Consider the following 54,715-nt stretch of genomic DNA (forward strand, 5'->3'; position numbering starts at 1 on the left):
AACAGCGTCCGGGCCCGGGCGGTCATCCGGCGAGGTCCCGGTTCTTGCTGCCGCGCCACTGCGCGATCGCGAACACCACCGCGAGCAGGAGCAGCACCATGCCGATCGCCGCTGCGTAGCCCTGGTCACGGGTGACGAAGCCCGTGTCGTAGGCGTAGGTCACGAGCACCGACGTGGCGTTCCGCGGTCCGCCACCGGTCAGGACGAAGACGATGTCGAACACCTGGAACGAGTAGATGACGTTGAGCACCGTGAGGAAGAACGTCGACGAGCCGAGGAGCGGCACCGTGATCGAGCGGAGCCGTCGCGACCAGCCGGCGCCGTCGAGCATCGCCGCCTCCGGGAGCTCCGGGCCGATGCCCTGCAACCCGGCGAGGTAGATGAGCATGTTGAAGCCGACCCGCCACCAGATCGTCACGAGGACCACGGACGCGAACGCCGCCGCCGGGTCCGACTGCCACTGCACCGGGGTGATGCCGACGAGTCCGAGAAGGGCGTCGAGCACGCCGGAGTTCTGGTCGAACACCAGGACCCCGATCAGTGCCGTCGCCACCCCGGACACCGCCATCGGCGTGATGAGCACCGACCGGAAGAACCCCCGAGCGGGCAGCACGCTGTTGAGGAGCAGTGCGGCGAGCAGTCCGAGCCCCATCGAGATCGGCGTCACGAGCACCGTGAAGAGGACCGTGTTGAGCAGCGCCCGCCAGAACAGCCCGTCGCCGAGCAGCCGCTGGTAGTTCGCGAGGCCGGTCCACTCGGCCGCGCCGAAGCCGTTCGTGCGCTGGAAGCTGATCACGAACGCCCCGACGAGCGGGACGAGCACGAACAGCGCCAGGAGCACCATGTTCGGTGCGACGAAGGCGTAGGCAGCACGTTCCTCCCGACGGGCGCTCAGCGACCGGCGCCCGGGCGTGCGGTCGGCACGAGTGCTCGTCGCTCGCGCGCCGCCTGCGGGCGAGCTGCTCGTCTGCGCGCTCATGCTCGTCCTCCGGTCGCGTGGGCGATGCCGCGCTGCAGGGTCCCGACCGTCTCGCGCGCTCCGGCCCCGCCGACGAAGGCGTCCTCGAGGCCGTTCTGCAGGACCGTGATGATCGACGCCATGTCGGGCGACGCCACCTGTGCGACGTCCTCCGGCCGGATCACCGACGCCTGGTCGACGAACGTTCGGGTGAGCTCCGGACGCACCCGGAACCGCAGGCCGCCGTCGACGAGGTCGCGCCGGGTCGGGAGCAGCGACGCCCGCTCGCAGAAGTCCCGCATCTGCGGCCGCCGGGTGATGAAGTCGAGGAACGACGCCGCGAGGTCCGGCTTGGTCGTCTGCGCGGTCGCGACGAGGGCGTTGCCGCCGAAGTCACTGCCGCCGCGCTCCTGCCGTGGCGCGTAGGTCGCGGTCCAGGGGAAGTCGAGGGTCTGCGCGGCGTCCGGGATCTGGAACGCACCCGACCACACCATGGCGACCCGCTGCCGGTACCAGGTGTCGCTCGCGTAGGTGGCGGACTTGATCGAGTCGTTGGCCGGCACCCAACGCTCCTCGAAGAACCGCTGGGCGAAGGACACGGCCTCCCGCCCGGCAGCGCTGTCGATCACCGGGGTCTTCTGATCCGCGTCGAGGAACGCGCCCCCGGCCTGGAACAGCAGGCTCAACCAGCGCGTCACACCGTTCCCCTGCCAGTTGTAGGCGAACGGGTAGACGTCGTCCGGCAGCGCGTCGCGCAGCTTCCCGGCGACGTCGCCGAGCTCGTCCCACGTCCACGCCTCGTCGACGGACCGCGGCAGGTCGGTCACCCCGGCCTTCCGCATCAGGTCGGTGTTCACGAGCATCGCCGAGGTGTCGGTGTGGTGGGGCACGCCGTACGGACGGCCGTCGGACTGCACCGCCGCCCACGCCGTCGCCGTGAACCGGTCACCCACGCCGGCGTTCAGCGACCGGGAGAGGTCGAGCAGTTGGCCACGGCCCGCGTACGCGCCGAACGAGTAGTACGGCACGCGGAACACGTCGGGCGGGTTCCCGGCCTGCAGCTGCGCGTCGATGTTCGTGAACATCTGCTCGTACGGCACCGCGTTGAGCGCGACCTTCCGGCCCGGGTACGTCCGCTGGAACGCGCGGATGGCGGAGCGGAAGCCGGCCAGCTCCGCGTCGGTGCCCCACGTCGTGAACGTCAGGGTGTCCGCGTCGGCCTGCCCTCCGGTGTCCTGCGGGACGAAGCCGCACCCCGCCAGGGCCACGGGCAGCGTGACGGCACCGAGCCCCGCGAGGAGCGTTCGGCGTGTGATGTGCACTTGTTCTCCGATGATCGGTCCGGGGCTGGGACGACATCTGTTGCGCCAGCATGCTCCCTCGGGGCCGAGCCGGTGCGGTGCGGCGCGATCCGTACCCCGTTCGAACCAATCGGGGGACACGAACCTGCGGCCCGGCCGCGAGCCACACGATCGCGGCTGGTTGTGTTCGTGGCACAGGCGCCGGGGACCCTCGGCGGTTCCCGGAGGAAGGAAGACACCATGTCGCTCGGAGACAAGGCGAAGGACGTCACCCAGAAGGTCGTCGGCAAGGTCGAGGAAGCGGTCGGCAAGCACACCGACGACGACGAGCTCAAGCACCAGGGCCAGAAGGACCAGGTCATGGGCGAGGGTCGTCTCGAGACCGAGAAGGCCAAGGACAAGCTGACGGGCAACTGATCCGCCCGTTGCGCTGACGCCCGTACCGCTCGGCGGTGCGGGCGTTCGCTGTTCGCCGCTCGCCGCTCGCCGCTCGCCGTCAGAACGCGTACCGGATGCGGCAGCTCGGCAGGTGCTCGGCCACGAGCTCCCGGAACCGCTCGACGAGCTGGCCCTTCATCCCCGAGCGGTACCGGACGTTGACGGCGCCGTTCTGCGAGACCTTCTGCTCCTGCAGGTCCGGCCGCCACAGCAGGTCCTCCGCCTTGGGGTGCCAGCCGAGGTTGACCTCGTGCAGCGGCTCGTTGTGCGTGAGGAAGATGACCTCGGCTGCGAGCTGCGCCTTCGCCGCCGGCGAGAGCACGTCGTCGACCTGTCGCAGCAGCTCCGCCCAGTCGGACTCCCACGTGGGCGTGAGGATGACCGGCGAGAAGTTCAGGTGCACCTCGTACCCGGCGTCGACGAAGTCGTTCACCGCGGCGATGCGTTCCGCGATCGGACTCGTGCGGATGTCCGTGACCTTCGCGGTCTCGTGCGGCATGAGCGAGAACCGGATGCGGGTGCGACCCATCGGGTCCCAGTCGAGCAGGTCGCGGTTGACGTACTTGGTGGCGAAGGACGCCTTCGCGGTCGGGGTCATCCGGAACAGGTCGCAGAGGTCGCGCACGTTGTCGCTGATCATCGCGTCGACCGAGCAGTCGGAGTTCTCGCCGATGTCGTACACCCAGGCGTCGGGGTCGCACTGGTTCGGCTCGGTCTTCGGCCCCTGCTTCGCGACGTTGCGGGCGACGTGCTTGGTGATCTGCTCGATGTTCGCGAACACCGTGACGGGGTTCGAGTACCCCTTGCGTCGGGGCACGTAGCAGTACGCACACGCCATGGCGCAGCCGTTCGCCGTCGACGGGGCGATGAAGTCGGCGGAGCGCCCGTTCGGCCGGGTGACGAGCGACTTCTTCACACCGAGGACGAGCGCCTCGGTCTTGATCCGCACCCACCGCTGGACGTTGCGTTCGTCGCCGTGGACCTCGGGGATGTTCCAGTGCGACGCCACGGGGACGATCTCGGCGTCGGGCCAGCGACCGAGGACCTCTTGCCCTCGCGGCAACTCGAGCGCGGCGTCCTCGGCGTAGATGCGTCGGACGTCGAGCATCGGACGCGTGCGTGCTTCGCTCATCACCACCTGTCTACCGCCGACCACCGACGGTGCAGACTCAGGACCATGACCGCCGAGCCCGACGACCACTTCTTCGTCGTCGACGGTCGACGGTGGCGCCGGACGGACCCGGCCGTCCCCGAGGACGTCGCCGCCGCCCTCCGGTCGCACCTCGGACGCGGGCGGAACGCGGTCAAGCAGGCGAAGCGGTCCGGGGACGAGGACGCCCTCGCGGCCGCACGGCACCGCAACGGGTTGGCGAAGCACGGCCTGGGCGAGCGGGGACCGGAGTGGTGGACTCGGCCGGAGTCCGAGCGGATCGCCGACGCCCGCCGTGCGCTCGAGGAGATCGACGCCCTCGACGCGGACGACTCGTGACGATCGTCCGGCCGCCGCGGTGGCAACGGGGGCTCGACGCGATCGTGATGGGGCCCCTGACGATCATCGTGGGAGGGGCCGTCGCGAGTGTCGCGTTCGTGCCCGAGGCTTCGGCGAAGGGCTTCGTGTTCGTCCTCGGCTCGGCCTTCGTGGTCCTCGGCGCCTGTGGACTGATCCGCGTCCGGCACGTGGGCGTCCACCTCTCCGAGGACACCCTGTCGTACCGCGGGTACGTGCTCTCGTGGCAGGCCCCACGAGCGGGCATCACCGCCGTCCTCGACGACGCCTTCGTCGAGTGGCGCGACGGGCGCGGCGGCGAGCACCGGCGACAGATGTGGCTGCTCACCCAGGCGTGGGAGGACGACGGCACGAAGTTCGCGCCGCAGTGGCGGTGGCGGCGGGAGGGTCTGCTCGCGGTCCGCGAGTGGGCGGGCGCTCGCGCCGTCTGACCCGGCGACGAGCGGCTAGGGCCGGTACTCGTCGCGCTTCGCCGGCGGCGGGGTCGGCGCCGCGCCGGGGCCGACCGCGCCGTGCGACCCGAGACCGTCGAGCGCGCGGGCGAGCACCTGCAGCACCGTCACGACCACCCGGCCGGCGGCCTTCACCACATCCCACATCGCGTTCCCCCTCCGACCGAGCACCAGTGCGGCCAGGGTAGCCGAGCGATCAGCCCTCGGTGTGGCCGAGGTCCGGCTCGGTGAGCAGGCACACCGTGCGGGTCGCCGCGGCGTGGACCTCGAACACGACGACCTCGTTGCGGCCCTCGCGGAGCACCGGACCCGGCACGGCGAGGGTCTTCTGCGGCCCGCGCGACCAGTACCGCCCGAGGCAGAACCCGTTCACCCAGGCCACGCCCTTGCGGAAGCCGTCGAGGCACAGGTACCGGTCGTCGACGGACGCGAGCTCGAACGACCCGGACGCGAACACCGGTCCGGCGAGCACGTCACCCGGCTCCGGGGAAGCACCGGCGAGCAGGGCCAGGGCGGCCGGCGCGATCGGGTCGAGGGCGAGCGGCGACGCCGTCCACCGGGACAGCAGCTCGCCGTCGACGCGGACGTCCCCGACGAGGCCCTTCGGCTCGCCGATGCGGGGACCGTAGTCGACGCGTCCCTGGTCCTCGACGAGGAGCTCCAGGGTGCCGGTGACGGGCGGGAGCGTGATCGCGCGATCGTGGTGCTCACGTTCGAGGACGCCGACGACGACCCCGTCGGCGGAGACGAGCGCCCGGTCGCGTACCTCGGTCCCGACGGTGAGCACACCGCCGGACGGCAGCGCGACCTCGGTGCGGTACAGCACGAATCCGGAGGCGGCGCCGAGCGCGTCGAACGTGGGCGGTGCGTCGTGCGCGGTCCACGTGGTGAGCGACGGCAGCAGCGTCGCCAGGGGTGCGACCTGGTCGAGACGGACGGCGACGTCCGTGGCGGGGGCGACCCGTGCCTCCAGGCCGGAGGCGAGGCGACCCGACCCACCCGGCTGCATCGACTCGGGCAGCGGCGGCACGGACGCGTAGCGCTCGATCACCGCACGGAAGGCGTGGAACTTCGCCGTCGGGCGTCCGGCCTCGTCGAGCGGGGCGTCGTAGTCGTACGACGTCGCGATCGGCCGGTACACGCCCTTGTCGTTCGCGCCGTTGGTGAACCCGAAGTTCGTGCCGCCGTGGAACATGTAGATGTTCACGGAGCCTCCCGCGGCCAGCAGCACGTCGAGCTCCGCCGCGCTGTCCGACGCCGGTGTCGTGTGGTGGTGCTCGCCCCAGCTGTCGAACCAGCCGTCCCAGAACTCCGAGCACATGAGGGGCCCGGTGGGCTGCACCTCACGGAGACGCTCGATGCGGGCGGCGGCGCGGGATCCGAACGAGCCGGTCTTGTGGAGCGACGGGAGCGAGCCGTCCTCCAGCATGGTGCCCATCGGCTGGTCGACGCTCGTGAACGGCACGGTCAGGCCGATGTCGCGGTGCATCTGTTCGAGCGCCCGCAGGTACGACGAGTCGGAGCCGTACGCGCCGTACTCGTTCTCGACCTGCACGAGCACGATCGGGCCGCCGTTGTCGATCTGCCGCGGGACGAGGACCGGGGCGAGCTGCTCGAGGTAGGTCTGGACCGCCGCGAGGAAGCCCGGCTCGTTCCGCCGGACACCGACCGTGCCGTCTGAGAAGAGCCAGTACGGCAGGCCGCCGTTCGTCCACTCGGCACAGATGTAGGGGCCGGGCCGGACGATGGCGTGCATGCCCTCGGCGGCGACGAGGTCGAGGAAGCGCCCGAGGTCGAGTCCGCCCGTCAGGTCGAACGCCCCGGGGCGGGGCGCGTGGGCGTTCCAGGCGACGTACGTCTCGATGGTGTTCAGGCCCATGAGCTTGGCCTTGCGGATCCGGTCCTGCCAGAGGTCGGGGTGGACGCGGAAGTAGTGGATCGCGCCGGACAGGACGCGGTGCGGCTCGCCGTCGAGCAGGAAGTCGGTGTCGCCGATGGCGAAGCGCATGGGAGGGGCCTTTCAGTGGTCGGGGCCGCGCGGACGGTGTCCGCGCGGCCCCGCTCCGGTTCGAACGAGTGCGGTGGTTACTTCGAGGTGACCTTGAAGCCCTGCTCGTTGCCGTACTTCACGATGGCCTTCTGCCACGCCTCGAGTCCGGCGTTCAGGTCGGTCTTGTTCTGGTAGGCCTGGCCGACGGTGTCCGCGTAGACGCTGTTCGCGTAGACCTGGAACGGCAGGTACTGCCATCCCTCGGCCACGCTGGACGACGCCTTCGAGAGGGTCTCGTTGATCGCCTCGCCGCCGAAGTACTCCGGCTTCTCGGCGGTGAAGGACGACGAGGTGAGCTGTGCCTTGGTCGACGGGAAGCCACCAGACTTGAGGAACACGTCGATCGAGTCCTGCGAGGAGTTCAGCCACTTGAGGAAGCCGGCGGCGAGGGCCGGGTTCTTCGACTGCTTCATGACGACCTCGGCGGAACCACCGTTGTTGGCGGTCACGTCGGAGGAGCCGTCGTAGGTCGGGATCGGGGCGACGCGCCAGTTGCCGCTGCCGTCCTTCACGCTCGACTCGAGGACGCCGGGCATCCAGGCGCCGGTGACCATCGTGGCGATCTCACCGTTGCCGAGCTGCTTGTACCAGTCGTCGGTCCAGCCGGGGGTCTGCGAGAGCAGGCCCTTCTCGACGAGCTGGTTCCAGGTCGAGGTCCACTTCTTGGTGCCCTCGTCCTGCAGGTTGACGGTGACGTCGGTGCCCTTGACCTCGAACGGTCGGCCGCCGGCCTGCCAGATCATCGAGGTGGTGAAGCCCGCGTCGCCGGAGTCGGCCGCGATGTAGGCGTCCGGGTTCGACTTGTGGATCTTCTCGGCGTCGGCGACGTACTCGTCCCACGTCTTCGGCGGGGTGGTGATGCCGGCTTCCTTGAAGGTCTTCTCGTTGTAGAACATCGCCATGGGGCCGGAGTCCTGCGGCAGGCCGTAGACCTTGCCGTCGAGGTCGACCGACTGCCAGGTGCCCGCGCCGTACTTGTCGGCGAGCTTGTCGAACCCGTACGACTTGAGGTCGACGAGCGAGTCGCTCAGGGCGAACTGCGGCAGGGCGAAGTACTCGATCTGCGCGACGTCGGGGGCGCCCGAGCCGGCCTTGATCGTGTTCTGCAGCTTCGTGTACTGGTCGTTGCCGGTGCCGGCGTTGACGAGCTTGACCTTCACCTTGGGGTAGGCCTTCTCGAACGCGGCGACCTGGGCCTCGGCGGAGGGGGTCCACGACCAGTAGGTGAGCGTGCCGCCCTTCTCGAGGGCCTTGGTGATGTCGTCGGACGACCCGCCGGAGCCGGAGCCGCCGGAGGCGCAGGCCGTCATGGCGATGGCTGCGGTGACGCCGATCGCGAGGGCGCTGAGCCCGCGCCGGAGACGCTTGTGCATGGGTGTGCCTTTCACTTCTTCGTGGAGAGGGGTGGTGCTGCTGTGTGCCGGGCCGGGAGGCGCGTGGCGGGGTCGCCCAGCGCCTCCCGTCCGACCGGTCACGCCTTGACGGAGCCGGCCGCGAGGCCGGACTGCCAGGAACGCTGGAGGAAGAGGAACGCGACGACGATCGGGACGATCGTGAGGAGCGATCCGGTGATGACGAGGTTGTAGATCGGGTGCGCGGAGACGCCCTGCGCCTGCGCGCTCCACTGGTTGAGGCCGACCGTGAGCGGGTAGAGGTTCGGGTCGCTCAGCATGATCAGGGGCAGGAAGTAGTTGTTCCAGGTCGCGACGACCGCGAAGAGCAGGACCGTCACGACGCCGGGCGCGAGCAGCCGGAGCGCGATCGTGAAGAAGATCCGGAACTCGCCGGCGCCGTCCATGCGGGCCGCCTCGATGACCTCGGTCGGGACCGCGTCGATCGCGTACGTCCAGATGAGGTACATGCCGAAGGGGCTGATGAGCGAGGGCAGGATGATCGCCCACGGGGTGTTCGTCAGGCCGACCGACGAGAACAGCAGGAACGTCGGGACGGCGAGCGCGGTGCCCGGGATGGCGATCGCGCCGAGCACGACCGCGAAGACCGCGCGCCGACCGGGGAACCGGAACTTCGCCATGCCGTACCCCGCGATCGTGGCGAGCAGGGTCGCTCCACCCGCGCCGACGACGACGTAGAGGACGGTGTTCGCGAGCCAGCGGAGGTAGATCCCGCCGTCGTACGTCAGCGTCTCGCCGATGTTCTGGAACAGCGAGAAGCCGCCGCCGAACCAGAGTCCGAAGGTGCTGAGCAGGTCGTCCTGCGACTTCGTCGCGTTGACGACGAGGTAGAAGAGCGGCAGCAGCGAGTAGACCGTGATGACGATCATCACCACGAGCAGCAGGGGTGACTTGCGTGCGCGGGGTCCGCGGCCCTTCGGGCCCGTCGGCCTGGAGGCGCGGCTGCGGCCCGCCCCGCTGCGACCGCGGGTGGTCACCGCCTCCGTCACGGTCGGTGCCGTGGTGCGGGTGTCGAGGGCGCTCATCGGTTCTCCGCTCGGGTCCCGCGCACCTGGACGATGTAGGCGATCACGGCGGTGATGACGCCCATGACGATCGCGACGGTGGCGGAGTAGTTGAACTGCTGGCCGCTGAAGGACAGCGAGTAGGCGTACATGTTCGGGGTGAAGGCGCTGCCGATGACGTTCGGGGCGAGGGTCTTCAGGAGGTTCGGCTCGTTGAAGAGCTGGAAGCTGCCGATGATCGAGAAGATCGTGGCGATCACGATCGAGCCGCGGAGCGCCGGGATCTTGATCGACCAGACCGTCCGGAGCGGGCCGGCACCGTCGATCTCGGCGGCCTCGTACAGCTCGGTGGGGACGACGCGGAGGGCGGCGTAGAAGATCAGCATGTTGTAGCCGACGAACTCCCACGTGACGATGTTGCCGATCGACGCGAGGACCCAGTCGGGGCTGAACGGCTGGAGCAGGTCGATGCCGAGCGCGGAGTTGATCGAGCCCGTGAGACCGAACTGGTTTCCGTAGATGAAGCCCCAGATGAGCGCCGCGACGACGCCGGGGACCGCGTACGGCAGGAAGATCGCGATCCGGAAGAAGGACGATGCCCAGAGGCGCGCGGAGTCGAGGGCCAGCGCGGCGATGAGAGCCACGACCAGCATGATCGGTACCTGCACGACGAGGAACAGCGCGACGCGGCCGAAGCCCTGCCAGAACTTGGCGTCCTGGAACAGCTGGACGTAGTTGGCGAACCAGACGAACTGGTTGCCGCCGATGAGCTGGTCGCGGAAGAGGCTGAGCCAGAGCGCGTACCCGATCGGGACGACGAGCATCGCGACGAGGACGACGACGAACGGCCCGACGAACATCCAGCCGGTCCAGCGGCCGCGCTGCGAGGTGCGGCGCCGCGGCGGCGTGGCCGGAGCTGCTGCTCCTGGCGCACGCGCTTCGAGCGTGGTCATGTGACTCCCTTGTCGTGCTGCGTTCGGGTGCGTCGATGTTGACGTCAACATCGAACGCCGCGACGATAGCATGGCAACGTCAACATGCGCTAGCGTCTCCGGAGTCGGGCTCGATCACGATCCGATGACGAGCGCCGAGGGAGGCCGCGTGACCACGGAACTCAGCGGCGTGCGCCGTGCCCCGTCGATGGCCGCGGTCGCCGAGGCCGCCGGCGTGTCGATGCAGACCGTGTCGCGCGTCGCCCGTGGCTTCGACAACGTCTCCCCGGACACCCGCGACCGCGTGCAGCGGGCGATGGACACCCTCGGGTACCGGCCGAACCGCGCCGCCCGCGCGCTCCGCTCGGGACGCTTCCGCACGATCGGCGTGATCATGTTCACGCTCGCGTCGTTCGGCAACATGCGCACCCTCGAGGCGATCGCCGACGCCGCGGGCGCCGCAGACTTCACGATCACCCTGCTGCCGATGGCATCCCGGACCGAGGAGGGCGTGCGCTCCGCGTTCTCACGACTCCACGAACAGGCCGTGGACGGCGTGGTGATCATCATCGAGTCGCACATCATCGACACGGCCGAGGTGGTCCTGCCCGACGGCGTGCCGATGGTGGTCGTCGACAGCACAGGCACGACCGAGCACCCGGCGATCGACACCGACCAGGCGGACGGCGCCCGCCTCGCGACGCAGCACCTGCTCGACCTCGGGCACGACACCGTGTGGCACGTCGCCGGCCCGACCTCGTCGTACTCGGCAGCACGCCGTCTCGCGGCCTGGCAGGACACACTCGAGTGGGCCGGGCGGACGGTGCCGCCGGTCTTCCACGGCGGATGGAACACCGAGTCCGGCTACCGCGCGGGTCAGGTCATCGCCGCGCGCCCGGACATCACCGCGGTGTTCGCCGCCAACGACCAGACCGCGCTCGGCGTCCTCCGTGCCGCACACGAGGCCGGCCGGTCCGTGCCGGAGACCCTCAGCGTGGTGGGGTTCGACGACTCCCCCGAGGCCGACTCCTTCTGGCCGCCGCTCACGAGCGTCCACCAGTCCTTCGACGAGGTCGGTCGCCGCGCGGTCGCGAACCTGCTCGCGCAGATCGACGGCGACCCGGTACCGGCGGAGACGGACCTCGTGCCGGTCCGACTCGTCGTCCGGTCGAGCACGGCCCCGCCGCCGACAGCCTGACGCGTGCGCGGCGTGCGCGTCAGGCGCTGCGGGCCACGGGCGGCGGACCACGGGGCGTAGTCGTCGCTCGCGATGGCCCGCGCTCGCCGTTCGGTGCGAAGTTGCGCACACCGTAGGAGCTCGGATCCCTCGCATCGTGTGCACGACCTCGCACGGCGCAGGAGGGGCCTCGCACGGTGCGACCACATCTCGCCGGACTCGCCGGGCGCCGGACGGTGCAGCGCACGCCCCTCGCTCCGGGGCTCCAGGCGGGACGCGGGCGGACCATGATCGTGCCGTGTGGTCTCGCCGGAAGCTCATCGCCGCAGCAGCGATCGTCCTCGTCGTCACCACGGCCACGACGCTCGTCGTCACCCATCGTGATGCCGTCACGACCGCCCGAGCGGCAGCGGAGGCCCACCACGTCACGCCTCGCCGGAGCAGTACACGCGAGTGTTCCTCCGGGCAGCGAAGGCGCACGACTGCGCGCTCATGTCGTACCTCAGCGTGTCCGAGTCGGAGACCTGGTGCCCGAAGGCGCCGACGGCCTGGGCGGACGGTCGCCCCGAACTGCTCGCCTACCGGAACGTCGGGAAAGCCTTCGCCGTCTCCGCAGAGGAGGCTGGCCGCGCGTCGGTCATCACGCAGCGCTGGATGAACGGCGCCGACCCGGGCACCATGGAGTGGGGCTGGTGCTGGGTACGGACCCACGACGGCTGGCGACTCTACGACCAGGGCCAGGGCTGATCCGCTCGCGGCGCACGACCTCGCACCGAGCGACGAGCGCCGCCGCTCGCGCTCAGTGCAGCCGCAGCGACGTCACCATCGGGCAGGCGAACGGGTCCCGCGCCGCGAGCCCGACCCGGTTGAGGTACGCCACGACGATGCCGTACGACCGCAGCAGTGTCGTCTCCGTGTAGGGGATCCCGAGCGAGCGGCAGTGCGCCTGCACGAGCGGCTTCGCCCGCCGCAGGTTCGGCCGCGCCATGCTCGGGAACAGGTGGTGCTCCGCCTGGTGGTTGAGGCCACCGAGCAGGTGGTCCACCCACCGTCCGCCGACGATGTTCCGGGAGGTCCGCACCTGGCGTGAGAAGAAGTCGATGCGCGCGTTCTCGGCGATGACCGGCATGCCCTTGTGGTTCGGCGCGAACGAGGCGCCCATCATGACGCCGAACACCGCGACCTGCACGCCGATGAACGCGAAGCCGATGCCGATCGGCAGGAACGCGAACACGGCCCAGAAGTACAGCCCGAACCGGGCGAGGAGGAGGACGCCCTCGACCGCTCGGCCGCGCGAGGTCCCCTTGACGTGCTCGCCCGTGACCACCGCGCGGATGGACAACCAGTGCAGGTTGAGCCCCTCCATGGTGAGCAGCGGGAAGAACGCCCAGCCCTGCACGCGCGTCAGCAGCCGCAGGAGCCCGGTGCGCTGCGCGGCGTCCTCCTCGATGAACGACACCGTGTCCTGCGCGATGTCCGGGTCCTTCCCGATGGTGTTCGGGTTGCCGTGGTGTCGCGTGTGCTTGTTCATCCACCACGAGTAGGACATGCCGACGAGGAACACCCCGACGAACCGTCCGGCGTGGTCGTTCCACCGGTTCGACGCGAAGATCTGCCGGTGCGCGGCTTCGTGCGACAGGAACGCGAACTGCGTGAACACCACGCCGAGGACCCCGGCCGGGATGAGCGCGAACCAGCTGTGCCCGACGAACGCGGTCACGACGAAGGCGACGGCACCGACGGCGACGAGGACGGCGAACACCGTCCAGTAGAAGCCGGTGCGGCGCTGCAGCAACCCGGCGTCCTTCACCTGCTGGAGCAGGTCCTTGTAGGTGGAGGTCCCGGAGCGTGCCCCCGCCGGTCGCGGCGAGGTCGGGCGGTACAGGGTGGACGAAGTGGCCATGGGGCTGCTTCCGTCAGGGACAGCCCTTCGGCCGAACAATGGGTTCCCGCGTGCGCGGTTCCGGCAACCGTAGGGCCTCTCCCCGTACGTCCGCAGGGAGCTGCGCGTACTGTCCGGAAAGAGTCGGTCCAGCTGTACCGGCTCCGGATGGGCGCCGCCTCCCTCTGTCCGGAACACTCGTCCGCGCGTGCTCACCCCGCCACCGCAGCACGGATCATGAAGCACATCGTCTACGGACTCACCGCCGTCCTGACCACGGACGAGGCGGCCGACGCCGTCCTGGACTACGCCGCGGCGCTCGCCCACGCCGGGCTCACGGACGTGATCGCCGTCCCGACGGTCGACCTGTTCGGTACCCAGACCACGACGTCGTTCCTGCTCGCCCCGGCGCTCGGGGTCCTCGTCGAGGACGCACCGGACGACCCGCTCGGGCCCGACACCGCTGCGTTCGTCGCCGAGATCACGTGGCGGTCGCAGGCGGTGCGCTCCGCACCGCCCCACCTGCCCCCCGCGTGACGGACCCGCGCAGCGCGCGTCGTTCCCTGGTCGCGACCGCCCGCCGGCCTGGAGGCACGGGGTCGGGCCCGCACCGTGCCTCCAGGCCGGTGGTCAGCGCGTCATCACGACGCACCGCCGGGTCGGTGGTCGGCGCGTCAGCGCGCCGGCGCCTCTGCGAGCACGGCCGTGGCGATGCGGTCCGCCGCCTCGGCGGGGCCGATCGTGGTGGTGTCGACGACCGCCGCCTCGGCGTGCAGCCAGGTGCGCGCCGCCTCGGCGTAGCGGTCGACGTACCCGAGGCGGAAGGTCGACGGCCCCATCACCTCGTCGTGCAGGATCCGGTGTCGGAGCGTCTCGGGGTCGGTGTGCAGCACGAAGTGCCGGACCGGGATGCCGTGCCCCGCGAAGCCGTCGCTGATCTCGCGCCAGTAGGACTCGACGAGGACGGTCATGGGCATCACGAGGGTGCCGCCGGCGTAGTCGAGCACCCGGCGCGCGGTCTCCACGACGAGCGGGCGCCACGGGTCCCAGTCCTGGAAGTTGCCGGTCCGCGGCAGGCTCGGCGAGACGTCCATCAGCGTCTCCCCCACCTTCTCGGCGTCGAGCACCCGCGCGTCCGGCAGTCGTTCCTGCACCAGGCGACTCGTCGTCGTCTTCCCCACACCGTGCGTCCCGTTCACCCAGACGATCATGCGGGGACTGTAGCGTGTGGTCATCGACGATCGGGGGGACGATGCTCGCAGGGGACGTCGCGGCCAAGCGGTTCGCGCCGACGAAGTGGCGTGAGGGGTACGACCAAGAGCAGGTCGACGACTTCCTCGCGCGGGTCCAGGCCACGCTGGCGGAGTACGAACGCGGACGGCCGGCCGATCCGTTGCGCGCCGAGGACGTCGTGGCGTCGCGCTTCCGGCCGACGCGGTTCCGCCCCGGCTACGCGCAGGACGAGGTCGATGACTTCCTCGACGAGGTCGCGGTGGAGCTGCGCGGGCACGAGGCACGGTGGGGCGACCGCGGCTGACGGTCAGGCGGCGAACGCGGACGCGAAGAGGAGCACGGCCGCGAGTCCGATCAGCAGCCCGACCGCGACGATCGCGCCTGCGGTGAGCAGCGACACCATCCCGACGAACACGGCGCCGAGTCCGCCGAGTCCTGCGGCCTGACCGAGCGCGGACGGTTCCGACACGGACTGCGTTCCGCGAGCGAAGAGCTCGTCCATGTCGCGGGGGACGTCATCAGCGGGCACGCGCCGAGCCTACGACGACGAACGGGAGGCACGGTGCGTCGCCGCACCGTGCCTCCCGTCGGGTCAGCCCGCCAGGGCTGTGCGCCTCACTCGCTCGTCGTCACCCAGTCGATGAGCAGGTTGCCGCTGGCACCCCAGTTGCCGGTCTGGAACATGAACCGGTGCGGGGTGGTCGGGACGTCGTGCGTGATCGTCCCGATGACCTTGCCGTCGACCTTGTAGGTGACCGACTTGCCCGGGTCCCAGTCCACCGTGTAGGTGTGCCAGTCACGCCACGAGACGCCCGTGGGGATCTGGACGCGCTCGGCCTCCTGGCCCGGCGTCATCGAGTGGTGGAACGCCATGGGCTCCGACTCGAAGTTGCCCTCGGGGAAGTCGATCTCGCCGTCGGACCACTTGTTCGAGGTCGGCCACAGCATGAACGCTGCGCCGTTGCCGTCGCCGCCCGTCGCCTTCGCGCGGACGGAGAACGACCCGCCGACGTGGTCGTACGCGCCGGTCTTCGTGCCGAAGGTGCCGGCCGTGCCCGCCCCGCCGAGGCGGGCGTCGAGGACGCCGTCGTGCACGGTCACGGTCTGGCTCGGCGCGTAGATGCCGGACGTGCCGTCCGGGTACGGCTGCCACGCCTGCTGGTACAGGTTCGCGACGTTGCCCAGCGCTGCCGACACGTCGAAGTCCTCGACGAACGACGCCTGCGGCGGCGTCGCACCGCTCGGGTCGTCCGCCTGGGCGTCGGCGGACGCCTGTTCCGTCGGCTCGTCGCTCGGCGTCGCGCTCGGGGTGTCGGTCGGCGTCGACTCCTCGATGGGTTCGCCGGTGGGCGTCGCGTCGGGGGTCGGTGTGGTGTCGTCCGACGGCGTGGTCTCGTCGGACGGGTCGGACGTCGCCTCGTCGCCCGGAACCGTGTCGTCCGACGGCGACGCGGTCGGGGTGGGGGTCGGGTGCCAGTGATGGTGCCAGCCCCACCAGGGGCTCGCGGTGGCAGCCGTCGGGATGCCGATGATGAGCGCGGCAGCGGCGGTCGTCGCGATGGCGACGTTCCGGCGCTTCACCGGGCGCTCCGTCCGTCGGCGGACAGGGGGGTTCTTCGCGCGCGGAAGCGCGTGGTCGAGACAGAGATGTCGAGCTCCTCGGAGGGTTCGGGATCAGGGGCGCAGGACGCGGGACGGACGCGGCGAGCGGTGGTGCCGGGCAGTGCTGTGGGGTGCTGTGGTGCTGCGCTCGGTGATGCGTCCTCGAACATTGTGCCTCATGTGTGCCCTGTTCGGGGGGTATTGATGACCCCTCACCAGCTGGTGCGTGATCCGGCGAGTACGACTGGGCCCATGACACCTCCCCGCAACCCCTTCCGCGGCCGCCGTGCCGTCGTCACCGGAGCGAGCGGCGGCATCGGCCGTTCGCTCGCCCTGCAGCTGGCGGACGCCGGCGCGGACCTCGTGCTCGTGGCCCGGTCCCAGGATGCCCTCGAGGCCGTGGCGTCGGAGGTGCGAGCGCGCGGGACGAGGGCGTCCGTGGTGGTCGCCGACCTCGCCACGGCGGAAGGCGTGGCGCAGGTCGTGGACCGGCTCGACGGCACCCGGATCGACGTCCTCGTGGCGAACGCGGGCGTCGGCGCCCACGGTCCGTTCGTCGACGAGCCGCCCGAGCGGACCGCCACGCAGATCGCCCTGAACTGTGCGGCGGTGACGGCCCTGACCCACGCGTTCCTGCCGGGGATGCTCGCCCGCGGGGTCGGCGGCGTGATGACGGTCGCGTCGACGGCGTCGTTCCAGCCGACCCCGGGCATGGCGGTCTACGGCGCGACGAAGGCGTTCGTCCTGTCGTTCACCGAGGCCCTGTGGCAGGAGACCCACGGGCGGGGCGTCCGGGTGCTCGCGCTCTGCCCGGGCCCGACCTCGACCGGCTTCTTCGACGCGGCCGGGGCCGGCAGCGGGGTGATGGCGCGCGGACGACAGACGCCGGACGAGGTCGCCGCCGTCGGACTCCGGGCGTTCGCGCGTGCTGGAGGCCCGACGGTGGTGTCCGGTGCCGGCAACCGGGTCACGGCGAACGCGCACCGGTTCGTGCCACGAGGACTGATGGCGAGGATGTCGGCTCTGGTGACGGCCGGCTGAGGAGCGGGCGTGGCGGCGACCGCGGCCGGTACTGCTGGCGCTGCCGTCAGTCGTAGCCGAGGACGACTCCGTCCTCGGCAGCCTCGTCCGCGCCCGGTCCCGGTTCGCTCAGCGGGTCCACGTGCCACCCCGTCGCGGCGTCTCCGGCATCGCGCTCCACACGTCCGCCCAGAGCAGCTCGAAGTCCACCGCACTGATCTGCCCGGCGAGCGCCGCCCGTTCGTACACGAGCAACGCGTCGAGCGACCCCGCGAGCAGCCGAGCGTCCCCGTGCCCGCGAGGCCGGCCGCCGCCGTGGAATGTGGTCACCGTGAGCGTCCGGACCGAGGGCCGTGTCCGCCGCGTCGCACGTCGGAGGACGAGGAACCCGGAGCCGTACAGCGCGACGGCCGCGAGGATCCCCCACGGCGCGGAGCCGTTCAGCGCAGCCATCACGCCCAGCGCCGGCATCGCGCCGACCACACCCCAGACGTGGAGGGCACGCAGCAGGAAGCGCTCGCGGGGACTCGTGCCGGGCGGGAAGACCACGAGCGTGCGCGAGCTCCACAGCGTGCGCCCGGCGGCGTGGACGGTCTCGCGGCCCCACACGTGCAGGTGGCGGTCGCGGAGCGTGGCGAGCGGGAGCGGAAGCGGTGGCTTCGTGGACGAGTGCACCCCCGTACCGTGCACCCGCGGGCCTCGGCGGCGCAGCGCTCCTGACGGACTCCTCACGCCCCGTCCCCGGATCCTGATGCGCCGCTCACCGGCCGCGTCGATGGGACGGACCTTCGGGGTTGCGGACCTGGCGGACTGCGGGTATACCTAAACCGGTTCAATGAAACCGGTTCAAACGATCCGGTCCGATGCACCGCGGCGAGGAGGCCCCCGATGGAACGACGACCCACCATCGTCGACGTCGCGCGGCAGGCCGGCGTCTCGAAGGGCCTCGTCTCCCTGGCGCTCAACGACCGGCCAGGCGTGAACCAGGTGACGAAGGAGCGCATCCAGGCCGCCGCAGCCGAGATCGGCTGGCGTCCGAACCCCGCCGCCCGCAGCCTGACGAGCCGTCGCGCGTACGCCCTCGGGCTGGTCGTGAAGCGGGACCCGCGCATCATCGAGACCGACCCGTTCTTCGCCGCGTTCATCGCCGGTCTCGAGACCGTCCTCGCTGACCGCGGGCAGGTCCTCGTCCTCAGCGTGGTGCCCGATCCCGGTGCCGAGGAGCGCGCCTACCGGTCCCTCGCCGCCGACGGCCGCGTCGACGGGTTCATCCTGACCGACCTCCTGCGCCACGACCGCCGGATCGCGCTGCTCGCCGAGCTCGGCGTCCGCGGCGTCACCCTCGGCGAGCCCGACGTCCCGACGACCCTGCCGGCCGTGCGACGCGAGTACGAGCACGGCATCGACGAGCTCGTCCGGCACCTCACCGACCTCGGGCACGAGCGGATCGCACACGTCGCCGGCAACGAGGACATGCTCCACGGCCGTGCTCGACGGGAGCAGTTCGAACGGGTCGCCGCCGAGCTCGGGGTCGATGCCCACGTGGTCCCGACGGACTTCTCCCCCGAGCAGGGTGCCGAGGCGACCCGGAGGCTCCTGACGCTCGCGCCCGAGGTCCGCCCGACGGCGATCGTCTACGGCAACGACCCGATGGCGGTCGCCGGCATGGCCGTCGCCCAAGGTGCCGGCCTGCGGATCCCGGACGACCTGTCCGTGACCGGACTCGACGGCTCCCAGATCGGGCAGTACGTCTACCCGGCGCTCACCACGCTGGACAACGACCCGGTCGAGTGGGGGCGCGTCGTCGCGTCCACGCTGCTCGACCTCGTCGACGGCAACGACCCCGTCGACCGCACCCTCACCCCGGCACGGCTCATCGTGCGCGGGTCGACGGGCGCGCCCGCACCCCGGCCCTGACGCCGGACCCGACCAGGACGGACACGCGGAGCCCCGCGACTCCGGACGCGTCGGCACAGCACAGCACACCCGACCACCGACGAAGGAGTCACCATGCAACGGCGCATGCTCGCCATCGGGACCGCGATCGCCGCGGCCACCGCACTCGCCCTGACCGGATGCTCCGGCGGGGGCAGCGCGTCGAACAGCGACGCGATGAAGGCCAAGGGCCCGATCACCATCTGGTACTCGAACAACGCGCAGGAGGTCCAGTGGGGCAAGGCCGCGGTGGCCTCCTGGAACGAGGACCACCCGGACCAACAGGTCAAGGGCCAGGAGGTCCCGGCCGGCAAGAGCACCGAGGAGGTCATCGGCGCGGCCATCACCGCGGGCACGACGCCCTGCCTGGTGTTCAACAACCTGCCGGCGGCGACGGGGCAGTTCCAGAAGCAGGGCGGCCTGGTCGACCTGTCGAAGTTCAGCGGCGCGGACGCCTACATCGAGGCCCGCTCCGGTGACACGGCAGACCAGTACAAGTCGTCGGACGGTGACTTCTACCAGATGCCGTGGAAGTCGAACCCGGTGATGATCTTCTACAACAAGGAGATCTTCAAGAAGGCCGGGCTCGACACCGAGGACCCGAAGCTCAGCACCTACGACGACTTCCTCGCTGCGGCGGCGAAGATCAAGGCCTCGGGTGCCGCGCCGTACGCGATCTACCCGACCCCGACGAGCGAGTTCTTCCAGCCGAACTTCGACTACCTGCCGCTCTACGCCGCGGCGACCGGCGGCAAGGGCATGGCGACGAAGGACGGCAAGGCGACCTTCGACACGCAGGCCGGTCGCGACGTCGCCGAGTTCTGGAAGACCGTCTACGAGAAGGGCTACGCGGGCACCGAACAGCTGCAGGGCGACGCCTTCGCCACCGGCAAGGCCGCGATGGCGATCGTCGGCCCGTGGGCGATCGCGTCCTACAAGGGCAAGGTCGACTGGGGCAGCGTGCCCGTCCCGACGAAGGACGGCATCTCCGCCGACCAGACCTGGACCTTCCCGGACGCCAAGAACATCGGCATGTACTCGTCCTGCAAGAACCAGGGCACCGCGTGGGACTTCCTGAAGTACGCCACGAGCAAGGACCAGGACCAGAAGCTCCTCGAGACGACCGGGCAGATGCCGATCCGCAAGGACCTCGCGACCACGTACGCCGACTACTTCTCGCAGAACCCCGCGTACCAGGAGTTCGGCTCGCAGGCGGCCCGCACGGTCGACGACCCGGCCGGCGCGAACACGATCGCCGCACTCCAGGGCTTCCGTGACTTCTACACGAAGGCCGTCATCTCCGGGCAGGGGAACCTCGACTCGCAGCTCAAGGCCGCCGCGTCGAAGTTCACCCAGCAGATGCAGCAGCAGTAGGACGGGAGGCCCGGCTTGACCACGCAGACCGCGTCACGTGCGCGCGGGGTCACGCCGGGCAGCCCGACGGGCGGCGGCCGGAAGCCGCTGCACGTCCGACTGCTCGGCAAGAACCCCCTGGGGTGGCTCTTCAGCGCCCCCTACCTGGTGTTCGTCATCGCGATCTTCGCCTACCCGGTGTGCTTCGCGGTGTACATGTCCTTCAAGGACTACTTCTTCGCCGCTCCGGGTGTGAGCGTCGACCGCCCGTGGGTGGGTCTGCAGAACTACGTGCAGGTCTTCCAGGACCCGCAGGTGCTGCAGTCGTTCCGGAACGTCGGCGTGTTCCTCGTCATCAACGTGCCGCTCACTGTCGTGCTCGCCCTCGTGCTCGCGTCGGCGCTGAACGGCGCGGTCCGCTGGTCGACGTTCTTCCGGGTGAGCTACTACGTGCCGTACGTCACCGCGAGCGTCGCGGTCGTCGGTGTCTGGCTGTTCCTGTTCAGCCAGGGCGGTGTCGTGAACAGCGTCCTCGGCCCGCTCGCCCCGAGCCCGTCGTGGCTCAGCAACTCGGCCCTCGCGATGCCGATGATCGCGGTCTTCGTGACGTGGAAGCAGCTCGGGTTCTACATCCTGCTCTACCTGGCGGCACTGCAGAACGTGCCGAAGGAGCTGTACGAGTCGGCGTCCACCGACGGCGCGGGCAAGATCCGGCAGTTCTTCTCGGTGACCGTCCCGGGCGTCCGCCCCGCCACGGTGCTCGTGCTCCTGCTCAGCACCGTGACCGGCGCCAACCTCTTCACGGAGCCGTACCTGCTGACCGGCGGTGGTGGCCCGAACGGTGCGTCCACGAGCCCCGTGCTGCTCATCTACCAGCAGGGCATCCAGCAGGGCCACCCCGGGTACGCGGCGGCCATCGGCATCGTCCTGATGATCGGCGTCCTGATCATCGCGTTCCTGCAGAACCGGTTCGCAGGTGGGAGGGAATCATGACCGAGGCGACCATGCCCCAGGCCGCAGGCGAGCTGACGGAGACGACCCGCGCCTCCCGGCAGGACGCCCCGAGGCGGCGGCGACCCCGCCGCATGGACGGGGTGCAGCTGACCCGCGGCCAGGCCGCGCTGCGCTTCGTCGTGCTGCTCGCCGGTGCGCTGCTCTTCCTGTTCCCGTTCTGGTACATGGTGATCGGCTCGCTCCAACGCGAGCCGGACACCTCCGTGGCCGGTGCGTTCCCGAACCCCGCGAACATCGACCTGCACAACTACGCACAGATCGACTCCCGTGTGGACCTGCTGCAGGGCCTCGTGAACTCGGGCATCTTCACGGCCGGGGTGGTGCTCTGCACGGTCGTGTTCGGTGTCCTCGCCGGGTACGCGCTGTCGGTGCTGCAGTGGAAGGGCCGCGGCGTGACGTTCGCACTCGCGCTGCTCGTGCAGGTCGTGCCGTTCCAGCTGCTGATGATCCCGCTGTACGTCCTCATCGCCCGTGACTACGGCCTGAGCGACAACTACCTCGGGATGATCCTGCCGTTCGCGATCAACTCCGCCGCGGTGGTGATCTTCCGGCAGTACTTCCTGCAGGTCCCGCAGGAGATCTTCGACGCCGCCCGCATCGACGGCGCCGGGGAGCTCCGGGTGCTCTGGAGCGTCGCGCTCCCCCTCATCCGACCGGCGCTCGTCACCGTCGTGCTGGTCACGTTCATCGGGCCGTGGAACGAGTTCCTCTGGCCGTTCCTCATCACGAAGGAAGCCTCCATGCAACCGCTCGCCGTGTCCCTGGCGAACTACATCTCGAACGTCGCGTCCTCGACCGCGAACCCGTACGGCGCGATCCTCGCCGGCGCGGTGGTGCTCGCTGCCCCGGTGGTCGTGCTGTTCATCGTGTTCCAGCGCTGGTTCATCGCGACCGACATCGGATCGGGGGTGAAGGGCTGATGCCGGCGCTCACGACCGATCTGCTCGCCGAGGAGTACCAGCGGGCCCTGCAGCACACGAACGCGCTGACCGACCGCATCTCGACCGATGACTTCTCGGCGCACTACGCCGACCCGCCCGCGTGGATGATCGGGCCGTTCCGCCGCGACCCGTCGCTCACCTTCACGGCGCCGGAGTGGACCGACCCGACCGGCATCGGTTGGACCGCGTCGTCGGTCTTCAACCCGACGCTCGTGGTCGCGCCTGACCAACGCGGCACCGTGGTCGCGGTGGACCCCGACACCGGCCGGGAGGCACGACACGCCCTCCACCTCGTCTACCGGGCGTCCCCGGTGAAGGAGTCGACGTCGTCCCGGATCGGGCACGCGGTCCTGACCGCGGACGGCTGGGTCGACGACGGTGCGCCGATCCTCTGGCCGACGGAGGCGAACGAGGGACTCGGCGTCGAGGACCCGAAGCTGTACCGCGCCGAGGGGCGCTGGTGGTGCTACTACAACGCGATCTGGGACACCCGGGGCAGTGCGCTGCGGGACAGCTACCCGGACGCCGGGGACGTCGGCTGCGACATCGCCCTCGCGGTCTCGGACGACCTCGTGCACTGGGAGAAGACCGGCGTCGTCGTGCCGTACGAGGTCTCGCACCTGTGGGCGAAGGGGGCGGTCATCCCCCGGGACGACCGCGGCAACGCCGTCCGGATCGGCGGCGAGTACCTCATGTACGTGTCCGAGGGGTGCGGCGGGAAGCTGACGGTCGGGCGCTCGGACGACATGCTCCACTGGACCTTCACGCACGAGGACTACCTCGACGTCAGCGCGCTCGGCCAGCACGTGCACGAGGTCGCCTGCGCCGTGGTCGACGGCGACCGGCTCGTCCTCGACTTCTTCCTCGCCGACCACGACGGCGCGTTCGCGGCCGGACAGGCGCTGTACGACGTCGATGCGCCGTTCACGCAGCTCGACGTGCACGCCGGTGGTTCCCTCGCCTGGGGCGGACTGCTGCGGTGGCCGACGCCGGACGGTCCGCGGCTCTTCGCACAGGGGTGGGACGCGCCGCGCGGCAGCCGCGAGCTGTACTGCTACGAGGAGGTCCCGGCATGACCCGGACCGTGCCGGCAGCCGAGTTCCCGTACGCCCTCGAACGGGTCGGTCTCGTGATGGAACCGCTGGCCGACGAGCCGCTCGAGGCCGAGGGCGTGCTCAACCCGGGCAGCGGGTACGGACCGGACGGCGAGCTCTACCTGCTCCCCCGGCTCGTGGCGGACGGCAACGTCTCCCGCATCGGCATCGCCCGGGTCGTCGTCGAGGACGGCGTCCCGACCGGTGTCGAACGGCAGGGTGTCGTGCTCGAGCCCGAACGGTCGTGGGAGGTCGGCGCGGTGAACGCCGGCGTCGAGGACCCGCGGACCACGTGGGTGTCGGCGCTCGACCTGCACGTGATGACCTACGTGGCCTACGGACCGCTCGGGCCCCACACCGCCGTCGCCGTGTCGAGCGACCTCCGGACCTGGCAGCGCCTCGGGCCGGTGCGGTTCGGGTACGACGACGCGCTCGACGTCGACCTCTCGATGTACTTCAACAAGGACTGCGTGTTCCTGCCGGAGCCCGTCACGGCCCCGGACGGCACCGAGAGCCTCGCGGTGCTGCACCGGCCGGGCTGGGACCTGTCGGAGATCCGGCCGTCCGAGGGGCTGCACCCGCCGGGCTGGGTCGAGGACACCCGTCCGTCGATCTGGATCTCGTTCGTGCCGCTCGACCGGGTCCGTGCGGACGTCGGGGCGCTCGCCGAGTGGCGCGGGCACCGGGTCCTCGCCGGGCCGACGGAAGCGTGGGAGGAGCTCAAGATCGGCGCGGGGCCGGCCCCGATCCGGGTACCGGAGGGCTGGCTCCTGCTCCACCACGGTGTCACGGGCGAGCTCGTCGGCTCGCTCGCGCAGCAGCAGAACGTGAACTACGCCGCCGGGGGCATGATCCTCGACGCCGAACGCCCGTGGGAGGTGCTCGTCCGGACGGCCGAGCCGCTCATGACCGCGGACACCGACGACGAACGGTCCGGCATCGTGCCGAACGTCGTGTTCCCCACCGCCGTCGAGGAGATCGACGGCGTCCACCACGTCTTCTACGGCATGGCGGACTCCAAGATCGGCGTCGCACGACTCGTGCGGCGCTGATCGCCCCCACTCCCCCTCGAACGAGGAGATGCAATGGTGCATCGCACCCTCCTGGCCGCGCTCGTCGCGGCTGCCACCGCCGCGGCGACCCTCGTCGCCGCCCCGGCGCAGGCGACCACCCCGCGCACCGCGACCGCCGAGGCGGGCGCGAGCAGTGCCTCCCGGCAGGTCACGAACCTCGACCACCTCGACTTCCTGCTCGACGACGTGCCGCTACCGGACGTCCCCGGACACAGCACCTACCAGCAGACGCAGCACCCGACCGCGACCGCACCGTGGGTCTACGCGGACCGGAACGCCGACGGGACCTACCGCCGCGTCGGCGGCGGCACGCTCGACCCGGCGACCGGGCACTGGGGGCAGGGCGCGTTCGACGCCGACGACATCAGCCGCGCTGCCGTCGTCTACGTCCGCGACTGGCAGCAGAACGACACCGCATCGAGCCGGGAGCACGCCCGGGAGCTCCTGCGCTCGCTGACCTACCTGCAGACCGACAGCGGGCCGGACGCGGGCAACGTCGTGCTGTGGCAGCAGGCCGACGGGACGCTCAACACCAGCCCGACACCGCCGGACTCGCCGAACCCGTCCGACTCCGCCGACTCGTTCTGGATCGGTCGCACGATCTGGGCACTCGGCGAGGCCTACCCGGCGTTCCGGCACACCGACCCGGGCTTCGCGCGGTTCCTCCAGGACCGCCTGCGTCTGTCGCTCGGCGCGCTCGAACGGCAGTCGCTCGCCTCCTACGGCCGCTACGACACCGTGAACGGATCGCGCGTCCCGTCGTGGCTCATCGCCGACTCGACGAGCGCGACCGCGGAGGCCGTGCTGGGGCTGAGCGCCTACGTCCGGGCCGTCCCGAGTGACCGGCAGGCGCGCACGGTGCTGCAGCGGGAGACGACGGGCATCGCGGCCATGCAGCGCGGCGACACGACCTCGTGGCCGTTCGGTGCCGTGCTCCCGTCGGCGACCTCGCAGTCGACCTGGAACGCCTGGGGCGGGATGGCCCCGGCGGCACTCGCGACGGCTGGTTCCGTCCTGCAGCGCTCCGACTGGCAGCGGGACGCGGAGCGCGAGACCGCGCAGTTCGCCGCCGAGGTGCTGGCCTCCGGCGGCCCGGACAACGGGTGGACGCCGACGCCGTTCGACCGGACGCAGATCGCGTACGGCGCCGACTCGCTCGTGCAGTCGTTCCTCGCCGTGGGCGGAGCCGGGCAGGACCGCCTCGCCGCGATCGCCGCGGGCTGGTACTTCGGCGCGAACCCGGCGGGGGTCCCGGTGTACGACCGGTCGACCGGTGCGTGCGTCGACGGCATCGCCGCGGACGGCACGGTCAACCGGGGCTGCGGCGCCGAATCGGCGATCCACACCGCGCTGTCGATGCTCGCGCTCGACGCCCACCCGGCGGTCCGTACTGCGGCCGAGACGGTCACCTCCCGGTCCGACGTCGACGGCATCACGACCGTCGAGGCCGAGGGCGGGGCGCTGTCCGGTGGCGGGGGCGGCCGCGTCCCGACCGTCGTCCGTCCGGATGCGGCGTGGACCGGCTCGGCGAACTGGTCCGGGCAGGCGTACGTGCACGCGCCCGCCGGATCGACCATCACGATCACCGTGCCCGCGTTCCGCCAGGACACGCTCCTCTACCCGGTCGTCTCGCAGGCCTCCGGTCCGTCTGGTCGCACGGACTGGACAGTGCGCGGAGCAGACGGCCGGACGCGGTCGCTCGGATCGACGCCGAACGGTGGCGCGGGAGCACAGGGCACGGCACCGACGTCGGCGTTCCTGCACCCGCTCTCGCTGGGCCGGACCGCCCCGGCGGGCACGACGACGATCACGGCGACCGTGCGCAGCGGATCGGCCGACCTCGACGCGGTGCTGCTCCGGCCGGTGGTCTCGCACCTCGGGCTGGGGGCCGCTGCGTCGCCGTCGGACCTGTTCGTGAACGGGACGACCTCGGCACGATCGACCACCGCGACCTTCGAGCAGCGCTCGACCGTGTCGGTGTACGACCGCTCCGGTCGGCTCGTCCGGACCCTGCAGCTCGCTCCTGGAGCCCAGCGGGTGCCGCTCGCACCGGCCGGGTTCACGGTGGCGGCGCCGCGCTGACGCGTAGGACCACGCTCGCCGTGCGCGTGTGCCCCGCTACCGTTGGGGCATGCGCGCACGGCTCCGTCTCCACGCACCGGCCCTCGTGCTGCTGTTGCTCGCCGGGGTGGCCGTCGTGGTGGCGGTCCTCGCGGAGTCACTGGCGTGGCCGGTCGCCCCGGCGTTCCCGTCGCTGCACAGCGGCAGCTACTCGTACGTGGCCGGGTCGGCAAGCTTCCGCGCGGCGCTCGTGGCGCGGGCAGTGGCGTGGACCGCCGCGGCCCTCGTCGTGCCGCTGGTCGTCGCTGCCCTGCTCGCCGTCGTCGTCCGCGGCCGTCGCCCCCGCCGAGGGACGGCCGGGTCGTGATCGCCCTCAGGCCGTGGCGTTCCACCGACGCCGACGCGCTGGTCGCTGCACGCACCTCGACCGACGACCTCGGCACGCAGTTCGGCCCGCTGGCGGACTCCGGAGCCGCGGCGCGCTTCATCGAGACCGTGCTCGTGACGGCCCCCGACCGGCAGCACTGGGCGATCGTGGTCGACGGTGTCGCGGTCGGCAACGTCGGCCTCACCGCGATCGAGCGACGGCACGACACCGCGTGGGTGTCCTACTGGCTCGCGCGCTCCGGTCGTGGTCGCGGACTGGCGACCCGCGCGGTGGCCACGGTCGCCGAGCGGGCGTTCGGTGACGGGCTGTTCCGGCTCGAGCTCGGGCACCGGGTGAACAACCCCGCGTCGTGCCGCGTCGCGACGGGTGCCGGCTTCCGGGCCGAGGGCGTCGAGCGACGGAAGCTCCGGTACGGCGACGAGCGGTTCGACGTCGAGACGCACGCTCGGTTGGCGACCGATCCGTCCCCCGAGGTCGAGCCGCTGCCCGTCGACGGATCCGCCTGACGGTCCCTCCCGAAAAAGGCCCAGAGCACGGGCCACGAAGGCTCAGAGCACGGACCACCCGCTCGCGAGCGCCGCCCGTCCGGTGAGGGCGCGGAGCAGCACGGGGGCGTCGCCCGAGGACGGGTCGGCGTCGCCGACGAGCAGCCCGAGCACCCGGAGCGCTTCCGCTGACGCCGCAGCTGGCGGATCGAGGTCGAGCCCCGCCGCCACCCGGAGGTCGATCGTGTGCACGGTCAGCTCGAACACCCTCGTCGGCAGGTACGCGGCGAGCGCCCACTCCCCCATCGGCGCGACGATCCGGCGGTCCCCACCGGCATCGCGGACCTGGGCGACGACCCGCTCCACGATCACCGCGACGCTCGCCGGACGGTCCGTCCCGAGGTCACGTCCGGCCTGCCGCCCTCGCTCCGCCACGGCCGCCGGATCCGCGCGCGAGGACCGGACGACCCGGTAGTAGTCGATCGTGGTCGCTGTCGACGTCGTCGTCCCCTCGTCCAGGTACTGCTCGACCGTGGTGAGTGCCCGCACGGTGTGCCCGACGAGGTCGCTCCGGCTCCACTCGCCGAGTGCCGGACGGTCCCACCCCAGCGGTTCCGCGGAGTCGAGCGCCGCGACCGTCGCCGCGAACCAATCCGCGGCGGTCGCGAACGCGTCCCGCGTGCTCGTCCAGGTCATGTCCCACCCTCCCGACCCCATGCTGGCGCGTACGGTCGATCGGCGTTCAGGCGAACCGCGCTCCCGTCAGCCGCAGGGACTCGTCCCAGACCCGGCGTGCCTCGGTGTCGTCGGTCAGCGACGGCCAGGTGTCGATCCAGCCCGCTGGCCCGCCGACGCCGAGGCGCCACGTCGGGGCCGCGAACCGTCCCGCTCCCGCCGGGTCGGTGGCGGCGAGGAGAGCCGGGTACGCGGCCGTCTCGGGGGTGCCGACGACCCAGCCCCGGGCGGAGAGCCAGCGGATGAGCCGGACCGCGGTGGTGTCGGTGCTCCGGCCCATCTCCGGCCGCGCGGCGAGGAGACTCGTCGGCGCGACGCCCGGGTGGCTGATCGTCGTGGTGATCCCCCAGCCCTGGGCCTCGCTCCGCCGTCCGAGTTCGAACGCGAAGAGCGCCGGGGCGATCTTCGACTGGCCGTAGGCCCGCATCGCGTCGTAGGACCGTTCGGACTGCAGGTCGTCCCACTGCACACGGGCTCGACGGGCGGCGATGCTCGTCTGCACGACGACGCGAGCGCCCGCAGCGCGCAGCAGCGGGAACAGCGCGGCGACGAGCGCGACGTGCCCGAGGTGGTTCGTGCCGAACTGCAGCTCGAAGCCGTCCGCCGTGGTCGTGCGCGACGGCGGGGTCATCACGCCGGCGTTCGCGACGAGGATGTCGATGGGTCGGCCGTCCCGGACGAGCCGCTCCCCGAGCGCCGACACTGAGGCCAGGGACGAGAGGTCGAGGGACTCGGCCTCGAGCCGTGCTCCCGGGTGCTCTGCCCGGATGCGGTCCTGCGCCACCGCGAGTTTCGAGGCGTTGCGAGCGGGCATCACGACCTCGGCGCCGGCCGCGGCGAGGTGGGCGGCGATCCGCACGCCGATGCCGTCGCTGGCGCCGGTGACGAGGGCCCGGCGCCCGGTCAGGTCGGGGATGGTCGGTGCGTGGACGGTGCGTGGCATGGTGGGTCCTCCGTGGTCGGTGCCCTCAGCCTGGCCCGCAGCCCGTCCCGGAGCCACGGCCTGACGATCCGTGGCTGGGAGCACCGTGGTGCGAGAAGATCGCCGCATGATCGACCGAACCGGACTCGCCGACTTCCTGCGGAGTCGTCGCGCCGCGCTCCAGCCCGAAGACGTCGGCCTGCCACGAGGGGCCCGACGTCGCACGAGCGGACTCCGGCGCGAGGAGGCGGCGCTCCTCAGCAACATGTCCGCCGACTACTACGCGCGGCTCGAACGGGGGCGCGGACCGCAGCCCTCGGACCAGATGCTCGCGTCGATCGCGCAGGGACTGCGGCTCTCGCTCGACGAACGCGATCACCTGTTCCGCCTGGCCGGGCACGAACCGCCGACGCGCGGTGCCGGGTCGGACCACGTCGGTCCGGGGATCATGCGGATCCTGGACCGTCTCGTCGACACCCCGGCCGAGATCGTCACCGAGCTCGGTGAGACGCTCCGCCAGACACCCCTCGCCGCCGCCCTGGTCGGGGACGCGTCGATCCGCACCGGGCACGCCAGGAGCATCGGGTACCGCTGGTTCACCGACCCGGCCGCGCGGGCGCTGCACCCCGAGGACGAGCACGAGTTCCTGTCGCGGATGTACGTCTCCGGTCTCCGCGGTGTCCTCGCTCGGCGTGGCCCCGGCTCACGGGCCGCGGCCCTCGCCGAGGACCTCCTCGCCCGGAGCGCCGAGTTCCGCGCGGTGTGGGCGCTCCACGAGGTCGGCATCCGTCCGGCCGAGGAGAAGCACTACGTCCATCCGGAGGTCGGCCCACTCACCCTGCAGTGCCAGGTCCTGCAGGACACCGACCGTGAACAACACCTGCTCGTCTACACGGCCGAGCCCGGCAGCGACAGCGCCGACCGGCTCCGACTCCTGTCGGTCATCGGTTCGTCCGCCGCGACGCACGCCTGACCGCGCGCCGCTGACGCGTCAGCGCCGGAGGAACGCCCCGGCGACGAGTCGGAGCGGCAGCAGCCCGGTCCAGGTCGCGGCCCGGACCGCGATCGGCTGCCGCAGCGCATCGCTCGGCACCGCGGCGCGCGCGGTCGCTCCCTCGGTCTCCCAGTCGGTCGGTCCCGGCATGGTTCCCCCTCCGTCGGCACGATCCTAGGACGCACCGGTGCCGGCCTGGAGGCACGCCGCGGCTCGGTCAGGACGCGCGGGCCACGGGGTGGTCACGCCGGGTGGGAGCCGCCCCACGTCACGGCGATGATCGTCACGTCGTCGGCGCGGTCGCCGCGCTCGGCGAGCGCCGCGACGTCGGCGACGAGACCGTCGATGTCGTCGCGGGCATCGACGAACGCCTGCCAGCGGTCCAGCGACGCGAGGTCGCCGCCGAACAGGTCGAGGACACCGTCACTGACGCTGACGACGCTGTCCCCGGGCTGGAGGTCCGTCTCGACGCTGGTCCACCCGGACCCGACCCCGAGCGGCAGGTGTCCGGAGCGGAGGAACTCGCTGCCGCCTGCCGCCCGACGGACCAGGGTCAGCCCGTGACCGGCGTCGACCCATCGCAGGGTCCCGTCGAGGCTGATGCGGCCGTGGAAGCACGTCGTGAACTGCGCACTGACCATGTCCACGGAACCGGTGCTCAGGCCGGCGGAGGTCCACCGGAACGCGAGCGCGGGGTCCGGCTCCTCGAGGCTGCTCCGGATGACGGCGCGGACCGCTGCGGCGATCATGCCGGCCCCGACGCCCTTGCCCATGACGTCGCCGAGCGTGAAGCCCATGCCGCCGTCCGGTGTCGGGTACCAGTCGTAGAAGTCGCCGCCGACGGTGCGGGCCGGGACGCAGGTACCCGCGACGCGGATCGCCGACGGGAGTCCGTTGCCGTCGACAGGCTGCAGGGAGCGCTGCACGATCGCGGCCTGGGTGACCTCGGCCTCGGCGACCCGACGCGAGCGCTGGGCGACCGTGAGCTGCGCGAGGGACCGTCGGGAGAGCTCGTTGACCACGGCGGCGGCTGCACTGTAGACGACGGCGGCGATGACCAGCCGGACGACCTCGCTGCCCGGGAAGGCGCGTCCGGGTGCGAGGGCGAGCGGCAGCAGGATCGTCACGAACACGCCGAGGACCGGGACGAGGACCCGCCACCGTCCGTGCCCGGCGGCGATCCAGACGACGGGGAGCACGAGGATCGCGAGGAAGACGGACCGGGTCTCGCCGGTGCCGAACCGCAGGAGTCCGACGGCGACGAAGTCGAGCAGCGGGATGACGATCTCGGAGCGCGCCAGACGGGTCGACCGTGCCATGAGCGCCGCGAGGCCGAGCAGCACGACCGCGAGGCCCGCTCCGGTCCACATCGCCGTGGCGTCGGTCACCGTCAACCACACCGGCAGGAGGGTGCTCGCCGCGGCCGCTCCGACGATCAGCGCGGCGACCAGTGCCTGTTTCGCGAGGGGCTCCCACGCGGCCCGCAGGCCGGACAGCACGATGGGACCCGTGTCGGTCGCCCGGACGGTCCGACGGGGTGGTGCCTGCGTCATCCCGCTCCTGTCGACGGCGCTGTCGTCCCGGTGACGGACGACGTTCCCACGGACCACAGTAGTCCGCCGACACGTGTCGAGCGCGCTGATCGCCGCGCCGGCCCGTGGTGCAGGCGCCCGTCCTGCCGGAGCCGAGCCGTGCCTCCAGGCAGACCGCGCGGAGCGCGCAGGGCGCGCCGCACACGGCAACGGGTGCCGACCCGCTGTCGCGACCCGGCACCCGCTGTGCTCACTCGACGCTCGCCGTGGCGCGCGCCGAGGCGTCCTCAGCCGATCGAGACGGCCGTCCAGGAGACGGGCGGCAGTTCGATGGTGATCGTGTCGCCCTCGCGGCGGACGGTCTCGTTGGTGCGGAGGCCGACGCGCTCGGTGTCCGAGAGGTCGTTGACGAGGTGCACGTCGTCCTCCCAGATGCCCTCGGCGCGGACCTCGCCGTCCGCGCCGATGCCGGCGAGGTCGATCGTGACGGTGGTCGACTCGGTCTGGTGGCGGTTCACGAGGAACACCGCGGCCCTGCCGTCCTCGATGGTCGCGGCGGAGTCCACGACCGGGACCTCGCCGTACTTGCCACCGTCGACCGTGTCACCCGAGGCCTTGACCTGGAGCGAGGTGCCGTTCGCGAGCTTGGACGTCAGCGAGAACGGGAAGAACGTCGTCTGGCGCCAGGCCGGGCCGCCCGGCTCGGTCATGATCGGGCCGATCACGTTGACGAGCTGCGCGATGCTGGCCGAGGCCACGCGGTCGGCGTGACGGAGCAGCGAGATGAGCAGCCCGCCGACGACGACCGCGTCCGCGACGGTGTAGACGTCCTCGAGCAGGCGCGGCGCGACCGGCCAGTCCTGCAGCTCGAAGGTCTTCTGCTGCTCGTTCCACTTGCTGAGCGACCAGACGTTCCACTCGTCGAACGAGATGTCGATCCGCTTGTCCGACTTCTTGTGCGCCTTGACGTGGTCGGCGGCGGTCGTGACGGTGTCGATGAAGTGGTCCATGTTCACGCCGGACGCGAGGAACGACGACATGTCGCCGTCCTCCTCGTAGTAGGCGTGGGCGGAGATGTAGTCGACGTCGTCGTAGGCGTGCTCGAGGACGGTGCGCTCCCACTCGCCGAACGTCGGCATCGACGCCCCGGAGGACCCGCAGGCGACGAGTTCGAGGTCGGGCTGGATCTGGCGCATGGCCTTGGCGGTCATCGCGGCGAGCTTGCCGTAGTCGTCCGCGTTCTTGTGGCCGAGCTGCCAGGGGCCGTCCATCTCGTTGCCGAGGCACCACATCTTCACGGCGAAGGGCTCCTGGCGGCCGTTCGAGCGGCGGTACTCGCTCAGTGCGGTGCCGGCGTCGATGTTCGCGTACTCGAGGAGCTCGATGGCCTCCTGCGTGCCACGGGTGCCGAGGTTCACCGCGAGCATGAGCTCGGAGTCCACCTGGTCGAGCCAGTGCTGGAACTCGTGCAGCCCGACCTCGTTCGTCTCGGTGGAGTGCCACGCGAGGTCGAGGCGACGGGGACGCTGGTCGACCGGGCCGACGCCGTCCTCCCACTTGTAACCGGAGACGAAGTTGCCGCCCGGGTAGCGGATCGCGGACACGTTCAGCTCCTTGACGAGCTCGATCACGTCCTTGCGGAAGCCGTGCTCGTCGGCGGTCTCGTGCGCGGGCTCGTGGATGCCGTCGTAGACGTGCCGTCCGAGGTGCTCGACGAACCCGCCGAACAGGCGACGGCGCACCGGCCCCACGGTGAACGCGGCGTCGAGGACGAGGTGTGTGCGGGGCATGGATCTCCTTCGATCGTCGTGCGTCGGGGTGACACGAAAGTGAGCGCTCACCCAGCCACAACGCTAGCCGGTTCGGGGCGGGGACGAAAGGGGTGGTGCTCCGGCGTGTCCAGCGCTAATGTGAGCGCTCACGGAGCGATGATGCCCCCACGGCACGTCGCCCCGACCGGAGCAGCGAAGGAGCCTCACCACGGGGCTGCGACGCCGCAGCAGTACGGAACACCGACCCTGTTCCGCTCGGCCCGTCCCGATGGAGTGATGCCATGCCGATCCGACCAACCCCGCCCGTGCAGCCGCGCGGTGGGTCCTTCACCCGGCGGAGCCTGCTCGCCGCAGGAGCCGCGGCCGCCACCGTGCTGCCGCTCGCCGCCTGCTCGAGTCCGCTCGCAGCGGGCATCGCCGGTGCCCCGCTCAACCCGGAGACGCTCGTCTTCTGGAACCTCTTCGGCGGCGGTGACGGCGCTCGCATGCAGCAGATGGAGGCGGGCTACGCCAAGCAGCACGGCGGACCGTCCTCGATCCAGGCGACGACGTTCGCCTGGGGCAACCCGTACTACTCGAAGGTGACACTGGCCACCGTCGGGAACAAGCCGCCGGACGTCGCGATCGCCCACCTCACCCGCGCGAAGCCGCTGTGGGACGGCGACCTGCTCGACCCGATCACCTCGGACGACCTCGCGAGCGTCGGCCTGAGCGCCAGCGACTTCAACCAGAAGGCGTGGACGGCACAGAAGACCGACGGCAAGAACATCTGCATCCCGCTGGACACGCACCCGTTCGTGCTCTTTTACAACGTTGACGTGTGCCAGAAGGCCGGCCTGATCGACAGTGACGGCAAGCTCAAGGACCTCTCCGGGCTGGAGGCGTTCGAACAGGCACTCGCGGCCGTCTCGAAGGTCACCGGTGGCGTCGCGCTCAACGTGGCGAACGTCAGCGAGATCGCGACCCCGTGGCGCTTCTTCTGGACGATGTACAACCAGATCGAGGGGTCGACGCCGTTCATCAGCGACGGCGGCTCGAAGCTCACGGTGAACGAGGACAACTACACCAAGGTCACCACGATGACCGAGAAGTGGGTGAAGAACGGCTGGCTCAACAAGGGCCTCGACTACGCCACCGCCGAGACCCTGATGTTCACCGGCAAGGCCGGGTTCTTCATGCAGGGCGAGTGGGAGATCAGCACGGCGCAGTCGATCAAGGGGCTGAAGTTCGGCATGGCGCCGATCCCGCAGCTCTTCGACAAGCCGGCCACCCAGGCCGACTCGCACACGTTCATCCTGCCGAGGAAGGACCGCACGCCGGAGCAGCGGAAGGCGCACATGCTCTTCATCAAGCAGATGCTGGAGCAGAGCATGACGTGGGCCGAGGGCGGGCACGTGCCGGCCTACATGCCCACGTTCGACAGCACGGCCTACAAGAAGCTCGAGCCGCAGTCGGACTACGCGTCCGCTGCCGAGAGCGCCGTGTTCGACGACCCCGCCTGGTACGGCGGCTCCGGGTCGACGTTCGAGAACACCGTCGGGGCGCAGCTCGCGCTCGTGCAGCAGGGCGCCTCGAGCCCCGCGGCGGCCCTCTCGGCGATCAAGAGCCAGCTCAGCACGTACCTCAACACCCCCAGCCCGCTGTAAGCCCCGCGCGAAAGGCACGACGACGTGACCGCAGCACCAGTCCTGACCCGCCCGACGGAGGCCGCAACGGTCCCGCGGCGGCTCCGCACGCGTGTGAACAGCACCACCCGTGGCCAAGGCCGCAGCGGATGGCTGTTCCTCGCCCCCTTCGGCCTGTTCTACCTGGCCTTCCTGCTCGGCCCGACGGTCTGGATGATCGTCTCGAGCTTCTTCAACACCTCCACCGTCCGCACCGGGCTCGGCAGCTTCGCCGGGTTCGCGAACTACGCGGAGATGCTCGGACGCGCCGACTTCTGGTCGTCGCTCTGGCACACCCTGCAGTTCACGCTCTACACGACCCCGCCACTGGTCATCCTGGCGTTCGTGTTCGCGGTGCTCACGAACCGGATGAACCGCGGCCAGTGGTTCTTCCGCCTGGCGTTCTTCCTGCCGTTCATCCTGCCGTCGGCGACCATCTCGCTGATCTGGGTGTTCATCTTCACCCCCGCGACCGGTCTGTTCGCGTCGGTCCAGCAGGCCCTCGGCATCACGCCGGGCGCCGGCGTGCTGGCCAGCCCGAACACCGCGATGATCGGCGTCGCGATCGCCACTGTCTGGTGGACCCTCGGGTTCAACTTCGTGCTCTACCTGGCGGGTCTCCAGGAGATCCCGCGCGAGCTGTACGAGGCCGCGGCGGTCGACGGGGCGTCGAGCTGGCAGCAGATCAAGTCGATCACCCTGCCGCTCCTCGGCCGCACGACGACGCTCGTCATCCTGCTGCAGATCATCGCGAGCCTGAAGATCTTCGACCAGGTGTACCTGATGACGAACGGCGGCCCGGGCATCTCCACCCAGGTGTCGCTGCAGCTCATCACGGGTGTCGGCTTCACCGACAACCGCCTCGGTGCCGCGTCGGCGGCGTCGGTGCTCCTGTTCATCGTGATCGTCGCGATCGCGGTCATCCGGCAGCTCGTCGAGCGCGCTGCCGCCAAGCGAGAGATCGGTGCCTGACGTGACCACCACCGAGAGCGTCACCACCGCCCGGCCGAAGCTCCGTTCCGGGGTGTCGGCCGCAGCCCCCGCGAACGCGGCGAAGATCGGCGTCTCCGGCAGGGGCTTCAACATCGTGGCCGGGATCATCCTCGGCGTGTTCGCGATCATCTGGCTCATCCCGAGCCTGTTCGCCCTCAAGACGTCGCTGTCCGACAACGGCGTGGCCGCACTCGGAGCGAGCGCGATCCTGTCGAACTGGAACCCGACGCTGCACTCCTACGCCGCGCTGTTCCAGGCCGGCGACATCTGGAACTGGTACCTGGCCTCCGGCATCACGAGCCTCGTGACGACGGCACTCACGGTGCTGTTCGCCTCGATGGCCGCGTTCGCGCTGTCGCGCCTGGTGTTCCGCGGTCGCAACGTCGCGTTCCTGCTCATCATCCTGGGCATCATGATCCCGACGCAGGTCCTGATCATCCCGATCTTCCAGGAGCTCAACGCGGTCGGTCTGCTCAACACCTACTGGTCGGTCATCTTCCCGCAGGTGCCCGCGGTCATCGCGGTGTTCATCTTCAAGCAGTTCTTCGACGGCATCCCCCGAGAGCTCGAGGAGGCTGCACGCATCGACGGTGCGGGCATGTGGAAGATCTACTGGTCGGTGATCCTGCCGCTGTCGCGTCCGGTCATCGCCGCGGTCGCGATCCTGACGTTCGTCGGGGTCTGGAACAACCTGCTGCTGCCGCTGTTCGTGCTGTCCAACCCGGACCTCATGACGATCCCGGTCGGGCTCGCCACGGTCCAGGGCAGCTTCGGTCAGCGCTACGCCGACATCCAGGCCGGTGCGATCCTCGCGGCGCTGCCGCTGATCATCCTCTACCTGATCTTCCAGCGGCAGATCGTGGAGGGCGTGACGGGGTCCGGCCTCAAGGGCTGACGCCACCACCTCACGAACGGAGGCACGGTGCCGGCTGGCACCGTGCCTCCCGTCCGTCTGATGCCCGCGCAACGCGCGGGGCGCCCCTCAGATCGGCGCGAGCCGCGTGCGCAGCAGGCAGAACTCGTTGCCCTCCGGGTCCTGCAGGACGTGCCAGGACTCCTCCCCCGTCTGCCCCACGTCGGCCGGCCGTGCGCCGAGCGCCAGCAGTCGCTCCAGCTCGGCGTCCTGGTCGCGGTCGACCGGGCTGAGGTCGAGGTGCAGCCGGAGGGGCTGCGCCTTCGCGTGCTCGACCTTCGCGAGGATGATCGTCGGCGTCGCGCCGCCGAACCCGGAGGCCGGACCGATCTCGATGCCGTCCTCGTCCTTCCCGAGTTCGACGTAGTCGAGCACCGCGCACCAGAAGCGCGAGAGGGCCTCGGGGTCGGCGCAGTTGAGGACGAGTTCGCTCAGTCGGCTGCTCATGCCGCGGACGCTACCCGTCGGTGAGCCCACTCGGTCGTCCGCGACGACGACCCGGAGCACAGGCCGCGCGGCTAGCCTTGCTCGTCGTGACGCTCCCCCGCCGGCCCCTGCGCGCCCTCGTGTTCGCCGCGGTGGTGGCGTGCGCGCTGGCCCTCGCCGGGTGCAGCGGGACGTCCGGCACGGAGACCTCCCCGGACGGCGGGCGCGGTGGCGGTGGCGGTGGCGGTGGCGGTGGCGACGCGAGGACCACCGGCTGGTCGTACCAGGACGCCACCGGCACGACGATCCGCCTCGACCACCGCCCCGAGCGGGTGGTCGCCCTCGACGACCTCGCGATCTCGATGGTCCGCTCCGGCCTGCACCCCGTCGGGACCTTCGGCCGGCTCCCGCTCGCCGAGGACGACCGGTGGGACGGCCTCGACACCGACGGCATCGCGGACGTCGGATCGGCGAGCACGACCGACGGTGCCGGCGACGGCTCGGACGGCATCGACGTCGACCGGGTGGCCGCGCTGAGGCCCGACCTCATCGTGACCACGATCGCGCCGGTGGACGCCTCGGGCACGCTCCCGACCGACCACGTCGGGACGGGCATCGCCGACGCTCCGCAGCAGCGGGAACTGGCGAAGATCGCGCCGGTGGCCGAGGTCCGGTGGGGTGGTGACGGCGCCGACGTCGTCCGGGACGTGACCGACCTCACGCTGTCGCTCGGCGCCGAGCAGTCGGTCGTCGACGCAGCGGAGACCGAGTTCGACGACGCCGCGTCGGCGCTGGAGGCAGCGACCCGCGACCACGACGTCCGGCTGACCGCGCTCTACGCCGACCACGACGGTGTCTACGTCGCTCGTCCCGAGGACGTCCCCGCGCTGCAGCTCTGGGCGTCGCACGGTGCCGATCTGACCGTGCCCGGGCCGAAGGGCTACGCGTGGGGCGTGTACTCCTGGCCGAACGCCGGCAAGGTCCGGGGCGACGTGCTGCTGCTCTCGGACCAGGGCTACCAGGCGGACGACCTCGTGCGGCAGCCGACCTTCGCCGACCAGCCGGCCCTCGTCGCGGGGCAGGTGCACCCGTGGACGTCGCCCGTGCTCGACCACGCGTCCCAGGCCGCAGCGATGCGCCAGCTGACCACGTGGATCACCGAGAGCGAGCGCCTCGACCGGTAGCGGAGCGCCCGCGCCCGCGCGCCCGCGCGTCCCCGCCTGCCCGGCGAGTCTCGGCCCCGCGGACAGTCCCGCAGCCGGAGGGCCGCGAAACTGTCCGCCCAGCCGAGTCCCGGGAGACCGGCGGCGCCGGCTGGCCGGCCGCGCCCACCCCGCGGCACGGCGGCGGTCACCCTGCCGGGTAGGCCGCGTTCACCGCCTCCTGCGCCTGCTTCCACACCGATGCCCGCGCACCCGCGTACGTCCCGCCCTGGCCGTTGCCGACGTACCGGAGGTTCGTCTTCCCACCGTCCGTGTTGCCCTGCCAGTACGCGGTGACCACGCGGGAGGTCCCACCGACGAGCCACACCTGGTCCGCGACGTCCGTCGTGCCCGTCTTGCCGAACAGCGTCATGCCGTCGGCGGTCTGCCCGCCGGTCGCCGTTCCACCGCGGAACGCGCCCTGCATGACCTCGAACGCGGTTGCGGCGACGGCGGGCGAGAGCACCTGTCGGCAGGTCTCCGGCTGTCCGCCGAGGTCCTTCCCCGTGCGGTCCACGACCTCGTCCACCACGACCGGGTCGCAGCGGACGCCGCCGTTCGCGATCGCGGTGTACGCCGACGCCATGGTGAGCGGCGCGATGTTCTCGGTCCCGAGGATCGCCGCCGGGTTCGCACCGACCCGACCGCCCGTCGCGAGGTGGACGCCGAGCCGCTCCGCGACGTCCCGGACGTCGCAGAGGTCGAGCTGCGCGGCCATCGACACGTACGCGCCGTTGACCGACTGCGCCGTCGCCGCACGGACCGAGTACGGACCGGTCTGGCCCGGTGAGTCGTTCCGCGGGTTCCACGGCTCGTCGATCGTCTGTCCGCACTGGGTCCACGTCCGCTGCTCGTGCCGGGTGCCGTCCACCACCGTGTCCGGGCTCCGTCCGGCCTCGAGCCAGGCGAGCAGCGTGAACACCTTGTAGGTCGAGCCGGGCTGGAACCCGGTCGCGTCGCCGGAGGCCTCGTCCACGGCGTAGTTCAGCGAGCTCGACCCTCGGGGTGCCGCCGCCGAGCGGTCGTACGCGGTGTTCTGCGCCAACGTCAGGACACGTCCGGTGGAGGCCTCGACGGAGTCGAACGTCGCACCGAGGGCGAGTGCGGGTTCGGCGGCCGGGTCGTACCGGTCGAGCAGCGCCTTCTGCTGGGCGTTCCGGTCGAGGTCGAGCGTCGTCTGCACCCGGTACCCGCCCGTCCGCCAGGCCTCGTCGCGTTCGGTTTGCGTCGCTCCGAGCTGCGGCAGCGACCGGGCGACCTGCACGGCGTGTTCGCAGAAGTACTGCGCGCCGTCGACGACCGAAGCGCACCCCTGCTGCGGCGCGGTGAGGTGCACGTACTCCGCCGGCTCCGACGCGAGCGCGGTCCGGAGGTCCGCGGCAGAGAGGTGCCCCTGCTCGTGCATCGCGCGGAGGATGACGTCTCGCCGTGCCTGGTTGTCCCGGTGGTGGGCCGGCGTCGAGAGGTCCCGGCGCTCCGGCCACTGCACGATCGCCACGAGTGACGCCGCCTCGGCCGGGCTGAGGTCCGTGGCGTCCTTGCCGTAGTACCGCTGCGCCGCGGCCTGCACGCCGTAGGTCTGGTCGCCGAAGTACGCGATGTTGAGGTACGCGGTGAGGATCTCCTCCTTCGAGTACCGCTTCGCCAGGCCGATCGCGAGCTTGATCTCCTCGAGCTTCCGCTGCGGGGTCCGGGCCGTGGCCTCCGCGACCGCCGCCTCGGCCTCGGCCGCGGGCAGCTGCGACGCCTGTTCGATCTTGATGTTCCGGACCAGCTGCATCGTGAGCGTCGACCCGCCGGACCCGCCCTTCCCCTGCTTCGCCGCGACGCTGACGACACTGCGGACGAGCGAGGTCGCGTCGACGCCCCCGTGGCGCCAGAACCGCTTGTCCTCACCGTCGACGGCGGCGTGCTTGAGCGTGTTGCTGATCCGGTCGTACGGCAGCTGCTCGCGGTTCCGGTCGAACACGTCCGCGAGGTGCACGGGCTTCCCGCCGCGGTACGCCCACACCTCGTTGCGGCTCGGCAGCTCGCCGACCTCGATGTACTCCGGCAGCGACGAGAACGCGTCGATCGCCGACGACGTCCCGAACCCCGCCAGCGCGACCGCCGGGGTCACGCCGACGCCGACCACCAGGCCCGCCAGCACGCTCCCGCCGACGAAACCGCTCACGGCCGCGATCGCTCGTCCGAACCCCATGTGTCCCCCTCGTGCACCGCGGATCGGTGCGTTCCGTGTCGGACCGTGCCGGGCGGACCCGGACGGTCCCCGGGATCTCCCGGGGGATCCCCGGCGCGTGGACTGGGAGAGCGCCGAGTCGGTACGGATCGTTACCCCGTGAGGGCCTGGAGGCCCGTGGCGGCGCCGCCACGGGCCTCCAGGCCGTCCTCCGGTCACGTTCCGGCAACGGCCGCCCCTGCTCGCGCTGCCGGTACGCTCGCCCGGTGACCTGCGAACAGTGCGGACGGCCGGTCCGCGGCGAACCCGTGCGGACGGCGACCCGGACGCTGTGCCGGGAGTGCGGCGAGGACTTCCTCGGAGCCGCCGCCGGTCTGCTCGCGGGCGGCGGTGTCCCCGACGCCGTCGCGACCCGGGGCTGGTTCCGTGCGCTGCGGGACGCCGCCCGCGAGCGACGGGACCGCCGGCGGTAGCGAGCGCCGCCGTCAGCGGCGCAGCGCTCCGACCGCGGTCTTCGTCGCGGCGGCCACGAGCGCGTCCGAGGGCTCGGCGTCCGAGCGGTCGGTGCGGGTCATCACGACGAGCACGATCGGTCGCCGGCCCGGGGGTGTGACGACACCGATGTCGTTCCGGACGCCGTACGACCCCGTGCCGGTCTTGTCGGCGACCCGCCAGCCGGACGGCACCCCGGCGCGGATCGTCCCGTCGCCCGTGGTGGTGCCGAGCATCGCGGTCCGGAGCACGCGCTGGTCGTCGGCGTCGAGGGCGTCCCCGAGGAGCACGGCACGGAGGTCGGCCGCGAACTGCTCGGGCGTGCTGGTGTCCCGGTCGTCGCCGGGCGTCGCCGCGTTCAGGTCGGGCTCGAGCCGGTCGACGCGGGTCACACGGTCACCGATGCCACGGAGCCAGGACTCGACGGCGTCCGGGCCGCCGAGGCGCTCCACGAGGAGGTTCGCCGCGGTGTTGTCGCTCACACTGACGGCTGCGTCGACGAGCGCCCGGACGGTCATCCCGGTGTCGACCGAGCGCGAGGTGACCGGTGCGTACTCGAGCAGGTCGCCGCGGTCGTAGTGGACGACCGTGTCGAGGTCCGCCGCCGTCGACCGGTCGAGCACGGCCGCGGCGATGAACACCTTGTTCGTCGACGCGAACGGGAAGCGCTCGTCGCCGCGGTACGCGAGCGTCGTCCCGGACTCCGTGTCGACGGCGACGACACCGAGTCGGGCGTCGGACTCCCGTTCGAGCGCAGCCAGGGCGCCGTCTGCCGAGACCGTCGGCGCGGCGGTCGGGACGTCGGTGGGTGCAGCGGCTCCCGGAGTCGTCGCCTGCCCGACCGGTGCGCCGGGTCCGGAGCACCCGACGAGGGCTGCGGTGAGGCCGGCACCGACGACCAGGGCCGTCCATCGTGGAGCACGCACGACCCCAGCCTGCACGAACGACGGCCTCAGGGTTCGATCGACACCCAGTCGATGAGCACGTGGCCGGGCTTGCCGGTGTTGCCGATCTGGAACGTGTACCGGTGCGGGGTGGTCGGCACCGACTCCGTCACCGTCTCGAGCAGCACTCCGTCGAGGAAGTAGCTGACCGACTTCCCCGGCACCCAGACCGTCGTGTACGTGTGCCAGTCCTTCCACGACGCGTCGGTCAGGATCCGGTACGCCTTGTCGGCGTGGCCCGGCACCATCGAGTGGTGGAACACGTCCGGCTTGCCGGAGAAGCCGCCCTCGGGGTAGTCGAGCTCCCCCTCGGACGCGTCGTTCGAGGTCGGCCAGAGCATGACCGCCGTCCCGTTCCCCCGACCGCCCTCGACCTTCATCCGGATGCTGAACGTGCCGCCGGTCTGCGCCCACGCCGTCGCCGGCGGTCCGAATACCCCGGCGGCGCCCTGGGTACCGTTCATCGCGACGTCCATGACGCCGTCGTGTGCACTGATCAGTGCGCCCGAGTAGTACTTGTCGCTCGTGCCCTCGTCGTACGCCTGCCAGGCGTTCGCGTAGGTCGCGGCGAACGGTCCCCCGCTCGCCGCCGGGGTGGTGAAGTCCTCGAAGAACGCCGCCTGCGGACCGAGCACGGGTTCCGGAACGGTCGGGGTGGGTGTGCGGGGTTGCACGGCGCCCTCCGAGGTCGAGCCGGACGCGTGCCCGGAAGCGGCACCGCCTGCTGGCTCACCGGAGGCGGTCGTGCCGTCGGGAGCAGCACCGTCCGGCGCCTGCCGCGTCGGCGTCGCGCGGCTCGGCGACGCGCCGCTCGGCAACGCGCTGCTGGGCGACGGCGACAGCGACGGGACGAGCTCGCTGCCCTGCGCCGGCGTGAGGAACGCCAGCATCACGGCGACGGTGACCCCGGCGACGACCAGCACGACGGCTCCGCGGAGGAAGCCCCCGCGCGTCGAGGTGGTCCGCTCGCGCCGTTGCGAGGTGCGTTGCCGTGTCACGATCTGCTCCTGTACTGCCCTGTCACCATCAGGTTCACGCACGGAACGAATCGGCGCCTCCCTTCGCAGGGTCCACGGCGGCAAGCCGCACGGGCGTGCGGGAAACCGAGCGCTGGTACCGTGGCCCGCATGGCCGTCCGACTCACCCGTCTCGACCCCACCGGCGCCGATCGGGAGGCCCTGATCGACTTCCTCACGACCGAGGAGTTCCCCTTCCACGTGCGGCGCCGCATCGACCGCGCGGACGCCGAGTGCGGCATCGACGCGGGTGCGTGGCGCGACGACGAGCACGACTCGTTCTGGGTCGACTCGGACGAGCGGGGCCGCGTCGGGGTGCTCCGGCTGGAGGACCTCGAGGACCCGGTACCGCTCTTCGACCTGCGGATCGCGGGTGCGCACCGCGGGCAGGGGTTCGGCGTGCAGGCGCTCCGCGCGGCGACCGACCACGTGTTCCGCACGCTGCCCGAGGTCACCCGGTTCGAGGGGCAGACCCGCGAGGACAACACCGCCATGCGTCGGACGTTCCTCCGCGCGGGGTGGGTCAAGGAGGCGCACTACCGGGAGGGGTGGCCGGTGCCGGGCGGCGAACCGCTCGCGTCGATCGGCTACGGCGTGCTGCGGCGCGACTGGGCGTCCGGCACCACGACCCCGGTCCCCTGGGACGACGAGCCGGCCTGACCGCCGGACCCTGCCATGCCTCCGCGCGCGAGCTCGTCGCGGAGTGCTCGGATCTCCGCGGTGAGCTCGCGGAGTTCGCGTCGGGTCGCGGTCTGCGCTTCCTCGTTGCGACGGCCGACCTGATCGATGATCCAGCTCGCGATCGTCGCCGTCACCACTCCGAGGAGGGCGATCCCGCTGATCATCACGCCGGTGGCGATCAGACGACCCTCGACCGTGACCGGCGTGAGGTCGCCGTAGCCGACGGTCGTGATCGTCACGACCGACCACCACAGAGCGTCACCGAACGAGACGATGCTCGCTCCGGGGGCACGGTGTTCGACGTCGACCACCGCCAAGGCGGAGACGAACACGAGCAGGGTCGTGGTCGCGACCACGTACACGGTCACCCGCCCACGGACCGCCGTGCCGGTCGTGTGCTGGAGGACACGGAACAGCTGCACCAGCCGGAGCAGCCGCAGGGGTCGCAGGAACGGCAGCACGATGACGGCGAGGTCGAGCAGGTGCATGACGAACCACCGCCCGCGTCGCTCCGCCGTCGTGAGCATGACCAGGTAGTCGACGATGAACATCGCCCAGGTGACCCTGACGACCGTCTCGCACAGGACCCGCACGGCGCCTGACGGATCGGCGAGCACCTCGATCGCGTACGCGGCGAGGAACGCCAGCGCCGCCGCCGCGAGCGGCCACTGCGTCCACCGGACCCAGGTCGTCTGTCTGAGCTGCATGCACGAACGCTAGCCGGACGCCACCGTCGCCCAGCGCACCAGGTCGTCGAGCCCCGGGTGGTACTCGTTCGTCGTGTCGACCTCGAGCAGTGGGCAGCCGAGGTCGAGCGGCGGCACGGTCGCCGGCGCGTTCGCGAGCGCGCGGTCGTTCAACCGCGCCTCGTGACCCCGGGCGACGAACCGCTCGTGCCACGTCGGCGTCACGCAGTGGAGGTTCCGGATCGGCCACCGGCCGCCGAGGACGTCGCGGACCTCCGCCTCGGACTGCCCGCGGTACAACGTCGCCTCCGCGATGACGCTGGACCCCGCCCGGGCGTACGCCGCCGTCACGCTCCAGAACGCGGCGACACCGAGCGGTACGACCTCGTCGCGGTCCACGTCGCCCGCCGCCGTGATCCCGGCGTAGAGCTCGTCGCGGTGCACCTGCGGCCAACCGAGCTGCGCGGCGAGCGCCGTCGCGAGCGTCGTCTTGCCGCTCCCGGGTGCGCCGCTCACGAGCAGGATCGTCACGGCGCTCCCCAAACGACGACGCTCCGCCAGAAGAGTCCCGGCCACACCCGGGCGTCGGGCAGGTGTCGCCGGGCGGACGACCGCAGTTCCCGGTGGGAAAGGGTCGGCGCGACCGTCGGTGCGGTCATGTGCTCCGGAGCGCGATCGGTCCCGAGCGGGTGCCGCACGAACCCCACGATCGGGTTGGCCACGAGCGAGAAGACCTCGCGGGGCAGGTCACCCCACGTCGAGCGAGTGGGGGCGATCGCGACGAGTCGCCCGCCGGGGCGGACGAGCGCGCGCAGCCGTGGGAGCGCGTCGTCGGCGTCGAGGTGGTGGAGCGAAGCCACGAGGACGACGAGGTCGACCGGCTCGGCGGGCAGCTCCGCGGTGATCCGCGCGCCGCTGCGCGCGGCGAGTCGCGCCATCCGTGGGTCCGGCTCGACACCGGCCGCGTCCGGGAGCACGCGACGGAGCCGGGCGAGCAGCAGCCCGGCTCCGCAGCCCACGTCGAGGACACTGCTCCCCCCGCGCCGCCGGAGCGCGCGGGCATGGGCGACGACGAACCACGAGTAGGCCGCGTTGTGCGACCAGGGGTGTCGCGCGTTCCAGCGGTCGAGGGTGGCCGACAGCGGGTGCATGGTGACCAACCTAGGGACGGGAGGCCGGTGGCGGCGCCGCCACGGGCCTCCCGTCCGTCCTTCGATCGCGTGAGCGATGCGCGTCGGGGGACGAATCTGAGCATGCACTCGGAGTCGTTGCACCCAGTGCATCGATGCACCTAGTGTTCACAGACGTGACCCTCGCACCCGACCGCCGTGCCGCCCTCAAGGCGAAGCACCGTGCAGCGATCCTGCAGGCCGCACGCGACCTCATCGCGGAGCAGGGCGGACGCGAGTTCGGGGTCGACGACCTCGCGGCGCGGGCCGACGTCGCGCGACGGACGGTCTTCAACCACTTCGCGTCCCTCGACGAGGTCCTCCTCACCGTCTGCGAAGAGGAGCTGTCGGTCATCATCGACCGCTTCCTGGCCGACATGGCGAAGACCCCGGTCGGCGACGGGTCGCGGTCATCGATGTTCGACGAGCTCGAGTCCGCCGCCCGCGGAGCCGACCTCGCGCCGGCGATCGCGAGCATGTACCGGATCCTCGGCGAACCCGGCAAGTCCGACCCGAAGGCCGCGGTGCTCACCCAGACCGCGTTCTCCCGGGTCACCGAACGACTGCGCGACGAGGTCACCCGCCGCCACCCGGCCGCGGACGAGCTCGACGCCGCGCTGCTCGTGGAGTCGCTCATGAGCGGCATCGTCGTGATCGCGGACCACTGGCTCACGCACACGGGCCCCTCGCTCGACCACGCATCCCTGGACGCGTGGGACGCGTTGCTGAGCAGACTCGTCCACAGCGTCCGCAGCGGCTACATGCCCACCGACTGATCGTCACCCCCAGGGGTCCACCGGCGCACCCCGTCACCACACAGCACGCACAACGAAAGGAACGGGGCTCTCCGCATGGCCGGTCTCCTCTACCGACTCGGGCGCTTCTCCGCCCGCAGGCACTGGCTCGTGATCATCGCGTGGATCGTGATCATGGGCATCGCCGGGCTCACCTACAGCCTGTTCGCCGGCTCGATCTCGTCCTCGATCTCGATCCCGAACACCAAGACCAGCCAGGTGCAGGACGAGCTCGCGGACAAGTTCCCCTCCGCGAACGGCGGTACCGGCACGCTCGTCTTCACGACCACGAACGGCAAGGCGTTCACGGACGACCAGAAGACCGAGGTCAAGGACTTCCTCGACGGGCTGAAGAGCGAGGACGGCGTCAAGGACGTCACCGACGGCTTCACGACGCAGCAGCAGCTCGACGACCAGCGGCAGAAGATCGTCGACGGCCGCGAGCAGATCAGCGACGGCCGGAAGCAGATCTCCGACGGCCGGAAGCAGATCGAGGACGGCCAGGACCAGCTCGACGCGCAGAAGTCGCAGCTCGAGTCGGGCAAGACGAAGATCGAGCAGGCGCAGCAGCAGCTCGACGCGCAGAAGGCCCAGGCCGAGGCCGCCGGTGCCGCCGCCTCCGCAGCCGCGCAGGCACAGCTGCAGCAGGCCCAGGCGCAGATCGACGCGCAGCAGCAGCAGATCACCGCGGGTCAGCAGCAGATCACGGCAGCCCAGCAGCAGATCGACGAGAACACGAAGAAGCTCGACGAGAACGAGCAGAAGCTGGACGACAGCGAGCAGGAGCTCGAGCAGGGGTCGAAGCTCCTCGACCTGTCGAAGGACATCCGGTTCGTGTCCTCGAACGACTCCGCCGCGATCGGCACCGTGCAGTTCACGAAGTCGACCTACGAGGTGCCGCAGAGCACGAAGCAGGCCATCTCGGACAAGGCCGAGGCGGCGAAGATCAGCGGCGTCGACGTGTACGTGTCGAACGACATCGCGCAGGGCGTGCCGTCGATCCTCGGTCCGGGCGAGATCATCGGCGTGATCATCGCCGCACTCGTGCTGTTCCTCATGCTCCGCACGGTGATCGGCGCCGCGATCCCGCTCGTCTCCGCGGTGCTCGGCGTCGGCGTCGCGTCCCTCGCGGCGCTGTCGTTCTCGAGCCTCGTCGAGTTCATCTCGGTCACGCCGGTCCTGGGGGTGATGCTGGGCCTGGCGGTCGGCATCGACTACTCGCTCTTCATCCTCAACCGACACCGCACGCAGTTGAAGGCCGGCATGGGCGTGCACGAGTCGATCGGCCTCGCGAACGGGACCTCCGGCAACGCGGTCGTCTTCGCCGGCACGACGGTCATCGTGGCCCTGCTCGCGCTGAACATCACGGGCATCCCGTTCCTCGGGCTGATGGGCACGGTCGGCGCCGTCGCGGTGCTGTTCGCGATCCTCATCGCGACGTCGTTCACCCCGGCGCTGCTCTCGCTGCTCGGCATGCGCATCCTGCGCCGCAAGGAGCGCGAGCGGATCGGCAACACGGACTCGATCCGGGTGCCGAACAAGCCGATGTCGACCTGGCGCGCCGTCATCACGCTCGTCGCCGGCGTCGCCGTGCTCGGCACCATCGCCCTGCCCGCGACGCAGATGCGACTCGGCCTGCCCACGGGTGCGTCCGAGGACGTCGAGTCGTCGCAGTACCAGGCCTACAAGACCCTGTCGGACGAGTTCGGCGCCGGTCAGAACGGTCCACTGCTCGTCGTGGCGAACCTGCCGAAGGCGGTCAGCAAGGACGACGTCACCGCGACCGAGGTCACCATCGGCCAGGCCCTGGCGAAGAACGACGACGTCGAGGCCGTGCTCCCGATCGGTGCGTCGGAGGACCGCGACATCATCGCGTTCCAGGTGAAGCCAGCCGGCGGCCCCGACAGTGTCTCGACCGAGACGCTCGTGAAGGACCTGCGCGAGCAGCAGGTGAGCGTCGACGACGGGAAGGCCACGCTCGGCGTCGCGGGCAACGCCTCCGCGAACATCGACGTGTCCGAGAAGCTCTCGAACGTGCTGCCGCTCTACCTCGCGGTCGTCGTCGGGCTGTCGCTCATCATCCTGATCATCGTGTTCCGGTCGTTCCTCGTGCCGATCACCGCGACGGCCGGGTTCATCCTGTCCGTGCTCGCGTCGTTCGGTGGCCTGACCGCGATCTACCAGTTCGGCTGGCTCGGCTCCGTGTTCGGCGTGCACGACCCGGCGCCGATCCTGAGCTTCCTGCCGATCATCGAGATCGGGATCCTGTTCGGGCTCGCGATGGACTACCAGCTGTTCCTCGTGTCGGGCATGCGCGAAGCGTACGCCCACGGCGCATCGGCGAAGGTCGCGGTCCAGCGGGGCCTGCACGCCGGACGGGCCGTGGTCACGGCGGCGGCGATCATCATGATCTCCGTCTTCGCGGGCTTCATCTTCTCCGACTCGTCGACGATCAAGCCGATCGGCTTCGGGCTCGCCTTCGGTGTGCTGCTCGACGCGTTCGTGGTGCGGATGCTGCTCATCCCCGCGGTCATGCACCTGCTCGGACGCAGCGCCTGGTGGATCCCGAAGTGGCTCGACCGCATCCTGCCGGACGTGGACGTCGAGGGCGCCAAGCTCGAACGCGCCCACCCGAGCGGCGGGCACGGCGAGCAGTCGTCCGACGCCGGGTTCGCCCGGCGAGGCGGCGACGCCGAGCACCACGGCGCGCACGCCGCGGCGGCCGAGCCGGACGCGAATCCGCACGAGGGCCACACGCCGACGCACCGCGCGTAGCGCTCCGCGGTGACGCAACCGCCTGGAGGCGCGGTGCCGGTCCCCGAGACCGGCACCGCGCCTCCAGTGCGTCGCCCGTCGCGCAGCGTCCGCGAACCCGGTCGTTCGTGCACGAAGCGTAGGGTGGGGGCATGACCGAGACCGACGTGGACCCGCTCGCCCTCGACCGGCAGCTCTGCTTCGCCCTCGCCGCGACGAGTCGGAGCGTCATCGGTCTGTACCGCGATCTCCTCGAGCCGATGGGGCTCACCCACCCGCAGTACCTCGTGATGCTCGCGCTGTGGGAGCGCGATCCGCGGTCCGTGCGGGAGATCGCCCGCGAACTCCGCCTCGACTCCGCGACACTCAGCCCGCTGCTCAAGCGACTGGAAGCCTCCGGGTACCTCAAGCGTGCTCGCAGCACCGCCGACGAACGCCAGCTCGAGGTCTCCCTGACGACGGCAGGCCGAGCGCTCCGCGACCGTGCCGAGGCGGTGCCGCTCGCCGTGGCCGACCGACTGGGATGGCCGCCCGCCCGGCTCGAGGCCCTCAAGGACGACCTGACCGAACTGCTGGAACGGGTCGACGACATCTGACCCTGGCGCGCCGCAACGCTTCGTGGCAGAATCATTCGTGCACGAACGAAAGGAAGGGCGATGGGTCGCTTCGGCCGCTGGTACGAGAAGTGGAACACCACGCTCATCGAGAAGATGGGCCCGTCGCAGATCGGCGCCGGCCACCCCGAGGGCGTCGACGACCGGACGGTCGACCGCCCCTGCCCCATCTGCGGGCAGCCCCTGTCGCTGCACCAGGTGATCCGACCCGAGGGTCAGGTGCGCTCGTCGACGCTTGTGTGCCCCGGTCGCTGACGATCCGCTCAGAAGAGGAATTGCACCCGACAACACGTGGTTCAACGGACACGTGAAGCTCTTCGAACCCGCCGACTTCGGCGCACTGCACCTCCGCAACCGGATCGTCATGGCACCGCTCACGCGCACCCGCGCCGGCGCCCAGGGCATCCCGAACGACCTGCTCGTCGAGCACTACCGCCAGCGGGCCGGCCTCGGCATGATCATCACCGAGGGCACCTGGCCCGTGCAGGAGGGCCGCTCCTACCCCGGGCAGCCCGGCATCGAGACCGACGAGCAGATCGCCGGGTGGCGCCGCGTGACGGACGCCGTGCACGCCGAGGGCGGCACCATCGTCATGCAGCTCATGCACGGCGGCCGGGTCTCCCACACGTCGATCTCCGAGACGCCGCGCATCGTCGGTCCGAGCGCGATCGCCGCCCCCGGGCAGACGCACCTCGCCGACGGCAGCAAGGCCGACATGCCGGTCCCGCACGAGCTGACCACCGACGAGGTCCGCGAAGCCGTCCAGGGCTTCGTGCAGGCCGCGCGCAACGCCATCGCCGCCGGCCTCGACGGCGTCGAGGTCCACGGCGCCAACGGCTACCTCGTGCACGAGTTCCTGTCCCCCGTGTCGAACACCCGCACCGACGAGTACGGCGGCTCCCCCGAGAACCGCGCGCGCTTCGCCGTCGAGGTCACCACCGCCATCGCCGAGGCCGTCGGCGCCGACCGCGTCGGGATCCGCCTCTCCCCGCAGCACAACATCCAGGGTGTGCTCGAGGAGGACGACACCGACGTCCTCGCCACCTACACCGCGGTGGCGGAGGGCCTGGCGCCGCTCGGGCTCGCGTTCATCGACGTCCTCCAGGCGGAGATCGCGTCGGACCTCGTGCAGACCATCCGCCGCACCGCCGGAGCGCCGTTCATCGCGAACTCGGGCTTCTCGTCGGTGACCACCCGTGACGAGGCGATCGCGCTGCTCGACTCCGAGCACGTCGACGCCGTGGCGGTCGGTCGTCCGGCGATCGCGAACCCGGACCTCGCGCTCCGCTGGGAGCAGGACGAGGAGCTCAACGAGCCGCGTCCGGAGCTGTTCTACGGCGCCACGGCCGAGGGCTACACCGATTACCCGACGCTCGCCGAGTCGCGCGTGCAAATCGCGTAGTCGACGTGAGCGACTGACGGACGGAAGGCGCGGTGCCGGCTGGCACCGCGCCTCCCGTCCGCCTCGGGGGTGCATTCACTGCGCGCCGTCGCGGAACGACGCCGCCGCTGTCGTGCGACAGCGGCGGCGTCGTTGCCCGCACGCGCGGCCAGGGCGACCGCGAGACGAGCGACATCGTGGTCGTCGTTCGACAGCGGTCGACCCAACGACGACGGACTGCAGCCGTGGCGGCGAGAGCCACCCCACCCCGGGAGCAGAAGACGCGGGAACAGAAGACGCGGGAACAGAAGACGCCCCCGGTTCCGATGGAACCGGGGGCGTCATCCCTGCTGTCTCAAACAGTGTGCGCTCGAAGGGACTCGAACCCCCAACCTTCTGATCCGTAGTCAGATGCTCTATCCATTGAGCTACGAGCGCGTGGCGTTTGCGGCCGTGGAAGACTCTACAACAGGTGCGGGCCACGCGCCAATCGAGGCCCTTCGGACCGGCCGCTCGGCGTGTCGCGCCATCGCCGACGGCCTAGGCCTCCTCGTCGAACACCTCAGCGAGGAACGTCTGCAACGCCTGCCACGACCGCCGGTCCGCCGTCGCCTGGTACTGCGCGCCGTGGTCGGGAGCGTCCGTGCCCGGGACGGCGAACGCGTGCATCGCGCCCGAGTAGGTGACGACCTGCCAGTCGACCTCGGGCGCCGCACGCATCTCGTCCTGCCACTCGTGCACCTTCTCGTCGGGGACGACCGGGTCGGAACCACCGGTGAGCACCAGGAGCTTCGCCCGGATCTGGTGCGCGTCGGACGGCTCGTGGGCGATCAGACCGCCGTGGAACGACACCGCGCCGACGAGGTCCGCTCCGGTGCGGGCGAGCTCGAGGGCCGTCGACCCGCCGAAGCAGTAGCCCATGACGGCGATGCGGGTGTGGTCGACGTCGGGGTCGCGGCGGAGCTGCTCGAACCCGGCGAGTGCACGGGCCCGGAGCAGCGGGAGGTCCTGGTAGTACGAGCCGGCGACCTGGCCGGCCGTGTCGTCACCGGGTCGGACGTCGGCGCCGTAGATGTCGGCGCCGAACGCGACGTACCCGAGACGCGCGAGCATCGTCACGCGGGCGTGCACGTGCTCGTTGACGCCGTGCCAGTCGTGCACGACGAGCACGGCGGGACGCGGGCCCGCGATGGCGTGGTCCTTCGCGAGCACGCCCTCGAGGACGGTGCCCTCGTGGTCGTAGCGCACGGTCTCGACGCGCACGTCGGCGCCGGCGGGGTCGGGGACGGTCTGCAGGATGTCGTCGATGGTGGTCACGAGCCGACGCTACGCCCGCTGACCGGGCGGCCGCCCCGCGCATGTGCGTGGTGACCGGACGACGGACGGGAGGCACGTGGCGGCGCCGCCACGTGCCTCCCGTCCGGTGGTCGGCCGCTCAGGCGTCGATGTTGTCCCAGCCGTCCGGTCCCTCGGACCCGGCGGCGTAGTCGTCGAGCGGCGTCTTCCCGGCGCGCCAGGCCTCGAGGAACGGCTCGACGACCTTCCAGCCCTGCACGGCGCTGTCCCCGCGGACGGAGAGCGTGGCGTCGCCCTCGAGGACCCCGGCGAGCACCTCGCCGTAGGCACTCAGTCGGCCGGGGTTGAAGGTCACCGACAGCGCGGTGTGGTCGATCGTGTACGGGTCGCCGGGGCCGTTCACGTTGAGTTCGAGCTGCATCTCGTCCGGGGCGATCCAGATGCGGAGCCGGTCGGGCCGCTCGGCACCGGTCAGCCCGTTCGGCACGTGCGGCGAGTCCTTGAACGTGATGACGATCTCGCGACGCTGCTGCCCGAGCGCCTTGCCCGACCGGAGCGTGATCGGGACGCCGGCCCAGCGCCAGTTCGCGACCTCGAGGGTGAGCTGCGCGAGCGTCTCGGTGCCGAGCGAGGGGTCCACACCGTCCTCGTCGACGTAGCTCGGGAGCTTCCGGTCGCCGACCGTGCCGGCCGTGTAGCGCGCCCGCTTGCCCGCCGCGACGACGTCGCCACCCCAGGGTCGGACGGCGCGCAGCACGAGTTCCTTCTGCGTGCGGAGGTCGTCGGCGTCGATCGACGCGGGTGCCTCCATCGCGACGACGGCCATCACCTGGAGCAGGTGGCTCTGGATCATGTCGACGAGGGCGCCGGCCTTGTCGTAGTAGCGAGCACGTCCCTCGAGTCCGAGCGTCTCGTCGTAGACGATGTCGATGCGCTCGACGTGCTGGGACGACAGCAGCGGCTCGACGATGCGGTTGGCGAAGCGCAGGCCGAGCAGGTTGAGCACGGTGGAGCGGCCGAGGAAGTGGTCGACGCGGTGGATGCGCTCCTCGGGCAGGAACCCGTGCAGCACGTCGTTGAGGTGCTCGGCGCTCGCGGCGTCGGTGCCGAACGGCTTCTCGAGCGCGAAGCGGGTGCCCTTCGGGAGCTCGAGCCCGGCGAGGACCTCGCAGCTCTTCTCGGTGACGGCCGGGGGCAGGGCGAAGTAGACGGCCGGGTCGTGGTGGCAGTCCGCGAGGAGGGCCTTCAGGTCGTCCGCGCTGGTCACGTCGGACTTGCGGTAGCTCGACGCCTCGACGACGGCGCGGAGCCGGCCGCTCAGTCGCTCGGAGCCGTCGTGCGCGCCCTCGTCCTCCTCGTTCTTCGACGCCTGTGCGTTCTCGAACGCGTCGTGCACGAGACGCTTCCAGTCGTCGTCCGACAGGTCCTCCGTGCCGGCTCCGACGAGCTGCACGTCCCAGTCCTCCTTCACCTCCAACAGGGTGGCGAGACCGGGGAGCAGCAGCCGCTTGGAGAGGTCGCCGCTGGCACCGAGGATGAGCAGGGTGGTCTGGAGGCTCGACATGCCCCAGAACGTACTCACGAGTCCTGCAGGTGGCCGGGTCCGGACCCGTCCCGTCGGGCTGCGCGCCGCGCACACCACCGGCGGGCGTGCGCCCGGTCGCGCCGCTACGGTGGGGGCAGTCCGGCGCGAGGGAGCACCATGAGCAGTGAGCACGACGGGCGGCGCCTCCGCGTCGCGGTGATCGGCACGGGCATGATCGCGGGCGTGCACGTCCGCGCGGCGTCGGCCGCGGGTGCCGAGGTCCTCGGGGTCCTCGGACGCACCCCGGACCGGTCCGCCCAGGTCGCCGAGCAGCTCGGGCTCCCCCGTGGGTACGAGTCGCTCGACGAGGTCATCGCGGACGCTCCCGACGTCGTGCACGTGTGCACCCCGAACGGCCAGCACCACCCGCAGTCCCTCGCGGTGATCCGCGCCGGCATCCACGTCGTCTGCGAGAAGCCGCTCGCGCTCGACCCCGAGCAGGCCGACGAGCTCGTCGCCGCGGCGGCGGAGGCCGGTGTCGTCGCCACCGTCCCGTTCGTGTACCGGTACCACCCGGTCGTGCGGGAGATCCGCGCCCGTGTGGCCGAGGGCGAGCTCGGTCGACTGCTCGCCGTGCACGGGCACTACCTGCAGGACTGGATGCTCGACGAGGACGCCTCCTCGTGGCGGGTCGACCCGTCCTCGAGCGGTGCATCGCG

The 54,715-nt window shown here is 71.2% G+C and carries 57 protein-coding genes, 1 tRNA gene and 2 pseudogenes (2 of these 60 running past the window's edge); 31 read left to right on the forward strand and 29 right to left on the reverse strand.

The features are described 5' to 3' along the window. The 3 genes in view from ACRQ4C_RS13385 to ACRQ4C_RS13395 are tightly spaced (each overlapping or abutting the next) and all read right to left on the reverse strand, a layout consistent with a single transcriptional unit that may run on beyond the window. Positions 1–26, reverse strand: the 5' end (the start) of a protein-coding gene (locus tag ACRQ4C_RS13385; protein WP_400412807.1) for a carbohydrate ABC transporter permease. The gene continues 799 nt to the left of window position 1, outside the view; 26 of the gene's 825 nt are visible here — the first part of the coding sequence; it begins with the start codon at positions 24–26; its stop codon lies beyond the left edge, outside the window. Continuing rightward, complete coding sequence (locus ACRQ4C_RS13390) at positions 23–979, reverse strand: carbohydrate ABC transporter permease (RefSeq protein ID WP_439688982.1); 957 nt, start codon at positions 977–979, stop codon at positions 23–25. Before ACRQ4C_RS13390 ends, ACRQ4C_RS13385 begins: the two co-directional genes overlap by 4 nt. Continuing rightward, positions 976–2,280 carry an ABC transporter substrate-binding protein gene (locus ACRQ4C_RS13395; RefSeq protein ID WP_439688983.1) on the reverse strand — a complete coding sequence of 435 codons (1,305 nt, stop codon included), beginning with the start codon at positions 2,278–2,280 and terminating at the stop codon, positions 976–978. Before ACRQ4C_RS13395 ends, ACRQ4C_RS13390 begins: the two co-directional genes overlap by 4 nt. A gap of 219 nt (positions 2,281–2,499) precedes the next feature. On the opposite strand from ACRQ4C_RS13395, the gene ACRQ4C_RS13400 reads away from it, so the two are divergent. Next, on the forward strand, positions 2,500–2,676 hold the full coding sequence (locus ACRQ4C_RS13400) for a CsbD family protein (RefSeq protein WP_290130992.1): 177 nt from the start codon (positions 2,500–2,502) through the stop codon (positions 2,674–2,676). 79 nt (positions 2,677–2,755) lie between these two features. Here ACRQ4C_RS13400 and ACRQ4C_RS13405 read toward each other — a convergent pair whose 3' ends face one another. Beyond that, a complete protein-coding gene (locus ACRQ4C_RS13405; RefSeq protein ID WP_439688985.1) occupies positions 2,756–3,829 on the reverse strand; it encodes a spore photoproduct lyase family protein in 1,074 nt (357 codons plus the stop codon). Between the two features lie 45 nt (positions 3,830–3,874). Here ACRQ4C_RS13405 and ACRQ4C_RS13410 point away from each other — a divergent pair, with 45 nt between their 5' ends. Both ACRQ4C_RS13410 and ACRQ4C_RS13415 read left to right on the forward strand, forming a co-directional pair. Then, positions 3,875–4,186, forward strand: a complete 312-nt coding sequence (locus ACRQ4C_RS13410) for a biopolymer transporter Tol (RefSeq protein ID WP_439688987.1) — start codon at positions 3,875–3,877, stop codon at positions 4,184–4,186. After that, positions 4,183–4,635, forward strand: a complete 453-nt coding sequence (locus tag ACRQ4C_RS13415) for a hypothetical protein (RefSeq protein ID WP_439688989.1) — start codon at positions 4,183–4,185, stop codon at positions 4,633–4,635. The genes ACRQ4C_RS13410 and ACRQ4C_RS13415 overlap by 4 nt, the downstream gene beginning before the upstream one ends. A 15-nt stretch (positions 4,636–4,650) precedes the next feature. On the opposite strand, the gene ACRQ4C_RS13420 is transcribed toward ACRQ4C_RS13415, so the two are convergent. The 5 genes from ACRQ4C_RS13420 to ACRQ4C_RS13440 form a co-directional block, all read right to left on the reverse strand. After that, complete coding sequence (locus ACRQ4C_RS13420) at positions 4,651–4,803, reverse strand: hypothetical protein (RefSeq protein ID WP_439688991.1); 153 nt, start codon at positions 4,801–4,803, stop codon at positions 4,651–4,653. A gap of 49 nt (positions 4,804–4,852) precedes the next feature. Further along, positions 4,853–6,664, reverse strand: a complete 1,812-nt coding sequence (locus ACRQ4C_RS13425; protein WP_439688993.1) for a glycoside hydrolase family 35 protein — start codon at positions 6,662–6,664, stop codon at positions 4,853–4,855. A 77-nt stretch (positions 6,665–6,741) separates the two neighbouring features. After that, entirely contained in the window at positions 6,742–8,079 is a 1,338-nt protein-coding gene (locus tag ACRQ4C_RS13430; protein ID WP_290130986.1) for an ABC transporter substrate-binding protein, read from the reverse strand. Positions 8,080–8,177: 98 nt separating this feature from the next. After that, entirely contained in the window at positions 8,178–9,143 is a 966-nt protein-coding gene (locus ACRQ4C_RS13435) for a carbohydrate ABC transporter permease (RefSeq protein WP_439688995.1), read from the reverse strand. After that, a complete protein-coding gene (locus tag ACRQ4C_RS13440) occupies positions 9,140–10,075 on the reverse strand; it encodes a carbohydrate ABC transporter permease (protein ID WP_439688996.1) in 936 nt (311 codons plus the stop codon). The genes ACRQ4C_RS13435 and ACRQ4C_RS13440 overlap by 4 nt, the downstream gene beginning before the upstream one ends. Positions 10,076–10,262: 187 nt before the next feature. Here ACRQ4C_RS13440 and ACRQ4C_RS13445 point away from each other — a divergent pair, with 187 nt between their 5' ends. Further along, positions 10,263–11,252 (forward strand): LacI family DNA-binding transcriptional regulator, encoded by a 990-nt coding sequence (locus tag ACRQ4C_RS13445; RefSeq protein ID WP_439690910.1) that lies wholly within the window; start codon positions 10,263–10,265, stop codon positions 11,250–11,252. Between the two features lie 432 nt (positions 11,253–11,684). Next, on the forward strand, positions 11,685–11,978 hold the full coding sequence (locus tag ACRQ4C_RS13450) for a hypothetical protein (protein ID WP_439688998.1): 294 nt from the start codon (positions 11,685–11,687) through the stop codon (positions 11,976–11,978). Positions 11,979–12,030: 52 nt separating this feature from the next. Here the strand turns inward: ACRQ4C_RS13450 and ACRQ4C_RS13455 are convergent, their stop codons facing one another. Continuing rightward, positions 12,031–13,134 (reverse strand): fatty acid desaturase family protein, encoded by a 1,104-nt coding sequence (locus ACRQ4C_RS13455; RefSeq protein ID WP_290130982.1) that lies wholly within the window; start codon positions 13,132–13,134, stop codon positions 12,031–12,033. A gap of 216 nt (positions 13,135–13,350) precedes the next feature. Here ACRQ4C_RS13455 and ACRQ4C_RS13460 point away from each other — a divergent pair, with 216 nt between their 5' ends. Then, positions 13,351–13,650: a hypothetical protein gene (locus ACRQ4C_RS13460; protein WP_439689000.1), complete on the forward strand. Its 300-nt coding sequence runs from the start codon at positions 13,351–13,353 to the stop codon at positions 13,648–13,650. A 137-nt stretch (positions 13,651–13,787) separates the two neighbouring features. On the opposite strand, the gene ACRQ4C_RS13465 is transcribed toward ACRQ4C_RS13460, so the two are convergent. Beyond that, positions 13,788–14,324 carry an AAA family ATPase gene (locus ACRQ4C_RS13465; protein WP_439689001.1) on the reverse strand — a complete coding sequence of 179 codons (537 nt, stop codon included), beginning with the start codon at positions 14,322–14,324 and terminating at the stop codon, positions 13,788–13,790. A 41-nt stretch (positions 14,325–14,365) separates the two neighbouring features. Between ACRQ4C_RS13465 and ACRQ4C_RS13470 the strand changes: the two are divergent. Together ACRQ4C_RS13470 and ACRQ4C_RS13475 are read left to right on the forward strand one after the other, a co-directional pair. After that, positions 14,366–14,461 (forward strand): annotated as a pseudogene (locus tag ACRQ4C_RS13470) (DivIVA domain-containing protein); the annotation flags it as partial. Positions 14,462–14,506: 45 nt separating this feature from the next. Then, a pseudogene (locus ACRQ4C_RS13475) lies at positions 14,507–14,617 on the forward strand (DivIVA domain-containing protein); the annotation flags it as partial. Positions 14,618–14,653: 36 nt separating this feature from the next. Here the strand turns inward: ACRQ4C_RS13475 and ACRQ4C_RS13480 are convergent. Then, entirely contained in the window at positions 14,654–14,875 is a 222-nt protein-coding gene (locus ACRQ4C_RS13480) for a hypothetical protein (protein ID WP_290130979.1), read from the reverse strand. Positions 14,876–14,961: 86 nt separating this feature from the next. Beyond that, entirely contained in the window at positions 14,962–15,927 is a 966-nt protein-coding gene (locus tag ACRQ4C_RS13485; RefSeq protein ID WP_439689002.1) for a family 16 glycosylhydrolase, read from the reverse strand. 273 nt (positions 15,928–16,200) lie between these two features. On the opposite strand from ACRQ4C_RS13485, the gene ACRQ4C_RS13490 reads away from it, so the two are divergent. Further along, positions 16,201–16,989 carry an SDR family NAD(P)-dependent oxidoreductase gene (locus tag ACRQ4C_RS13490; protein ID WP_439689003.1) on the forward strand — a complete coding sequence of 263 codons (789 nt, stop codon included), beginning with the start codon at positions 16,201–16,203 and terminating at the stop codon, positions 16,987–16,989. Between the two features lie 108 nt (positions 16,990–17,097). On the opposite strand, the gene ACRQ4C_RS13495 is transcribed toward ACRQ4C_RS13490, so the two are convergent. Then, complete coding sequence (locus ACRQ4C_RS13495) at positions 17,098–17,643, reverse strand: DUF6611 family protein (RefSeq protein WP_439689004.1); 546 nt, start codon at positions 17,641–17,643, stop codon at positions 17,098–17,100. Between the two features lie 213 nt (positions 17,644–17,856). Between ACRQ4C_RS13495 and ACRQ4C_RS13500 the strand changes: the two genes are divergently transcribed. The 9 genes from ACRQ4C_RS13500 to ACRQ4C_RS13540 all read left to right on the forward strand — a co-directional run bounded on the left by ACRQ4C_RS13500 (position 17,857) and on the right by ACRQ4C_RS13540 (position 27,333). Then, positions 17,857–18,885: a LacI family DNA-binding transcriptional regulator gene (locus ACRQ4C_RS13500; protein WP_439689005.1), complete on the forward strand. Its 1,029-nt coding sequence runs from the start codon at positions 17,857–17,859 to the stop codon at positions 18,883–18,885. Between the two features lie 93 nt (positions 18,886–18,978). Beyond that, a complete protein-coding gene (locus tag ACRQ4C_RS13505; RefSeq protein ID WP_439689006.1) occupies positions 18,979–20,277 on the forward strand; it encodes an ABC transporter substrate-binding protein in 1,299 nt (432 codons plus the stop codon). 15 nt (positions 20,278–20,292) lie between these two features. Then, positions 20,293–21,249 (forward strand): carbohydrate ABC transporter permease, encoded by a 957-nt coding sequence (locus ACRQ4C_RS13510; RefSeq protein WP_439689007.1) that lies wholly within the window; start codon positions 20,293–20,295, stop codon positions 21,247–21,249. 92 nt (positions 21,250–21,341) lie between these two features. After that, positions 21,342–22,190 (forward strand): carbohydrate ABC transporter permease, encoded by an 849-nt coding sequence (locus ACRQ4C_RS13515; RefSeq protein ID WP_290134197.1) that lies wholly within the window; start codon positions 21,342–21,344, stop codon positions 22,188–22,190. Next, positions 22,190–23,287, forward strand: a complete 1,098-nt coding sequence (locus tag ACRQ4C_RS13520) for a hypothetical protein (protein WP_439689008.1) — start codon at positions 22,190–22,192, stop codon at positions 23,285–23,287. The genes ACRQ4C_RS13515 and ACRQ4C_RS13520 overlap by 1 nt, the downstream gene beginning before the upstream one ends. Next, positions 23,284–24,357: a glycoside hydrolase family 130 protein gene (locus tag ACRQ4C_RS13525; protein WP_439689009.1), complete on the forward strand. Its 1,074-nt coding sequence runs from the start codon at positions 23,284–23,286 to the stop codon at positions 24,355–24,357. Before ACRQ4C_RS13520 ends, ACRQ4C_RS13525 begins: the two co-directional genes overlap by 4 nt. 33 nt (positions 24,358–24,390) lie before the next feature. Continuing rightward, positions 24,391–26,460: a hypothetical protein gene (locus tag ACRQ4C_RS13530; RefSeq protein ID WP_439689010.1), complete on the forward strand. Its 2,070-nt coding sequence runs from the start codon at positions 24,391–24,393 to the stop codon at positions 26,458–26,460. A gap of 49 nt (positions 26,461–26,509) precedes the next feature. Beyond that, positions 26,510–26,806 (forward strand): hypothetical protein, encoded by a 297-nt coding sequence (locus tag ACRQ4C_RS13535; RefSeq protein ID WP_439689011.1) that lies wholly within the window; start codon positions 26,510–26,512, stop codon positions 26,804–26,806. Continuing rightward, positions 26,803–27,333, forward strand: coding sequence for a GNAT family N-acetyltransferase (locus ACRQ4C_RS13540; protein WP_439689012.1), 531 nt, complete (start codon positions 26,803–26,805; stop codon positions 27,331–27,333). The genes ACRQ4C_RS13535 and ACRQ4C_RS13540 overlap by 4 nt, the downstream gene beginning before the upstream one ends. 42 nt (positions 27,334–27,375) lie before the next feature. Here ACRQ4C_RS13540 and ACRQ4C_RS13545 read toward each other — a convergent pair whose 3' ends face one another. Together ACRQ4C_RS13545 and ACRQ4C_RS13550 are read right to left on the reverse strand one after the other, a co-directional pair. Further along, complete coding sequence (locus tag ACRQ4C_RS13545; protein ID WP_439689013.1) at positions 27,376–28,008, reverse strand: maleylpyruvate isomerase N-terminal domain-containing protein; 633 nt, start codon at positions 28,006–28,008, stop codon at positions 27,376–27,378. A 46-nt stretch (positions 28,009–28,054) separates the two neighbouring features. Continuing rightward, positions 28,055–28,990, reverse strand: coding sequence for an SDR family oxidoreductase (locus ACRQ4C_RS13550; RefSeq protein ID WP_439689014.1), 936 nt, complete (start codon positions 28,988–28,990; stop codon positions 28,055–28,057). A gap of 106 nt (positions 28,991–29,096) precedes the next feature. On the opposite strand from ACRQ4C_RS13550, the gene ACRQ4C_RS13555 reads away from it, so the two are divergent. After that, on the forward strand, positions 29,097–29,942 hold the full coding sequence (locus ACRQ4C_RS13555) for a helix-turn-helix transcriptional regulator (protein ID WP_439689015.1): 846 nt from the start codon (positions 29,097–29,099) through the stop codon (positions 29,940–29,942). A gap of 18 nt (positions 29,943–29,960) precedes the next feature. Here the strand turns inward: ACRQ4C_RS13555 and ACRQ4C_RS13560 are convergent, their stop codons facing one another. The 3 genes from ACRQ4C_RS13560 to arfA all read right to left on the reverse strand — a co-directional run bounded on the left by ACRQ4C_RS13560 (position 29,961) and on the right by arfA (position 33,285). After that, a complete protein-coding gene (locus ACRQ4C_RS13560) occupies positions 29,961–30,113 on the reverse strand; it encodes a hypothetical protein (RefSeq protein ID WP_439689016.1) in 153 nt (50 codons plus the stop codon). 92 nt (positions 30,114–30,205) lie between these two features. Further along, positions 30,206–31,516, reverse strand: a complete 1,311-nt coding sequence (locus ACRQ4C_RS13565; RefSeq protein WP_439689017.1) for a PP2C family protein-serine/threonine phosphatase — start codon at positions 31,514–31,516, stop codon at positions 30,206–30,208. 266 nt (positions 31,517–31,782) lie between these two features. Next, entirely contained in the window at positions 31,783–33,285 is a 1,503-nt protein-coding gene (gene arfA, locus ACRQ4C_RS13570; RefSeq protein WP_290130962.1) for an arabinosylfuranosidase ArfA, read from the reverse strand. Positions 33,286–33,548: 263 nt separating this feature from the next. Here arfA and ACRQ4C_RS13575 point away from each other — a divergent pair, with 263 nt between their 5' ends. From ACRQ4C_RS13575 to ACRQ4C_RS13585, 3 genes are read left to right on the forward strand one after another with little or no spacing between them, the layout of a single operon-like run. Beyond that, positions 33,549–34,913: an extracellular solute-binding protein gene (locus ACRQ4C_RS13575; protein ID WP_290130961.1), complete on the forward strand. Its 1,365-nt coding sequence runs from the start codon at positions 33,549–33,551 to the stop codon at positions 34,911–34,913. A gap of 24 nt (positions 34,914–34,937) precedes the next feature. Next, on the forward strand, positions 34,938–35,903 hold the full coding sequence (locus ACRQ4C_RS13580; RefSeq protein ID WP_290130960.1) for a carbohydrate ABC transporter permease: 966 nt from the start codon (positions 34,938–34,940) through the stop codon (positions 35,901–35,903). 1 nt (position 35,904) lies between these two features. Continuing rightward, positions 35,905–36,819, forward strand: coding sequence for a carbohydrate ABC transporter permease (locus ACRQ4C_RS13585; RefSeq protein ID WP_439689018.1), 915 nt, complete (start codon positions 35,905–35,907; stop codon positions 36,817–36,819). Between the two features lie 87 nt (positions 36,820–36,906). Here ACRQ4C_RS13585 and ACRQ4C_RS13590 read toward each other — a convergent pair whose 3' ends face one another. Next, positions 36,907–37,284: a VOC family protein gene (locus ACRQ4C_RS13590; protein ID WP_439689019.1), complete on the reverse strand. Its 378-nt coding sequence runs from the start codon at positions 37,282–37,284 to the stop codon at positions 36,907–36,909. A gap of 86 nt (positions 37,285–37,370) precedes the next feature. Between ACRQ4C_RS13590 and ACRQ4C_RS13595 the strand changes: the two genes are divergently transcribed. Beyond that, positions 37,371–38,447 carry an ABC transporter substrate-binding protein gene (locus ACRQ4C_RS13595; protein ID WP_439689020.1) on the forward strand — a complete coding sequence of 359 codons (1,077 nt, stop codon included), beginning with the start codon at positions 37,371–37,373 and terminating at the stop codon, positions 38,445–38,447. Between the two features lie 166 nt (positions 38,448–38,613). On the opposite strand, the gene ACRQ4C_RS13600 is transcribed toward ACRQ4C_RS13595, so the two are convergent. Then, positions 38,614–40,665 (reverse strand): transglycosylase domain-containing protein, encoded by a 2,052-nt coding sequence (locus tag ACRQ4C_RS13600; RefSeq protein ID WP_439689021.1) that lies wholly within the window; start codon positions 40,663–40,665, stop codon positions 38,614–38,616. Between the two features lie 245 nt (positions 40,666–40,910). Between ACRQ4C_RS13600 and ACRQ4C_RS13605 the strand changes: the two genes are divergently transcribed. Continuing rightward, positions 40,911–41,117: a hypothetical protein gene (locus ACRQ4C_RS13605; protein ID WP_439689022.1), complete on the forward strand. Its 207-nt coding sequence runs from the start codon at positions 40,911–40,913 to the stop codon at positions 41,115–41,117. Between the two features lie 12 nt (positions 41,118–41,129). Here ACRQ4C_RS13605 and bla read toward each other — a convergent pair whose 3' ends face one another. Together bla and ACRQ4C_RS13615 are read right to left on the reverse strand one after the other, a co-directional pair. Continuing rightward, positions 41,130–42,062, reverse strand: a complete 933-nt coding sequence (gene bla, locus ACRQ4C_RS13610) for a class A beta-lactamase (protein ID WP_439689023.1) — start codon at positions 42,060–42,062, stop codon at positions 41,130–41,132. A gap of 26 nt (positions 42,063–42,088) precedes the next feature. Continuing rightward, positions 42,089–43,078: a family 16 glycosylhydrolase gene (locus ACRQ4C_RS13615; RefSeq protein ID WP_439689024.1), complete on the reverse strand. Its 990-nt coding sequence runs from the start codon at positions 43,076–43,078 to the stop codon at positions 42,089–42,091. Between the two features lie 129 nt (positions 43,079–43,207). Here ACRQ4C_RS13615 and ACRQ4C_RS13620 point away from each other — a divergent pair, with 129 nt between their 5' ends. Continuing rightward, positions 43,208–43,756, forward strand: a complete 549-nt coding sequence (locus tag ACRQ4C_RS13620) for a GNAT family N-acetyltransferase (RefSeq protein ID WP_439689025.1) — start codon at positions 43,208–43,210, stop codon at positions 43,754–43,756. Here the strand turns inward: ACRQ4C_RS13620 and ACRQ4C_RS13625 are convergent. The 3 genes from ACRQ4C_RS13625 to ACRQ4C_RS13635 are packed head-to-tail and all read right to left on the reverse strand — an operon-like array spanning position 43,684 to position 45,614. Next, positions 43,684–44,484: a potassium channel family protein gene (locus tag ACRQ4C_RS13625; protein WP_439689026.1), complete on the reverse strand. Its 801-nt coding sequence runs from the start codon at positions 44,482–44,484 to the stop codon at positions 43,684–43,686. The two genes, ACRQ4C_RS13620 and ACRQ4C_RS13625, sit on opposite strands and share 73 nt — an antisense overlap. Positions 44,485–44,493: 9 nt before the next feature. Further along, complete coding sequence (locus ACRQ4C_RS13630) at positions 44,494–44,994, reverse strand: AAA family ATPase (RefSeq protein WP_439689027.1); 501 nt, start codon at positions 44,992–44,994, stop codon at positions 44,494–44,496. Beyond that, complete coding sequence (locus ACRQ4C_RS13635; protein WP_439689028.1) at positions 44,991–45,614, reverse strand: class I SAM-dependent methyltransferase; 624 nt, start codon at positions 45,612–45,614, stop codon at positions 44,991–44,993. Before ACRQ4C_RS13635 ends, ACRQ4C_RS13630 begins: the two co-directional genes overlap by 4 nt. Before the next feature lie 155 nt (positions 45,615–45,769). Here ACRQ4C_RS13635 and ACRQ4C_RS13640 point away from each other — a divergent pair, with 155 nt between their 5' ends. From ACRQ4C_RS13640 to ACRQ4C_RS13660, 5 genes are all read left to right on the forward strand, one after another. After that, positions 45,770–46,408 (forward strand): TetR family transcriptional regulator, encoded by a 639-nt coding sequence (locus ACRQ4C_RS13640; RefSeq protein ID WP_439689029.1) that lies wholly within the window; start codon positions 45,770–45,772, stop codon positions 46,406–46,408. 75 nt (positions 46,409–46,483) lie between these two features. Then, complete coding sequence (locus tag ACRQ4C_RS13645) at positions 46,484–49,201, forward strand: MMPL family transporter (RefSeq protein ID WP_439689030.1); 2,718 nt, start codon at positions 46,484–46,486, stop codon at positions 49,199–49,201. Between the two features lie 131 nt (positions 49,202–49,332). Then, entirely contained in the window at positions 49,333–49,776 is a 444-nt protein-coding gene (locus ACRQ4C_RS13650; RefSeq protein WP_290130946.1) for a MarR family winged helix-turn-helix transcriptional regulator, read from the forward strand. Between the two features lie 60 nt (positions 49,777–49,836). Then, entirely contained in the window at positions 49,837–50,049 is a 213-nt protein-coding gene (locus tag ACRQ4C_RS13655) for a hypothetical protein (RefSeq protein WP_290130945.1), read from the forward strand. Between the two features lie 52 nt (positions 50,050–50,101). Beyond that, entirely contained in the window at positions 50,102–51,196 is a 1,095-nt protein-coding gene (locus ACRQ4C_RS13660; RefSeq protein WP_439689031.1) for an alkene reductase, read from the forward strand. Between the two features lie 344 nt (positions 51,197–51,540). Here the strand turns inward: ACRQ4C_RS13660 and ACRQ4C_RS13665 are convergent. From ACRQ4C_RS13665 to ACRQ4C_RS13675, 3 genes are all read right to left on the reverse strand, one after another. Then, positions 51,541–51,613, reverse strand: a tRNA-Arg gene (locus ACRQ4C_RS13665). Between the two features lie 102 nt (positions 51,614–51,715). Beyond that, entirely contained in the window at positions 51,716–52,492 is a 777-nt protein-coding gene (locus ACRQ4C_RS13670; protein ID WP_439689032.1) for a dienelactone hydrolase family protein, read from the reverse strand. Positions 52,493–52,610: 118 nt separating this feature from the next. Further along, entirely contained in the window at positions 52,611–54,035 is a 1,425-nt protein-coding gene (locus tag ACRQ4C_RS13675) for a glucose-6-phosphate dehydrogenase (protein ID WP_439689033.1), read from the reverse strand. Between the two features lie 138 nt (positions 54,036–54,173). Here ACRQ4C_RS13675 and ACRQ4C_RS13680 point away from each other — a divergent pair, with 138 nt between their 5' ends. Next, positions 54,174–54,715, forward strand: partial view of a Gfo/Idh/MocA family protein gene (locus ACRQ4C_RS13680; protein WP_439689034.1) — the 5' end (the start) only. It continues 613 nt past the right edge of the window; 542 of the gene's 1,155 nt are visible here — the first part of the coding sequence; its start codon is at positions 54,174–54,176; its stop codon lies off the right edge, out of view.

The organism is Curtobacterium sp. SP.BCp, from assembly GCF_051903255.1.
Lineage (GTDB): Bacteria > Actinomycetota > Actinomycetes > Actinomycetales > Microbacteriaceae > Curtobacterium.

Bases quoted from the DNA above. Each gene is read 5' to 3' on its own strand.
- ACRQ4C_RS13440 (WP_439688996.1), bottom strand. From the start codon at position 10,075: ATGACCACGCTCGAAGCGCGTGCGCCAGGAGCAGCAGCTCCGGCCACG.
- ACRQ4C_RS13535 (WP_439689011.1), top strand. From the start codon at position 26,510: ATGCGCGCACGGCTCCGTCTCCACGCACCGGCCCTCGTGCTGCTGTTG.
- ACRQ4C_RS13625 (WP_439689026.1), bottom strand. From the start codon at position 44,484: ATGCAGCTCAGACAGACGACCTGGGTCCGGTGGACGCAGTGGCCGCTC.
- ACRQ4C_RS13525 (WP_439689009.1), top strand. From the start codon at position 23,284: ATGACCCGGACCGTGCCGGCAGCCGAGTTCCCGTACGCCCTCGAACGG.
- ACRQ4C_RS13490 (WP_439689003.1), top strand. From the start codon at position 16,201: ATGACACCTCCCCGCAACCCCTTCCGCGGCCGCCGTGCCGTCGTCACC.
- ACRQ4C_RS13425 (WP_439688993.1), bottom strand. From the start codon at position 6,664: ATGCGCTTCGCCATCGGCGACACCGACTTCCTGCTCGACGGCGAGCCG.
- ACRQ4C_RS13545 (WP_439689013.1), bottom strand. From the start codon at position 28,008: ATGACCTGGACGAGCACGCGGGACGCGTTCGCGACCGCCGCGGATTGG.
- ACRQ4C_RS13405 (WP_439688985.1), bottom strand. From the start codon at position 3,829: ATGAGCGAAGCACGCACGCGTCCGATGCTCGACGTCCGACGCATCTAC.
- ACRQ4C_RS13420 (WP_439688991.1), bottom strand. From the start codon at position 4,803: ATGTGGGATGTGGTGAAGGCCGCCGGCCGGGTGGTCGTGACGGTGCTG.
- ACRQ4C_RS13655 (WP_290130945.1), top strand. From the start codon at position 49,837: ATGGGTCGCTTCGGCCGCTGGTACGAGAAGTGGAACACCACGCTCATC.
- arfA (WP_290130962.1), bottom strand. From the start codon at position 33,285: ATGCCCCGCACACACCTCGTCCTCGACGCCGCGTTCACCGTGGGGCCG.
- ACRQ4C_RS13590 (WP_439689019.1), bottom strand. From the start codon at position 37,284: ATGAGCAGCCGACTGAGCGAACTCGTCCTCAACTGCGCCGACCCCGAG.
- ACRQ4C_RS13455 (WP_290130982.1), bottom strand. From the start codon at position 13,134: ATGGCCACTTCGTCCACCCTGTACCGCCCGACCTCGCCGCGACCGGCG.
- ACRQ4C_RS13465 (WP_439689001.1), bottom strand. From the start codon at position 14,324: ATGATCGTCTGGGTGAACGGGACGCACGGTGTGGGGAAGACGACGACG.
- ACRQ4C_RS13600 (WP_439689021.1), bottom strand. From the start codon at position 40,665: ATGGGGTTCGGACGAGCGATCGCGGCCGTGAGCGGTTTCGTCGGCGGG.
- ACRQ4C_RS13410 (WP_439688987.1), top strand. From the start codon at position 3,875: ATGACCGCCGAGCCCGACGACCACTTCTTCGTCGTCGACGGTCGACGG.
- ACRQ4C_RS13635 (WP_439689028.1), bottom strand. From the start codon at position 45,614: ATGCACCCGCTGTCGGCCACCCTCGACCGCTGGAACGCGCGACACCCC.
- ACRQ4C_RS13390 (WP_439688982.1), bottom strand. From the start codon at position 979: ATGAGCGCGCAGACGAGCAGCTCGCCCGCAGGCGGCGCGCGAGCGACG.
- ACRQ4C_RS13675 (WP_439689033.1), bottom strand. From the start codon at position 54,035: ATGTCGAGCCTCCAGACCACCCTGCTCATCCTCGGTGCCAGCGGCGAC.
- ACRQ4C_RS13560 (WP_439689016.1), bottom strand. From the start codon at position 30,113: ATGCCGGGACCGACCGACTGGGAGACCGAGGGAGCGACCGCGCGCGCC.
- ACRQ4C_RS13435 (WP_439688995.1), bottom strand. From the start codon at position 9,143: ATGAGCGCCCTCGACACCCGCACCACGGCACCGACCGTGACGGAGGCG.
- ACRQ4C_RS13500 (WP_439689005.1), top strand. From the start codon at position 17,857: ATGGAACGACGACCCACCATCGTCGACGTCGCGCGGCAGGCCGGCGTC.
- ACRQ4C_RS13400 (WP_290130992.1), top strand. From the start codon at position 2,500: ATGTCGCTCGGAGACAAGGCGAAGGACGTCACCCAGAAGGTCGTCGGC.
- ACRQ4C_RS13505 (WP_439689006.1), top strand. From the start codon at position 18,979: ATGCAACGGCGCATGCTCGCCATCGGGACCGCGATCGCCGCGGCCACC.
- ACRQ4C_RS13530 (WP_439689010.1), top strand. From the start codon at position 24,391: ATGGTGCATCGCACCCTCCTGGCCGCGCTCGTCGCGGCTGCCACCGCC.
- ACRQ4C_RS13520 (WP_439689008.1), top strand. From the start codon at position 22,190: ATGCCGGCGCTCACGACCGATCTGCTCGCCGAGGAGTACCAGCGGGCC.
- ACRQ4C_RS13550 (WP_439689014.1), bottom strand. From the start codon at position 28,990: ATGCCACGCACCGTCCACGCACCGACCATCCCCGACCTGACCGGGCGC.
- ACRQ4C_RS13555 (WP_439689015.1), top strand. From the start codon at position 29,097: ATGATCGACCGAACCGGACTCGCCGACTTCCTGCGGAGTCGTCGCGCC.
- ACRQ4C_RS13650 (WP_290130946.1), top strand. From the start codon at position 49,333: ATGACCGAGACCGACGTGGACCCGCTCGCCCTCGACCGGCAGCTCTGC.
- ACRQ4C_RS13515 (WP_290134197.1), top strand. From the start codon at position 21,342: ATGGACGGGGTGCAGCTGACCCGCGGCCAGGCCGCGCTGCGCTTCGTC.
- ACRQ4C_RS13645 (WP_439689030.1), top strand. From the start codon at position 46,484: ATGGCCGGTCTCCTCTACCGACTCGGGCGCTTCTCCGCCCGCAGGCAC.
- ACRQ4C_RS13430 (WP_290130986.1), bottom strand. From the start codon at position 8,079: ATGCACAAGCGTCTCCGGCGCGGGCTCAGCGCCCTCGCGATCGGCGTC.
- ACRQ4C_RS13460 (WP_439689000.1), top strand. From the start codon at position 13,351: ATGAAGCACATCGTCTACGGACTCACCGCCGTCCTGACCACGGACGAG.
- ACRQ4C_RS13445 (WP_439690910.1), top strand. From the start codon at position 10,263: ATGGCCGCGGTCGCCGAGGCCGCCGGCGTGTCGATGCAGACCGTGTCG.
- ACRQ4C_RS13620 (WP_439689025.1), top strand. From the start codon at position 43,208: ATGGCCGTCCGACTCACCCGTCTCGACCCCACCGGCGCCGATCGGGAG.
- ACRQ4C_RS13575 (WP_290130961.1), top strand. From the start codon at position 33,549: ATGCCGATCCGACCAACCCCGCCCGTGCAGCCGCGCGGTGGGTCCTTC.
- ACRQ4C_RS13565 (WP_439689017.1), bottom strand. From the start codon at position 31,516: ATGACGCAGGCACCACCCCGTCGGACCGTCCGGGCGACCGACACGGGT.